Source organism: Promicromonospora sp. NPDC059942, from assembly GCF_042731755.1.
Taxonomy (GTDB): Bacteria; Actinomycetota; Actinomycetes; order Actinomycetales; family Cellulomonadaceae; genus Promicromonospora.
Genome location: NZ_JBHWLR010000005.1, coordinates 208987 through 263776, shown reverse-complemented (window position 1 = coordinate 263776; position 54790 = coordinate 208987). Strand labels below are relative to the sequence as shown.

Sequence of the window (54790 nt, the reverse complement as noted above, 5' to 3'; positions counted from 1 at the left end):
GTGTCGGGGGCACTGAGTGACAATCGTTCAGGTGATCGGCCATGACACCTGGTCGCCGACCCGCTTCGCGCGCAACGGCGACGTCACCCTCGCCTACGACCGGTTCGGCACCGGCCACGGCACACCCCTGCTCCTGCTGATGGGGCTGGCCATGTCGCGGTTCTGGTGGCCCGACGGCCTGTGCCGCGCGCTGGCCGACGAGGGTTTCGACGTGGTCCGGTTCGACCAGCGCGACACCGGGGAGTCCACCCGGTTCGGCGCGAGCGAGCGGCGCGTCTCGTGGGCGTCGCTGTTCGGCGGCGGTTCGGTGCCCTATACGGCCGAGGACGTCGTGGACGACGCCGCCGCCGTGCTCGACGCCGTCGGGTGGGACCGCGCGGTGGCGCTGGGGCACTCCCAGGGCGGCGTCGTGGCGCAGCGGTTCGCCCTGCGGTACCCGGAGCGGACGCTCGGGCTCGTCTCGTGCGACGCGCCGCCGAGCGACGCCGCCGGGCTCACGGCGCTGCGGCACCTGCGGTACGGGCTGATCGCACGGCAGTCCACGGCCCGGCACCCGCGGACCCGGGAGGGCGACGTCGCGTCCGCGCTCGCCGTCGCCCGCGCCATGGCGTCGCCCGCGTACCCCGTCGACGAGGTAGCGGCCCGCGCTCGGATCGAGCGCGGTCTCGACTGCGGCCCGCGCGACATGCGGGCCATGGGCCGCCAGCTCCGTGCGGTGTGGCACGGGCCCCGGCTGCGCGAGGTGCGCACGCCGACGCTCGTCGTGCACGGCGCGGCCGACCCCCTGGTGCGGACGACGGCGGCCCGCGTCACGGCTCGCGCGATCCCAGGCGCCCGGCTCATGGTGCTCGACGACGTCGGGCACGACCTGCCGCCCGTCGTCTGGCCCACGCTGGCGCGGCAGGTCCGGGGGCTCGTGCCGGCCTGACCCGGCCCGGTCTAGCGCCGCTCCGGCATCGGGATCCACGTGTGCCAGGGGGTGACCCGGTCCACGTGCACGACGGCGTCGAACGCCCGGCGGGCGTCCACGAGCTGCAGCTCCGTGCCGTTGTGCGTGCCGCGCGTCGCGTCCAGGGCCGCGGCGGCCGCGCCGTCGGCGGGTCGCAGGTCCACGTAGTACGAGCCGAGCCCGGGCGCGGCGAGCGCCGCGTCCAGGCTCGTCGGGTCCGGCGCGCCGAGGTCCTGGGTGAACGGCGTCGAGTGCCCCGGGGCGTCGTCCGGCCCCGGGCGGTGCAGCCATGCCGTGCCGCCGCCGAACGTGGTGCCCAGCACCACCAGGTCGTCCCCGAGCCGGTCGGCGAGCTCGCGGCCCATCGTCGTCATCGGCTGCGGCACGAACGGCGGCGCGTGGAACGGCGTGCGCTGCACGTGGCCGTTCGCGGCCGCGACCACCACGCGGGGCTCGCGCTCCAGCACCCACTCCACCGTGTCCGCCATGGTCACGTCCCGGACGTTGCCCGGCGGGTAGGCGCGCGTCGCGCCCGCGGGCATCGCGGCGAGGAACGCGTCCGTCTGCCGGGCGACCCGCGCGGCGTGCTCCGCGAACGCCACCGCCCGCGGGTCGGCCCCGGCCTCCAGGTAGTCGATCCGGCAGGCCCGGACCCGCTCGGCCAGCTCTCCGACGAGCGCCGTCAGAGCCGCCCGCTCGGCGGCCGGCAGCGCGATGTACGCGTGCAGCGCGGGCGCCGCCTGGGCGATCCCCGACCGGTCGGCCGGGAGGTAGTCGAACAGCGGCAGCAGGTCCGCGAGCACGTGCGCCGCATACCCCGGGTCGACGTCGGCCAGGAAGGCCTCCACCGCCTCGACCGCCGGCCGGGCGCTGGCCGCCGAGTCCGGCACGTCCGCCCCGTAGAACCGCACGCCGCCGTCCGTGCGCAGCCAGGCCAGCAGGTCGAGCATCTCCTGGCACCGGCCCATGCTGTAGGTGACGCCGCGCTCCAGGACCTCGCGGACCGGTCGCGTGCTGCGGCCGGAGACCCAGTCGTCCACGAGCCGGGCCTCGGGGAAGCCGGACTCCATCACGTACGCGGTGAACCCGTGCCGCGCCAGGAACCGCAGGATCCGGTGCCGCACCAGGTACATCTCGTGGATCCGGTGCATCGACTCGCCGATCGCCACCACCCGCGCGTCGCCGACGATCTCCAGCAGCGGCAGCAGGTCGGCGTCGTCGTCGGCGTCCGGGTCCAGGGTGGCCAGCCGGCGCGCGTTCGCGCCCAGCCAGGCGGTCAGGTCGTCGCTCACTCCCGGAACGTAGCGCCTGCCCGACGTCGGAGGGCGGGCTGTGCGCTCAGGGCGCAATTGCCTCGGCCGCCCGGAGCGGCCCGGGATACCGTGCGAGGGCGCCGACCAGGGGGAGACGGGCATGACGATCACACCGGACGAGCTGCTGAGCGGCTGGCGCGGGCGCCGGTTCCTGCTCGAGTACGCGCGCCGCTCCGAGGAGCTCGCGACCGACCCTGACCAGCCGGAGGCGCCGTTCTCGTCGGCCGCGATGCTGGCCGGCTACGAGCTCGACCCGGGCCGGGGCAGCTCGGTCGTGCTGGTCAGCGTCGGAACCGGAAGCTGTGCCGCCGAGCCGGTGGAGGCCACACCCGCGTCCGTGGCGACCCTGCTCGACGGCGTCGCCCTGGCCGCGGTCGACCAGGAGACGGCGCTACGCACGCTTGCGCACGCGGTGACGGTCGCCCGCTACTGGCAGGAGCCCGACGGCGAGGACGTGCTCGCTGCCCTGCCGGTGGTGCGCGCCGCCCTGGAGCGCGTCGCGGCGCACGTCGCGGGCTCCGCGGACGCCGTCGGCTGGTGGAGCACCCCGGTCGACCGCACGGACCAGCACGCGGTGACCTGGGACGCGGACCGGACGCCCCCTGCCGGCACGGCGGCCGAGCGGCTCGACCGGTGGCGCACCGACGCCCTCAAGGAGGAGCGGGACGCCCGGAGGCAGCGGCCCGCCGACCCCACGGCGTCCTGGAGCGGCACGTGGTGGTCCGCCCCGCCGTGGCAGCTGACGCGCACCCTGCGCAGCCTCGACGGCCACGGCCCGGCGGGGCTCTGGCTGGTGGAGGACGACATGGGGTGGGAGCAGGGCGTGACCCACCGGGTCGACGTCCCCGCCGGCGCGCGGGTGTACGAGGTGGACGGCGCCGAGGCCTGGGCCGCGCTGTGCCGCGCGTACCCGCTGGAGGTGACGGCGCAGAAGCGGCACGACTGGTACCGCACCACCGGCCGGGACGGGTCCTGGGTGCAGCCCGACTGGGCGGCGGTCGCCGCCGACCACGACGCCGTGCACCTCACCGCCGCCGCCTACCTCGCGGCGGCGGGCACCGTGATCCCCGTCGGCGACGACACGGCGAGCGTCATCGCCGGGTGGAACCCCGACGAGGCCTGCTGGCTCGTCGACACGGTCCGGCCGGAGCCGGCGGGCAGGGCGTGGGTGCTGGACGACGACGACTGGGTGCCCGCGGCCGGGTAGCAGCGCGGCTCAGCGGCCCTCGGCGCGCTCCAGCTCCCGGGCCAGGTCGAGCATCTCGCGGCCGAGGGCGTCCAGCCGCTCGCGGAGGCTCGTGGTGCCGACCGGCGCGGCGGGGGCGGGGGCGCCGGTCCCGGCCAGCCCAGCGGCGTCGGGCTCGCGGATCACGTTGATGTCGAAGACGACCCGGTCCGCGCGGTGCCAGGTGCGGAACACCTCGACGGGCCGGGCGGCCTCGTCGGTGCTGGTGCCCTCGAGCAGCAGCACGGGCGCCCCGGCGGGGACCTGGAGCAGCTCCGCCGTCTCGCCGTCGGCGCTCACGGCCCGCACCTGCCGCTTGCCCGCGACGACGTGCGTGCCGAACCGGCGCTGGATCGTGGCGTGCAGCGACGTGTCGGTCAGCTCCTCGGCGGTCAGGTCGCCGAGCTCCTCGGGCAGCCAGGTCTCGATGAGGGCGAGCGGCTCGCCCCCGGCGCTGCGCAGGCGCCGCAGGCGCAGCACCCGGTCGGAGGCGAGGGCCCCGGTCGCCTCAGAGACCGGCTCCAGCCCGAGCTCCAGGATGCGCGTGGTGACGTGCACGCCCTCGCCCTCGACCTGGGTCGACAGGCCCGGCACGCGCTGCACCAGGCGGTGCAGCTCGCCGCGCTCCCGGACGGTCGTGCCCCGGCCCCGCCGGCGCTCCACGAGCCCCTCCTGCTCCAGCGCCGCCAGGGCCTGGCGGACCACGGAGCGGGAGACGCCGTAGCGTTCCTGCAGCTCGGCCTCGGTGGGCACCTGCGCGCCGGGCGCGAGCGTGCGCCCCAGGATCTGTGCGCGCAGCTCGCTGCCGATGCGCCGGTGGAGCGGCTGGCCGTCGGGTGCGGGGCGGGCCACGGTCAGCTCGCCGCGCTCGGGGCGCCCTGCTGCGCCGTCCGCCAGACGTGGTCCCAGCCGGGCGCGAGGCCGGCCGCCCGCTCGATCGCGAGCACGAGGCTGGCCTCCCGGGCGATGCCCTGGCCGGCGATGTCGAACGCGGTGCCGTGGTCCACCGAGACGCGCACCACGGGCAGCCCCACGGTGATGTTCACGCCGTCGTCGCCGTACACGGCCTTGAACGGGGCGTGGCCCTGGTCGTGGTAGCAGGCCACGACCATGTTCCACCTCCCCTTGACCGCGGCCGGGATGAGGGCGTCGGCAGGCAGCGGGCCGTGGGCGTTGAGGCCGCGGGCGCGTGCCGCCTCGACCGCGGGGGCCAGGATGTCGGCGTCCTCGTCGCCGAACAGGCGGTTCTCGCCGGCGTGCGGGTTCAGGCCCGCGAGCCCGATGGCCTCGTCCGGGCGGCCCAGCGCCGCCGTGAACGCGCCGGCCAGGTCGAGCACGTCGCGGGTGCGCTCCGGCGTGATGTCCTCGATGGCCTGGCGCAGCGAGACGTGCGTGGTCAGGTGGAAGAAGTACAGGTCGCCCGCCGACAGCACGAGGCTGAAGTTCTTGACCCCGAACTCGTGGGCCAGCAGCTCCGTGTGCCCGGGCCACCGGTGCCCGCCCGCGTGCATCGCGGCCTTGTTCAGCGGGGGCGTGACGATGCCGTCCACCAGCCCCTCCCGGGCCAGCCGGCAGGCCTCGACCACGAACCGGTAGGCGCCGTCGCCGGCCGCCGCGCTGATCTCGCCGATCGGCACGTCCGCCAGCGACGGGCCGGTCTGGAGCAGCTCGATCGTGCCCGGGGTGTTGGTGGCCTCGGCCGGGGTCGCGATCACGCGGACCCGCTCCGGGTCGCCGCCGACGGCGGAGACGGCGCGGCGCAGCGCGCCGGCGTCGCCCACGACCACGGGCACGCACAGGGCGCGCAGGTCGTCGTGGCCGAGCAGGGCCTTGGCCGTGATCTCCGGGCCGATGCCTGCGACGTCGCCGAGCGTGACGGCGAGGGTGGGGATGCTCAAGGGTTTACCTCCTGGTGCGAAGAGTACGATCTCAGGCTTTCGAGCACGTCGACGACGGTCCGGCGGGTGCCGAACCCGCCCGCCTTGGTGACGACGACGGTGCCGTGCGCCGGCCCGCCCTCCAGCCGGCCGAGCGGCACGCCCTCGGCCACGGCGCCGGACACCCGCACGCTGCGGGCCCCGAGCCGGGCGAGCACGGCGCGGGCGCCGTCGCCCCCGACGAGGACGACGGCGTGGGGGCGGGTCCGCTCCGTGACGGCGGCGACCAGGTCGGCCAGCTCGGCCGCCGCGCGGGCGGCCCGCTCCCGCCCGGTGCCGGCTGGCCCCGTGGGCTCGGGGGTGCGGACGAGCACGGTCGCGGGCACGTCCGCGCCCAGCGCCCGCGCGGCCGTCTCGTCCGGTCCGGCCCCGGCCTCCGGGGTGACCAGCAGCGTCCCGGGCTCGGCGCGCAGGAGCTCCTCGGCCTGCCCGCGGGAGACCGCGTTCAGCGAGCTCAGCACCACGAGCGTGCGCCCGACGGCGAGCCGGGGCTGGTCCGGCGCGGCGCGGTCGCCGCCCCAGCGCGGGGCCAGCGCCGCCGCGAGCCCGGCGGAGCCGACCGGGACGGCGCGGGCACCGAGCAGCACGACGGCGTCGGCGAGGCGCTCCAGCCCGGCGTCGTCCAGGGCGTCGACCACGATGACGTCCGCGGCCGCGCCCGCCTCGGCGAGGCGGTCCGCGAGGGCCGCGGCGTCGCCGTCGGCGGGCACCCGGACGGCGCCCGGCAGCAGCGCGGTCAGGTCGCTCGTGCGGACCGGGGTGACGGGGTCGTGCCCGGCGGCCGTCGCCGCGACCGGCACGCCGCCGACCAGGAGCACGCCCTCGCCGACCGTCCGCCCCAGCGCGGGGTAGCTCGGGCAGACCACGGCGAACGCGCCGGGGACCCGCTCGCGCCAGGCGGTCAGGGCCCCGGTGACCTGGGCCGCGACGCTGCCGCGCATCGTCGAGTCGATCTTGACGTAGAGCCGCCCGGCGCCGGACAGGGCCCGCACGGCGGCCGCGGTGGCGGCCGCCGCGGGGGCGTCGTCCTGGGCCCGCGCGTCGGTGACGACGGCGACCGCCGCCCGCTCGCCGGAGGGCAGGTCCCGGCCGAGGGCCAGGTGGCTGGTCCAGCCGGCACGGGCGAACTGCACCACGCAGTCCCCGGCCCCGGTCAGGTCGTCCGCGACGACCCCGACGGTGTGCTCGCTCATGCGGTGCCGCGCCCCTCGACGGCCGGTGCCTCGGCGGCGGACCCGGCGCCGTCGTCCTCCGCGGCGGGCGCGAGGCCGCCCTGGCGCTTCAGGACGATCGTGGCCAGGAGCGGCGCCAGGACGGCGCTGACCAGCACCGCCGAGGCGACCTGCGCGGTGGCGACCGCGACGTACGGCTCGAACGTGGGGTCCACCCCGCCGATGATCGCAGGCGTGGCGACGGCGTTGCCCGCCGTGGTCGCGGCGGCGATCGCGATGCCCGACTTCATGCCGCGTCGCAGGATGAAGCGGTAGCCCGAGTAGGTCAGGGCGGCGGTCAGCAGGACGGCGAAGACGCCGACGAGGAGGCCGCTCGCGCCGCCGGTCACGACGTCGCGCAGGTTGATCCCCGTGCCGAGCGCGAACGCGAAGAACGGGATGACGATGTTCGGCACAGGCCGCATGATCTCCGTCCAGCGCGGGTCGAGGTTGCCCACCACGAAGCCCAGCACCAGCGGGATCACCGCCGCGAGGAATGCCGTCAGCGGGATGTCGGCCAGGCCCGAGGCGCCGAGGAACAGCATCGAGATGAACGGGCCGTCGTTCAGGGCCGAGGCCATGTATGCGCCGCGGTCGCGCTCGTCACCGTACTTGCCGGTGAAGGCGAGCCAGAGGCCGCCGTTGCTGTTGTCGATGGTGGCCATGAGGGCCAGGATCGAGACCCCCAGGAACCCCTCGATCCCGAAGATGCTGCCCGCCAGCGCGACCAGCCCGGCGGGGATCAGGGACTTCGTCAGCAGCAGCGTCCCGGTGGCGGCGAGCACCGGCCCCGACGTCCGCGCCGTGATCTGCATGCCGGTCGCGAAGATGAGCACGGCGATGAGCGGCAGCGCCGAGTCCTTGAACAGGGCGGTGGTGAACGAGCCCAGCTCCAGGAAGCCGGGGAAGAACGTCCCGACCACCGAGCCGAGGACCAGCGGCACGAGCATGAGCCCGCCCGGGATCTTGTTCATCCAGTCGTAGAGGGGCACGGTCGACCTCGGTGTCAGTCCGGCATCCATGGCGGAACCTCTCGTTGTGCGCGACCGGCGATGGTCGCAATTGTCAGGACAAGAAAGTACGGACAAAGTACGGGACGGGACGGGCGGCGGGCAAGTCCCCTGCACACAGGCCCCCGCGCGCGCAGGATTCACCCGGCGCTTAGCGTTTCCGGGTGACCGACGTGTGGACGTGGCCGGCCCGGATCGGCGTGCTCATCGGGACTGCCCTCTTCGTGGCCCTCCTGATCCCGATCCTCGTGATCCAGGTGCGCCGGTACGGCGTCATCAGCCCCGCCCGGCTGCTCGGCGCGGCGGCGCTCGCGGTCTACGGCACCGCGCTGGTGGCGTACACCCTGCTCCCGCTGCCGTCGGGCGACCTCGCCGCCTGGTGCGCCCAGTACGGGTACGACGGCGCGCAGCTCAAGCCGCTGCAGATCGTCGCCGACATCCGCGAGCGCACCGCCGGCCTGTCCCTGGGCGCCGCGGTGCGGGACATCTCCGTGCTCCAGGGCGTGTTCAACGTGGTGCTGTTCGTGCCGTGGGGCGTGCTGGTGCGCCGGTACCTGGGCTGGGGGCTGCTCGCGTCCGCGGCGTCGGCGCTCGGGGCGTCGCTGCTGATCGAGGTCACGCAGCTGACCGGCATCTTCGGGCTGATCCCGTGCTCGTACCGGCTGGCCGACGTCGACGACCTGCTCACCAACACGTTCGGCGGGGTGCTCGGCGCGCTGGTCGCGCCGTGGGTGCTGCGCTGGATGCCCGGCGCCCGGACCTTGGCGGCGGGCCGGGGGACGCCGCGGCCGGTGACCCTGTGGCGGCGCTGGTTCGGCATGGCCGTGGACTACCTTGCCTATACCGCCCTGGGCGGCGTGCTCGCCCTGACCCTGGGGCTGGGGTACTACCTCGTGACGGGTCGCGCCCCGGCGGACTCCCTGGCGGTCTGGCTGGGCACCAGCGTCCTGGCGTGGGTCGTCGTGTTCGTGCTGCCCCTGGTCACGGGCGCGGGGGAGTCGCTGGGGCAGCGCACGGTGTGGCTCGCCGTCGTGCCGCCCGACGGCGGGGCGCGCCTCGCGCCGTGGGCCCGCCTGCGACGCGGGCTGGCCGGGGGAGCGCTGTGGGGCCTGCTCCAGGCGCTGGGTGACGCGGCGACCATGTTCGACGTCGGCGCGCTCGCGCCTGCCCAGGGCCTGGCGGCCACGGTGGCGACCGTGCTGGTGCTGTCCACCCTGTTCACGCGGGGGCGGCGCGGGCTCTCCGGGAAGGCGGCCCCGTACCTCCTGGTCGACGCGCGGTCCCTCGCGCCCGAGGGTCAGCCGCGGGCGCGGGGGTCCCGGCCGAGCAGGTGACGCAGCGCCGGCTCCAGCGTGGGGTGCCGGAACCGGTGGCCCAGCGCGAGCAGCACCTCGGGCGAGACGCGCTGGCTCGCCTGCGCCAGCTCGTCCGCGCCCTCCTGGCCCAGGAGCAGCCGGGGCCCCAGGTCGGGCACCGGAAGGACGGCGGGACGGCGCAGGACGCCAGCCAGTGTGGCGGTGTAGGCGGCGTTGCGCACTGGGGTGGGCGCGACGGCGTTGACCGGCCCGGACAGGCGCTCGTCGTACAGCGCGCGGTGGTAGACGTCCACCAGGTCGTCGATGCCGATCCAGGACTGCCACATCTGCCCGTCGCCCAGCCGGCCGCCCAGGCCCGCGGCGAACAGGGGGTAGAACAGGCGCAGCGTGCCGCCGCGTGGTGACTGCACCAGGCCGGTGCGCACGTTCACCACCCGCAGGCCGTCCGCGGCCGAGGTCGCCTGCTCCCAGTCGTCGACGACGTCGGCGAGGAACCCGTCGCCGCGCTCGCTCGTCTCGGTGAGCACCTCGTCGCCCCGGTCCGGGCCGTAGAACCCGATCGCCGACGCGCTGACGAAGACCCGCGGCCCGTCGGCGGTGCGGCCGGCGAGCGCGGCGAGCGCCGTCGTCGGCTCGATGCGGGAGCCGCGGACCGCCGCGCGGTGCGCGTCGGTGAACCGGCCCGCGATGGATGCCCCGGCGAGGTGGATGACGGCGTCGACGCCCCGCAGTAGGTCGTCGGCGGGCGCCTGCGGGTCCCAGCGCCGCTCGTCGGGGCCGTGCGGCGCGCCGCGCACGAGCCGGATCACGCGGTGACCCGCCGTGGTCAGGAAGGGCACCAGGGCGCTGCCGACCAGCCCGCGGCTGCCGCTGACCGCGACGACCTTGGGCCAGTCGCCGGCGTTGCGGGCGGACGCCTGGGCCGCGAGGTCCAGGCCGAGCTGGCGGTGCCGGTAGGCGAACATCGGCCGCAGCACCGCCTCGGGCACTCGGGTCTCGACCGTGTCGGTGACCCGGGTGCCGCCGCCCTCGTCGTGGAACTCGTGGGTGTGCCGCCACGGCACCACCCAGCGCAGCGGCGCGGAGACCAGCTCGTCCACGAACCGCTCCGGCGGCTCGTAGCCGCTGTGCCGGGCCACCCACCGCAGGCCCACCGGCAGCCGCAGCACGGCCGCCCCGCCCGCGAGCGTGGACGCCTCGCGGACCACGTGCAGGGGCGACCACGGCGGGGTGAGCCGCATGATCGCGCCGGGTCGCTCGTGCCAGGCGAACACCTCGGGGCGCGGGTGCCCCACGACGCTCGAGTACGTCAGACCCATGGTTCCCCCTACAGGTAGCCGGCCGCGGTCGCGATGAGGAGGATCGTCACCGCGGCGCCCGCGGCGTAGTTGACCCACAGGAAGTGCCGCCAGCCGCCGTTCGCCCGCGCGGAGTCCGCGTCGCTCACGCCCGCGTACGGCGCCGCGAGCACGAGGTAGGGGACGGCGAGCAGGCCCAGGAGCGCGGTGGGCCACCCGGTCGTGAGCATCAGCAGGCCCGCGACGACCCACGCGCCCAGCGCGAGCCGCACGGTGGTGGCCGCGCCGAACGCCGTCGCGATCGAGGAGATGCGGCCCTCGCGGTCGGGGACGACGTCCTGCACCGCGCCGAAGGCGTGGCTGGCCATGCCCCACAGCAGGAACGCGCCGAGCACCGCGAACGTCTGCGGCGTCGGGTCGGCCTGGGCCAGCGCCAGCCCGTAGACCGCCGGGCTCACGAAGTGCACGCTGGACGTCAGGGAGTCCAGCACCGGCACCTCCTTGAACCGGAACGGCGGCGCGGAGTAGGCGACCAGCGCGAACAGGCTGACCGCGAGCACCGCCCACGACGCCGGCGGGCCGAGCACCACGAGCACGGCGACGAACGGCACGCAGGTCGCCAGGGAGGCGACGAGGATCGGCCGGTGCCGCCGGGGTGCCAGCAGCGCGCCCTCGACGCCGCCCTTGCGGGGGTTGGTCAGGTCGGACGCGTAGTCGAACACGTCGTTGATCCCGTACAGCGCCAGGTTGTAGGGCACCAGGAAGAACAGGGTGCCCACGACCAGTGCGACATCGACCGTGCCCGTGGTCAGCAGGTACGCGGCGGCGAACGGGTAGGCCGTGTTGATCCAGCTCAGGGGGCGCGACGCGCGCACCAGGTCAGCGAGCACGTCGACTCCCGAACAGGGTCCAGAGGGCGGGCAGCAGGATGACACCCGCCAGCGGGTAGGCGAAGTCCTCGATCGGCGCGAGCCCGATCCGGACCCCGGAGATGTGCGCGTCGGCGTACGTGAACAGGCCGGTCGCGATCATCACGTTGTCGAAGACGGCGGTGAGCACCAGCAGGGCGACGGCGGCCAGGACGATCGGGCGCCAGCCGATGGGGCGCGTCCCGGCCAGGCGTGCGCGCAGGGCGGCGATGACCGCGACCGCCACGGCCACCGCGAGGAAGGCGCGCGCGAGGATCAGGTAGGTCATCGCAGCACGTCCTCCCGGAGACGAGCCCGGTCGCGGGCCCGGATGCGGGCCCGGACTCGGGCCCGGCGCAGCACCCGCTGGGCACCGAGGACGAGCACCATCGTGAGCTCGCAGAGGAACGCCAGGAACACGATCTCCTCCATCGGCAGCTCGGGGGCGAGCATGAGCCCGGTCATGTACGGGCCGGCGCCGTGCAGGAAGATGCCGAGCCCGATGCCCGCCAGGTCCCACACGAGGAAGAACGCGGTACCGGTGACGAGCACGGCGGCGGCCCGGACGGGGGAGTCCCAGAGGAAGAGCCGGAACCGCCGGTCGAGGAGCAGGACGCCGGCGGCCGAGAACAGCAGCACGGCGAGGTAGACGAAGCTCATGACTCCTCCCGCAGCGGCCCGGCGCTGGTGTCGCCCCGGAGCCGCTTGACCACCAGCTCCGCGCTGATGAGGCACATGGGCAGGCCGATCCCGGGGATCGTCGTCGCCCCCGCGTACAGCAGGCCCGAGACACGCGATGACGCGTTGGACCCGCGGAACATCGCGCTCTGCCGCAGGGTGTGGCCCGGGCCGAGCGCGCCGCCGCGCCAGGCGCCGAGGTCGCGCTCGAAGTCCGCGGGCCCGATCGTGCGCCGCACGACGACGCGCTCGGCGAGGTCGGGGGTGTCGGTCCACTTGGCGATCTGCGCGATCGCGTCGTCCACGACCTGTTCGACGCCGAAGGCCCCGGCGCCGTCGATCCCGCCCGCGCCGATCGAGGTGTCGGCCGGCACGGGGACGAGCACGAACAGGTTCTCGTGCCCGGGCGGCGCCACGGCGTCCGTGGCGCTGGGCTTGCAGACGTACAGCGACGTCGGCGTCCGCACGGACGGGTTGGCGCCGTAGATGGCGTCGAACCCCTCCTGCCAGTCGCGGGCGAACAGCAGCGAGTGGTGGGCCAGCCTGGGGAGCTCGCCGCGCACGCCCAGCAGCGCCAGCACGGCACCCGGCCCGGGGTCGCGGCGCTTCCACCAGCGGTCGTTCTTGCTGCGGTGTCGCGGCCCGAGCAGCTCGTGCTCGGTGACGCGCAGGTCCGCGGTCGAGACCACGACGTCGGCGTCCAGGTGGCGGGTGCGGCCGTCCGGGCCGGTGACGTCGACGCCGGTCGCGACGCCGTCGGACACCGTGATGCGCCGCACCCGCTGGCCGGTCAGGAGCCGGGCGCCCTGGCGCTCGGCGAGGCGGGCGACCGCGTTGATCACCGCGCCGAACCCGCCGCGCGGGTACAGCACGCCCTGGGTCACGTCGAGGTGGCTCATCAGGTGGTACATGCTCGGCGCGGCGCTCGGCGACGTGCCGAGGAAGACCGCAGGGTAGCCGAGGATCCGCCGCACCCGCTCGTCCGTGGTGTGCCGGGAGATGAAGTGGTCCAGGGACTCGCCCAGCAGGCGCAGCAGCCGCGGGGCGCGCCGCACGACGTCCGGCGCGAGCAGGGGCTTGGGGGAGGCGAACGTGGCGTACAGGAACCGCTCGGTGGCGATCCGGTACGTCTCGGCGGCCGAGTCCAGGTACGCGTCCAGCTGCGGGGCCGACGCCGGGTCGAGCGCGAGCAGGGCCTCGCGCGCGCCGTCGGCGGGCAGGTCGAAGGGCTCGGAGTCGTCCTCGAAGAACACCCGGTAGGACGGGTCGAGGTGGATCAGGTCCAGCTCGTCGGCGGCGCTCGTGCCCAGGAGGCGGAAGAAGTGCTCGAAGACCTCGGGCATGAGGTACCAGGACGGGCCGGTGTCGAACACGAACCCGTCGCGGTGCCAGCGCCCCGCGCGTCCGCCGAGCTCGTACCGGGCCTCGAGCAGGGTGACCGACGCGCCCTCGCGGGCCAGCAGGGCAGCGGTCGCCAGACCCGAGATGCCGCCGCCGATCACGACCACGCGCCGTCCGGGCTGTCCGTCGTTCATGCCGCCCATCGCCTGCCCGTCCGGGTGCCCGCGAGCGTGGCCACGACGATGCGCATCTTGACGCCGGTCGGCACCGAGACCCGACGGACGTGCAGCTGCGCCGCGGGCATGGTGCGCAGCCGGTCGTTGAGCTCGGAGAACAGGCCCGCCGCCAGCGCCGTCGCGCGCCGCGGCCCGACCGGCAGCAGCGGGAGCACGGCGCGCGCGGCGGCCAGGTCGGCGTCGATGTCGGCCACGACGGCGGCCTTGCGGTCCTCGTCGAGCACCTCGGGACCGGCGCCCGGGAAGTAGGTGCGGCCCAGCCGCTCCTGGTCGTCGCCGAGGTCGCGCAGGAAGTTGATCTTCTGGAACGCCGCGCCGAGCCGGCGGGCGCCCTCCTCCAGCCGGCCGCGGACGCCGGGCGGTACGGGGTGGCCGTCCAGGAACGCGCGCAGGCACATCAGGCCCACCACCTCGGCGGAGCCGTGCACGTAGGAGCGGTACTCGTCGTCGCCGAGGGCGACGACGGGGTCGAGGTCGCGGCGCATGGACGCGAAGAACGGGCGCACCAGCGTCTCGTCGATGCCGACGGCGCGCGCCGTGGTGCCGAAGGCGTGCACCACCATGTTGGTGCTGAACCCGCGGCGCAGCGTCAGGTACGTCTCCTCCTCCAGCGCGTCCAGGGCCGCGCGCCGCTCGGCGTGCGCCAGCCCGGCCTCCTGCGCCGGACCGTCGACGATCTCGTCGGCCACACGCACCAGCGCGTAGATGTCCTCGATCATGCCGCGCGTCGCGGGCGGAAGCAGGCGCGTGGCCAGGCTGAACGACGTCGAGTAGGCGCCGATCACCTGGGCGGCGGCCGCGTGGGCGGTGTGCGAGTACAGGGCCAGCGAGGACGACGGGATCACGACTCACGCTCCGCGAGCCGCAGCGCGAGCCCGGTCAGCTCCCGCTTGAGCACGGTGGGCAGCCCCGACCGCTCGACCATCGCGACGGCGGCCCGCCGCTTGGCGTCGATGAGATCCGCCACCGCCGCGCGGGCGCCGCTGGCGACCAGGGCGGCGCGCAGCAGGTCGGCGTCGGCGTCGTCCAGCTCGGGACGGCCCCACAGGTGCCGCACCGCCATCCACTCCGGGTGCCCCTCGGCGCAGGCGACCAGCAGGGTGCGCTTGCCCTCGCGCAGGTCGCCGGTGGTGCTCTTGCCGGTGCGGTGCGGGTCGCCGAACACGCCGAGCATGTCGTCGCGCACCTGGTAGAGCATGCCCAGGGCGATGCCGACCTGTTCGAGCTCGGCCGAGGCCTGCGGGCCGGCACCGGCCAGGGCGCCGCCGGCCCGCAGGGGTCCCGCGAAGGAGTAGCTGCCGGTCTTGTTGGCCATCATCCGCAGCACCCGGTCGGGGGTGGCCGGGGCGGTGCCCAGGCCGAACCCGACGTCGTCGTGCTCGCCGGCGGCGGCGCGGAACAGGCTCTCGGCGATGATGTCGGTCAGCTCGGCCCGGCCGTCGGACTTGATCCGCCCCACCAGGGCGTACGCAGAGCTGAGCAGCAGGTCGCCGCCGAGGATGCCCGAGGCCGTGCCCCAGGCCGTCGCGGCCTCCGTGGACAGCCCGTTCTGGGTCGCGTCCCCGGCGAACTCGGCCGCCAGGTTGGGGCGCCCGCGCCGCGTGAGGTCGCGGTCGAGGATGTCGTCGTGCAGCAGCAGCGCGGTGTGCACCAGCTCGAACGCGGCGGCCGCGACGGCGGCGTCGTGCGGGTGCGGGCCGCCGAACGCGGCGTGCGCGTCGAGCAGGAGACGGGGGCGCAGGCGCTTGCCGCCCTCGCTCGACCGGGCCAGCCGGCGCCACAGCAGCGCGTAGTGCTCCGCGAGCGGAGTCGCACGCCGGACGTGTTCGGCGAAGAAGTCGGCGAGCACCACGTCGACGGCGTCGTGGGTCAGCATCTCGGTCATGGCCACGACACGTCTCGGGCGGACCGCACGGCCAGGGCGGCGTACAGCGGCATCTCGTCGGCCTGCTCCACGAACCAGGGCGAGAACGCCCACGGCGTGGCGCGCAGGGCCTGGCCGAGCGCGCCGCCGTCGACCCACCTGGCCTCCATGGCCTCGTAGGGGTTGACCTGCGGCTCGTCCTCGGTGACCGCGACGTAGACCGGGCACAGCTCGTTCTCCACGATCCCGCTGGCGTCCACGGCGCGGTACCGGAAGCGCGGCAGCTCCACGCGGAGCTCGCGCAGGCTCAGGCCGAGCTCGTCCTGCGCGCGGCGCAGCACGGCCTCCTCGCCCTGCTCGCCCGGCTGGGGGTGGCCGCAGAAGGAGTTGGTCCACACCCCCGGCCAGGTCTGCTTGTGCAGGGAGCGCCGCGTGACCAGCACCTCACCCGCCGGGTTGAGCACGTGGCACGAGAACGCCAGGTGGAGCGGCGTGTGCTCGGAGTGCACGGCACTCTTGAGCTCTGACCCGACGGGAGTCCCGTCGTCGTCGAGCAGGACCACTCTCTCGGTCGTCACTGTGACCCCTTCGGTGATTTTGCTAGCCTGGCTATATTCAAGCACAGGAAGCAGTTTTTCTCACTGCCGATACCGGACAGATCGCACGGGGTCTTGAGCGAGTGGCGGGGAAGCCCGCGCGACCTGCACGTTCGGCTATGCTCCCGGCCAATGCCTGTGCGTAGCGCAGAGGCCGTCGCACCCGCCTGCAGAGCGGGACACGCCGGTTCGAATCCGGCCGCCGGGCAGGTCGGCCCTCGTAGCGCAGAGGCAGACGCGCCTGTTTCGCAAGCAGGAACACGCCGGTTCGAATCCGGCCGGGGCCACGTGAGTATCCAGACGGACGCGACGCCGGTGGAGGCAGGTTCGTCCGACGACGCGACGCTGCTCGACGAGGTCGTCGAGCGGCTGCGCGCCATGCCCGCCGACGACCCCGTGCGGCTCCGGGCAGAGCGTGTGGCGGAGTCGTTCGCCCGGGACGGGCGCGTCCAGCGGCGTCGGGGTCGCCGGGACGAAGGCCGCCGCGCGGATCGGCTCGCGCTCGCGGGGACGGCGACGGGTGCCGTCGAGCGGCGTCAGGACGCTCCGCTCGGCGTCCCGTCCGGCGCGACAGCCACGCTGAGCCGCTCGCGTCGCTGCTACGTGTGCAAGGACCTCTACCAGGACCTCGACGACTTCTACCACCAGCTCTGCCCCACCTGCGCGGACCTGAACCAGGAGCGCCGTCACGCGCGGACGGACCTGCGCGGACGCCGTGCGCTGATCACCGGAGGCCGGGTCAAGATCGGTTTCCAGCTGGCGCTGATGATGCTGCGCGACGGCGCGGAGGTGCTGGTCACGACCAGGTTCCCCGCCGACACGCTGCGGCGCTTTCGCGCGGTGCCGGGAAGCGGCGAATGGCTCGACCGCCTCGCCGTGGTCGCCGTCGACCTGCGCGACCCGCGCCAGATCTTGGCGATGTGTGACGAGCTGCTCGACGGCGAGCCGCTCGACATCCTGGTCAACAACGCCGCCCAGACGCTACGTCGGCCGGCCGGGTCCTATGCCGCTCTCGTCAGCGGCGAGCGCGTGAGGGCGCCGGGCCGGATCCTGCGAGCGCCTGGATTCAGCACCGCAGCCGCGATCGAGACCAGCCCGGGGGCGCAGCTCACGGCGCTCGCCGCCGGGGGAGCCGATCTCGTCGAGGCCGCTGCGTCGCCGTCGGGCACCGTGGACGAAGCCGGTCTGCTGCCGGACCTGGCCCCGGCGAACTCCTGGACGGCGAGCCTGGGCGACCTTGACCCGGCCGAGGTGCTGGAGGTGCAGCTGGTCAACGCCGTGGCGCCCGCGCTGTTGTGCGACCGCCTGCTGCCTGCTCTGCTCGCCGCGCCGGTCGAGCGCCGGTACGTCGTGAACGTGACGGCCGTGGAGGGCCGGTTCGCGGTGCGGAACAAGACCGATCGGCACCCGCACACGAACATGGCGAAGGCGGCGCTGAACATGCTCACTCGCACGTCCGGCCCCGCGCTGGCCGCGCAGGGTGTCTACATGACGGCGGTCGACACGGGCTGGATCACGGACGAGAACCCGCTGCCGACGCGGGACCGGCTCGCTGACCGGGGGTTTCGCACCCCGCTCGACGTGATCGACGGTGCTGCTCGTGTGTACGACCCGATCGTGCGAGGCGAGGCGGGGGAACCGCTCGCCGGGGTGTTTCTCAAGGACTACAAGGAGGCGTCATGGTGACACGCGCGGGCGCCGGTCTCGGGGCGGACCTCGAACCGCTGCTGACCTGGCTGCGTACGGGCGAACCGGTGCGGCACCGGACGGACTTCCCGACCGGGACGGCGCTGCCGGACGGCCGGCTGGATCTGTGCAAGCAGGCACTGGGGCCGGACGGTGGCGCGCGGGTGGCACAGGAGCTGCGTCCGGGGGCGGTGCGGCACGCACTGCTCGGGACCGACGGGCTCGGTGATCCGGGGGCGCTCGCGGTGACCGAGGGCGCGAGGCGCGCGGGCGTCGAGACGCTCTATCTGGGGTGCAACGGCATCACCGCGGGTGGGGCGTGCTCGATCGCCGAGCGGCTCGCCGGTTCACCGCACGCGGTGCGTAGTGTGTGGCTCAAGCGGAACCCGCTCGGCAGGGACGCCGGCAGGTCCGGTGCCGCGCTGGTGGAAGCGGTACGTGACCTGCGCACGCTCGACCTGGTCCAGACCGCACTGGACGGGCCAGGGAGCGCTGTCCTCGCAGACGCCCTGATCGCTGCCTCGGCGAGCGGTCGACGTGTGGTCCGCGCGTATGTCGGCGGCAACGAGCTCGGTCCCGGGGGTGCGGCGTCGTTCGCGAGGGTGGTGGCAGCCGGTGCGCTGAGCGAGCTGTACATCTCCGCGGCCGGTCTCGGCGACGGCGGCGCCCGAGCCCTCGCCGAGGCGCTGGCCGGCGCTCCTCATGGCGCGCTCACTCGACTGTCCGTGGCCAGCAACGGAATCGGTCCCGCCGCGGCGGCGAGGCTCACGGCCGCCGCGGTGGGCGCCGGGGTCGAGGTGCTGGACCTCGGCAGGGTCCGTGCTGCCGGGGCGCTCGGAGCGTCGGACAACCGGATCGACGGTGAGGCGGCGGACACGATCGCCGCCGCGCTGTCAGACGGGCCGCACCGGCTCGGGCACCTGGTGCTGTCGTACACCGGGCTCGGCAGTCGCGAAGCGCTCCGGCTCGTTGGTGGGGCGGAGCGGGCGGTCACAGCGACACGGTTCGTGCTCGGCAAGGGCGTCGCCACGACGGTCCGCCGTCGGCTCGACGCGCTCGCAGGGGCCCGGCCCATGGCGCCGTCTGTGCCGGAGGACGTTGCCGCCATTCGGAGCGTCTACCGGACCAGGACCCCGTGAAGCCCGCTGCCGGAGCTGCCGGACGCCGTCGGCGGGGCTGACGTGTCGAGGCGGACGCGACGACTGGTCGTATCGAGATTCGTCATGCAATGCAAGGGTAATGACTTCACAATCCGAGTTTTGCCAGAGATCGCCTCTGCCCCTACGGTCCCCGCCATGGTGTCTATGGTGAAGACCTTGGTGAAGTTGACTTGGCGGTACTGGGGACTGGCCGCACTGGTTGTTGCGGCGGTGGGGTGGTTGACCCACGACCTTGGGTTCGGCGCGATCGCGGGGTTCTCGTCCCTTGCGCTCCTGTGGCTGCTCGTCCAAGCACCGAACCCGTGCGGCGCGCCCGTCCGTGCCGCGGGCAAGACCTGCCGCAACAACGCGCGCGGCGTCTTGCGGGGTTGTCACCTGCAGCAGCATAAGTGGCAGCGATTCCGAACCCTCTTCGTGCACCCGCGTCTGCGGGAGTGCCTCAGGCAGTTGTTTCCGGCCAACAGCGCGACAACAGGTCTCGCCAGCCTCGGAGCCATCGTCGCGTTGATATCGACGATCATCAGCGCCGTGCTGTCCCTCATGCCTGCCAGTGCTTGATCGGACGCCATCCCGCGAGCCCGGCGTCGTAGGGTCAGGCGAATGACTCCTACGCGCACGGGTGACGGGTACGCGGGCGACGACTTCTACTGCGACGTCGCGATACCCCGCACCGCGCAGCTCCAGGTGGAGCACGACGACGAGTGGGTCCTCGCGTTCCACCACACCAGGCCGTTCTGGGCGAACCACATCGTGGTCGTGCCCAAGAAGCACATCGCGTCACTGACGTCGGTCACGGCCGAGGACGAGGAGTGGATGCGGCGGCTGTTCGTCGTCGTCCAGACCCTGGCCGGCGTGCTCGAACGGCGCGACGGGGCGGCGGCCGTGCTGACCAATCTCGGGGCGTTCCAGGACTCCAAGCACCTGCACGTGCACATCCACAACGGCCGCCGGCTGCGGGACTGACCCGGTGCTTCCCGGGATCCGGCATAGGGTGCCGCGGTGGACATCGCTCTGACCGTCCGAGGCGCCGTCGACGACGCCGCGCTCTCAGCCCTGCACGCCCGCGCGTTCGAGAGCCCGTCGGAGGCGGTGACGCCGTGGACCGGGCGACTGACTCGGCACAGCCTCACCTGGGTCACGGCGTCCGACCCCGCGGGGAACCTCGTTGGGTTCGTCAACGTGATCGGTGACGGCGGGGTGCACGCGGTGCTGCTCGACACCGTCGTCGACCCCGACCACCAGGGGCAGGGCATCGGGCGAGCGCTGGTCGCTGCGGCCGCCGAGGCCGCGCGCGACCACGGCTGCGAGTGGCTGCACGTCGACTTCGAGGCGGACCGATCGCGGTTCTACCTCGAAGCCTGCGGCTTCCGGACGACGGCCGCCGGACTGCTGCAGCTCACGTAGGCCCCTGGGCGGCCATCAGCGGTTCTCCTGGATCATCGTGTCCGAGGCGTGGATGCACATCATGCGCAGCGTCCCGGTCCCGGTGTTGGTGAAGCCGTGCCAGACGTCGGGCTGGACGACGGCGGTGTCGCCGGCCCGGGCGACGACCGTCTCGTCGCCGATGGTGATCGTGGCCTCGCCCTCCAGGACGGACCAGGTCTCGCTGTACGGGTGGCGGTGCAGCCCGGGCCCCTGGCCGGGGTCGTTGGTGACGAGGAAGAACGAGATGCCCGAACCGTGGTCGCGGCCCTCGTAGCGCAGGGTGCGCGAGCCGGGGATGCGGATGGTGTCGGCGGAGACCGTCGTGGTCATGTCTGCTCCTGGTGAGGCTTCGGAGCCGGCCCGTGCGGCCGGCGTGTTCCCAGCCTCATGGGGGCGGCGACGGCGCACTACGGTTTCGACGTGCATCGAAACATGGTGGAGTTCCGGCTCGCGCCCGACGACATCTCGGCGATCCGGTTCGGCGTCTCGCCCGGTCACGAGCTCGCCCATGCCGTGCGGGTGCTCGTGCAGCCGAGCTACCACCCGCTCCAGTGGGGCTGGCTGCGCCGCGCGCGCACCCAGGTTCCGCAGCGCGCGTTCGACCTGATGCGGCTACTCGTCGGCCCAGACGGGTACATGCCGGACTTCCTCACCTCGACGCCCGGCTGGGACCTGAGCCCCGACGAGGAGCTGGCCCGCCTGCGCGCGGCCGACCTCGCGCCCCTCCGCGTCGACCTCCTCAAGCGCGTCGACCGGACGAACGGGACCGAGCGGCGCCTGCTGCGGGCCCTCGCGGACGATCCCGAACACGCCCGCTCAGCCGCCGCCGAGGCCTGGGAACAGTGCTGGGACAGCCTGCTCGCCCCGTTCTGGCCGCAGCTGGGAAGGATCCTGCGGGCCGACGTCGGGGTGCGCTCCCGGCGCGCGACGACGGATGGCCTCGGCGCGATGGTCGAGACCCTGCACGAGGCAGTGGGCTGGGCCCCGCACGCCGTCCGGGTACGGCTGCGCCTGCACGGCGAGGTCCTCGACTGCGCGGGCAGCGGCCTCGTGCTGGTGCCGTCGGTCATGGCACCTCGGTGCTCCGTCGTCACCGAGCCGCCGGCCCAGCCCACCTTGTTCTACCCGGCGCTCGGCGTCTCCGAGCGCTGGGCCGATGACGGTCCCGGCACCGCCGAGGCGCTCGCCCGACTGCTCGGCGCCGGCCGGGCGGGAGTGCTGCTCGCCCTGGTGTCGCCGCTGTCGACGAGCGAGGTCGCCGCCGCCTGCGGGCTCGCCGTCTCGACGGCGTCGCACCACCTGGCGCTGCTGAGCGGCGCCCGCCTGGTCGACGCCCGCCGCGACGGCGCGCGCGTCCTGCACGTCCGGACGCCGCTGGGGGAGGCGCTGGTCGGGGGCTGACGGCAGATGCCGCGTCGCTTCCTCGGTCAGTGACCGAGCTCGTGCCAGTCGTAGGGCCGAGGCCAGGGCAACCCGTGATGGGGGAGGCCGACCGGCTGGAGTCGTAGCTGGAGCGAGTGCCACCGTAGATCGACCACCCTGAACTGGGCGTCGGTGCCGGGATCAGGCCACGAGGCTCCGTTTTGAAAGAACCACTGGGCGTCCACGAAGCCGTGGATCGGTTCATGTCCGATGTCGACATAGGTACCGGTGGCACCGGCCGGCCAAGGGTTGGCACCGAAGGTGCCCTGAACAAGGGACCCGCAGGGGAACGGCCCGGTCGTCGTGGGTGTGCGGTTGCGGGAGGCTCTGGCCTGTCGGAACACGCGGTCGAACTCGTCGGCCTGGACCGGGATCGCGTCAGACGGCGGGTCGACGATGCCTTCGGCGGGCACACCGTTGACAGCCTCATAGAGCTGAACGCCGAGAAGCCCGGCCCTGTCTCGTGTCGCCAGCAACTCGTCGGTGCGGGCAGCGACGATCGGCTCGCCACCGCGCAGGATCACGTGCCGAATCACGTAGCCCCCGTCGTCGAGCTCGAGCCAGCGCCACTCGTCCTCATCGGGCCAGTAGGCGCGGAACCGTTGGAGCACGCGGCTGACCCTAGCCCGGGACCTTTCTCGCATCGGTGCAAGAGAGTGCACGCGATGTCTTTCCCGATGCGGATCCGGTCGAGGGTCGACTGCGACTGGTGTCCGCTACGGGGCGGACTGGCTGGGCCGCGTCGTCGCGACGACCGTCCAGGCCGTCGCGGACACCTCGAACGGCCCCGCGGAGAGCAGCTCGCGGCAGCGTGCCTCGACCGCCCGTCGGGCGTTGGCGTCGAGGCCGGCGACGTAGTCCCCGGCGGGCCCCACACCCAGGGTGTACGGCTCCCACCACTCGGCGAAGCCGGCGTACGCCGAGGTGACGGTGAGTTCGTGGGTGTGCACGTCGTGCAGACCGGCGGCCCGGAACAGGTCGGCGAGCTGGCCGGTGCGTGCGCCGACGGCCCCCGCCTCGTCGAACGCACCCGGGTCGACGTCCCGGGCGGCGCGCCAGAACGTGGACAGCGGCGCCCGTTCGCGGCCGAAGTCCCAGACGCTCGCGGAGACCGAACCGCCCGGCCGCGTCACCCGGGCCATCTCGCGCAGACCCGCCACGGGGTCGCTCATGAAGGGCACCACGAGCTGCGCGAGCGTCAGGTCCACGACGCCGTCGTCGAACGGAAGCGCCTCGGCCACACCCTGGCGGACGTCGACGCCGGGACACCGCCTGCGGGCCGCCTCGACGAACGGGACCGACGGATCGACCGCGGCGACACCCTCCGGGCCCAGCCGGACGACCAGCCGCTCGGTCACCGCGCCGGGCCCGCACCCGACGTCGAGCGCACGCTGCCCGTGCCGGGGGTCGACCAGGCCGACCAGCTTGTCCGCGAGCGGCTCGGAGTACCTGCCCATGAAGCGCGTGTAGGACTCGGCCGCGACGTCGAAGGCCATGGGTCGACTCTACGACCCGCGTCGGTCGGTGACCTGGGCTGCTCTTGCGTTCACGCTTGCTGCTGGGCGCGAACACCTTCACGGTCCGGGCCGGTCGCCAGGTTCGCCGATCGTGCGGTGCGGGGCCAGGTCCAGGCGTACCTGATGATGAGGGCGAGAACGATCAGTTCCAGTACGACGCCGAGGCCGTAGAAGTACAGCCAGTACCCGCCGGCCACATTGAACACCGTGACGGGGACGTAGAGCGCGGCCACTACGAGGTTCGCGATGCGGCTGACGCGGGCGGGCAGCGTCATCGACAGCACGACCATGAAGATCGGGATGGCCATGAGGGCCAGCGCCGTCGTCGAGAAGGTCTGGGAGAGGGCGAACTCGTAGACCCGGCCGTCGAGGATGTCTTCGACGATGCCGGGCGTGAAGAAGCCGAGAATGTCCACGTAGGCGTACAGGAACATGAAGCTGGTCCACCCTGCGGCGAGCTTTGCTCTCACCGGGATCTGCGGGTCTTCCAGTGTGGTGGTGGGGTGCTGCGTGCTCATCATGGGCTCCGTTGTCGGGGTGAGGATCGGTAGGTCCACGCTCGCTGAGCCCGGCGGCGTGCGCACCGGCCGGGAGGCCGGAGCTCACCTGGCCGATGAGACGGTCTCTTTCTCGTGCTTTCGGCGGGTACGCCGAGGCACGCCGATCCCTAGGCTGGAGCCGTGGTCACCTCCCGGCGCTCCATCTGGCATGAGCCGCGGCCTGCTGACGCCCGGCCCATCGGTCGGTTCGACTGGCTGCTGGTGGGCGTGTTCGCGGCCGCCGCCCTGGTCGAGGGCGTCGTCCGGCCGGGCCTGGCCTGGCGGCCTGTGGTGACGGTGCTCGCCCTGGCGCTGGTGCCTGCCCTGCTCTGGCGGCGGAGCCGCCCCCTCGTGGCCGCCCTGGTCGGGTGGGGCGTCGCCGGGCTGCTCTCGGTCCTCCAGCTGACCGCGCACGCCGGGGACCTCGGCCTCTACTCCATGATTGCCGTCCTGATCCTGCTCTACTCCCTGGTGCGGTGGGGCTCGGGCCGGGAGATCGTCCTGGGGACGGCGTTCGTGGCAGCCGTCGTCGTGCTCGGGATGTACGCCACGTCCACGGGCTGGACCGACGTCTTCGGCGGGAGTGTCCTCCTGCTGCTGTTCGTCGCCCTCGCAGCGGTGTTCCGCTACCGCGCGGTCCTCTGGCATCGCCGACAGCGCGAGATCCGCAACCAGGAGCGGGTGGCGCTGGCGCGCGAACTGCACGACACCGTGGCCCACCACGTCTCGGCCATCGCGGTGCAGGCGCAGGCCGGTGGCGTCGTCGCCGCCGTCCAGCCCGAGAAGGCTGCCGAGGTCCTGGCCGCGATCGAGTCCGAAGCGTCGCGAACCCTGGCGGAGATGAGATCCATGGTGCGGGTGCTGCGTGAGGAGGAAGCCGCCGCCTACGCACCGCAGCAGGGCGTCGCGAACCTGCCCGCTCTGGCGCGCGCCGACGCGACGCCCACCGTCGAGGTCTCGCTGAACGGTTCGTTGAGCCGGCTGGCACGACCCGTGGACGCCGCGCTCTACCGGCTCGCGCAGGAGTCGCTGACCAACGCCGTACGGCACGCGCGGAGCGCGACCCGCATCGGGATCGACGTACGCCGGGAGGGCGACGCCGTCAGGCTGCGTGTCAGCGACGACGGACAGACCGCCCCGGGGCCGGTCCCGGAGCCGGGGTTCGGCCTGCTGGGCATGGCCGAACGCGCCCAGCTCCTCGGCGGATCACTCTCCGCGGGTCCGGGGCCCGAGGGCGGCTGGGTGGTCGAGGCCGTGCTGCCGGCGGAGGCGCCGGCATGAGCATCCGTGTCGTTGTGGCCGACGACCAGGACCTGGTCCGGACCGGGCTGGTGATGATCCTCGGCGCGCAACCCGACCTCGAGGTCGTGGGGGAGGCGGCAGACGGGCTCGCAGCGCTCGACCTGGCGACCCGGCTGCGCCCCGATGTCCTCCTCGTCGACATCCGGATGCCCGGGCTCGACGGCGTCGAGGTGACGCGGCGCCTGGCCGGGCCGGACGTGACGCACCCGATGGCGGTCGTCGTGATCACCACCTTCGACCTCGACGAGTACGTCCTCGGCGCCCTGCGCGCCGGCGCCCGCGGCTTCCTGCTCAAGGACGCCGGGCCGGAGCTCCTCGTGCAGGCCATCCACGCGGCGGCCAACGGGGACGCGCTGATCGCCCCCAACGTCACCCGCCGGCTGCTGGCGACCTTCGCCGACCAGGCACCGGCGGCACCGGTCCAGCCCGTCGACCCGCTCACCAAGCGCGAGGAGGAGGTGCTCGCGCTGGTGGCACGGGGCCGGACCAACGCCGAGATCGCCACCGTGCTCTTCGTCGGCCTGAGCACGGTCAAGTCCCACGTCGCGTCGTTGATGACGAAGCTCGGCGCCCGCAACCGCGTCGAGATCGCGATGTGGGCGTACGACACCAGACGCGTGAGAGCCGACTAGGTGCGGCGCAGCCCTCCGGACGGTGCGCCTCAGATGTCCCGTGCGAGTCGTCGTTTCTGGACGGCCGACGGTCGCGGGTCGGCGGCGAAGCCGGAGCAGTCCGGGCACTCGGTGATCTCGGCGTGACGGCAGGAGAGGAGGTGCTCGAGGAAGCGGCCCGTCGCCTGTAGCTGGTCGACGGCGTCCATGATGCGCGATCGGTGTTCCTCGATGAGGACTCGCCTCGCATCATCGTCCGCGGGACGGAGCTCGCGAATCTGCGCGAGCGAGAGACCAGCGCGCTGGCAGCGCCGGATCACCAGCGCCCGACTGACCGCCTCGTCGTCGTAAACCCGCTGGCCGGTAGCAGAACGCGGCGGAACCAGTACGCCCACGTCCTCCCAGTGCCGGAGCACGTGAGTGTCGACGCCGACGATCGAGGCCGCGTCTCCGATACGAAGCTCCGACATGTCGAAACCACTCCTTGCCTTCAGGTCGACCTGAAGAAATAGTGTCGCACGCATGCCGCATTCGCCCCATGTATCCGACGCTCCCGATCTGTCCTCCCGCGCGTCGTTGCTGCCCGTGCTCGGCCGAGCGGTCGCCGCCCTGGTCGCCCTGTCGTCTGACCGTCGTCACCCTCGCCTGCCTGACGAGGCCTTCCGCAGGTCTCTGCGTAACGTCGGTCTGCCCACGCCCGCCGTCTCGGTCACGCTGACCGCCTTCGAGCAGGTGGCCAGGTCGGTGCCGACCATGGCGATCGTGCAGGGTCTGCGCGATCCGGCGCGTGTGCGGAACTCGATGACGGCATTTCTCGTGCGGCACCCGACTGCGACGTTCCTGATGGATCCGGCGATCTGCGAGGACCTCGACCGGCGGGTACTGCCGCAGCTTCCGAAACCGTTGCGTGCGGCCGTGACACCGCCGGCCGACGTCGTCAGCGTGACCGAGTCCCTCGCGCAAGCCGGACTTGACCCAGATGACATCGACTTCGCGTTGCCCACCCACCTGCACTGGGACCATGTCTCAGGCCTGGTCGACCTGCCGTCGATCCCGATCCGTACCAGCCACACCGAGTGGAACTGGGCGATGGATGGGCGGCGCGCGCCCCTCGGGGTGGCTCGCCGAGCACTCGAGCACCGCGACGTGAGCTTCTACGAGCTGGACGGTCCACCGGTGCTGACCTTCGAGCGCAGCCACGATCTCTTCGGCGATGGCTCGGTCGTGCTGGTCGACATGGCCGGTCACACACCGGGAAGCGTCGGCGTGCTCCTGCATCTCGGTGCCGGCAGGTGGGCGCTCATGGCCGGCGACTCGGTCTGGCACACCCTCCAGCTTCAGACCGTACGGCCCACGGCATCCTTCCCTGGCCGCCTCGCCGACGCCGACCGCACGACGGCGTTCCAGACCGTCCAGCGGCTCGCTGCGGTGGGGCCGGAGGTCGTGATCGTCCCGACGCATGACCACGACGCCTCAGCACGCTACCGGCGTGACGACCGCTCGGTTGGCACCATGCAACAGAACCAGCAAGGCCCGGAACCGTTGAGGTTCCGGGCCTGGTGGCTCCCGCGGTTGGACTTGAACCAACGACCGTCCGATTAACAGTCGGATGCTCTGCCAGCTGAGCTACGCGGGATCGCATTCGCCCGTCCCGTGGACCGGGTGGGCGACCGGTGAAAACTCTAACAGGTTCCCGGGGGTAGTCCCGACTCATATCTGATCTGCGCGGGAGCGGCGTCGATCACACCCCACCGCCCCCGCGCGGATGTCACGGTCTACCCCGTCATTGGGCCCGGAATCACCCTCGTTTCGGGCCCAATGACGGGGTAGACCATGACTTTCGGGCGCACCCGCACCAGTCACCTCACCGCCCCACCATCCCCATCCCGGCCTCGTTGTACCGGTCGCCCTCCACCCCCACCCGCGCGGCCAGTCCGTTCAGGTCGGCCACGTCGTCGGCGGAGAGCGCCACACCCGTGGCCCCCACGTTCTCCGAGACCCGCGCGAGGCGCCGCGTCCCCGGGATCGGCACGATCCACGGCTGCTGCGCCAGCAGCCACGCGAGCGCCACCTGGCCCGGCGTCGCGCCCTGGGCCTCCGCCAGGGCGCGCACGTGGTCCACGAGCACCTGGTTCGCGTCGCGGTTGGCGGCAGTGAACCGCGGGATCGACGCCCGCATGTCGTCGCTCGTGAACGACGTCGTCGAGTCGACGGCTCCCGTCAGGAACCCGCGCCCGAGCGGGCTGAACGGCACGAACCCGATGCCGAGCTCGGCGAGCGTGGGCAGCACCTCGGGCTCGGGGTCGCGGGTCCACAGCGAGTACTCGCTCTGCACCGCGGTGACCGGGTGCACGGCGTGCGCGCGTCGGATCGTGGCCGGGCTCGCCTCCGACAGTCCGAAGTGCCGCACCTTGCCGGCGTCGACCAGCTCCTTGACCGTGCCGGCCACGTCCTCGATCGGCACGTCGGGGTCCACGCGGTGCTGGTAGAAGAGGTCGATCACGTCGGTGCGCAGGCGGCGCAGGGACGCGTCGGCGACGGCGCGGATGTGCTCGGGCCGGCTGTTCAGGCCCACCGTGGCGCCGTCCTCGATGCGCCAGCCGAACTTGGTGGCGATCACCACCTGGTCGCGCACGGGCTCCAGCGCCTCGCCGACCAGCTCCTCGTTGACGTACGGGCCGTAGACCTCGGCGGTGTCGACGAGGGTGACGCCCCGCTCGACGGCGCCCCGCAGCACGCCGATCATCTCCTCGCGCGTGCCCGGGTTGGGGCCGTAGCCCTCCGACATCCCCATGGCGCCCAGGCCGATCGCGGAGACCTTCAGGCCCTGGCCGAGCGTTCGCTGATGCATCGTGACAGTCTCCTTCGCAGTGGGTTCGCGGACACACGCTAGACCTGCGGCCCAGGACAAGCGGCCCTGGACCAAGGCCCAGGACAAAAGGCCCACGGCGCCACGCCAAGGGGGTTCCGCCAGTACCGGCCACCCCAGGGACTCCCCGCGCCGACCGAGGTGTTGCACCGTGGGACGGCCGGCCGTGCCCCGCGGTCGGCGCAGGCGGCGCCAGGGGGCGCCAGGAGGGAGCAGCGATGAGCTGGACCGAGCAGGAGCTGAAGCAGGTCGACGGCACCGACGAGCTGCGGGTCTCGTCCTACCGGCCCGACGGGACCCTGCGCCCGTACGTGATCATCTGGACGGCGCGGGTGGGCGACGACGTGTACGTCCGCTCCGCCTACGGCCCGGACAACGGCTGGTTCCGCCGCGCCAAGGCCTCGGGCACCGGCCGGGTCCGCGTGGGCGGCGTCGAGCGCGACGTCCGCTTCGAGGTCCCGGACGACGACGTCCACGCGTCCCTCGACGACGCCTACCGCGCCAAGTACGGCAAGTACGAGAAGCGCATCGTCGACACCGTGGTCGGCCCGGCCGTGGTCGCGACGACTCTGCGCGTGGTCCCGCAGGACTGAGCGCGGCCGCCCCGGGTAAGCCGGGCAAGCACGGTCAGGCCGGCAGCCCCGCCGCGCTGCGCACCCGCGCCTCGGCGGCGTCGACCGCCTCCGCGGTCGCGGGGTCCGCGAGGTCGACGTCGCTGCCACCGATCACCTGGGAGAACAGCTCGCCGTCGACGCGGCGTCGGACCGCCACGCGGGCGGACCGCCCGCCCGGCAGCTTGACCGGTTCCGCCAGGACCACGGACCACTGCACCCGCTCGCGCAGCACCTGGGGCAGCACGGTGCGGCGGCCGTCGAGCGTCAGCGGCGTCGGCTCGTCGCCGTCCACCCAGTGCACGCGGATCACGTTGGAGTCCGTGTCGTAGGTCGCCCGGTCCACGTCGGCCCACTCCCGGTGCACGACGACGGACGGGGCCCCCCGCGACTCCGTGTCGCCCTGGCCGGTTGCCGCCTCGGGCGCGGAGATCAGCAGCAGCTCGGCGCGTGTGGCGAACGCCCACGCCTCGCCTGCCGAGGTGACCAGCGCCGCCCGGGCCAGCACCGAGTCGGTGCGGTGCGAGCGGACGGTGCGGCGGACGGCCTTCTGCGGGCGGTGCGCGAACCACGAACGGAACCCCATGGGCCCCACGTTAGTGGGGACCGGCGCCCGGGCCGTGCAGCCCGCGGCGCGACGTCGGCAGGTCGGCCCCGGACGCGGTCCGTCGCCCCTTCGGACCTGCTGACGCCGGTCCGGCGCGCAACCGTGCGAAGGTGGCACAGTTCACCCCCTGATCGGTCGGCGGGTGCCTCCCGGGTGCCGTAGGTTCTGGCCTCGTGACCTTGACGAACGCCGCGCCGCCCGCCGAACCGACGGACGCGAAGGCCGACGGATCGGCAAGAGAGCGGCGGGAGGCGAAGGCCCGCCGTCGGCGCACCCTGCGGATCTCCCTCGCCGCGGCGATCGTCGTGGTCGTGCTGCTCGGCCTGGCCGGGCTCGCCTGGTACCTGGTCTCGGACGTCGAGAACCTCGGCGACCAGAAGGTCGCGGCCGCGCAGCTCCTGGCCACCTCGTCGGAGCGGGTCGCCGACCCGGGGACCCGCGTGGCCCTGTCGGCCGAGATCGCGGAGGCCGACAACCTGCTGGCCGAGCCGTTCCTCACGCGGCTCACCGTCGGCACGTCGGACACCGCCGCGTCCCTCGCCGCGGCGTCCGACGCCGTGCGGGCCTCGATGGTGGACCTCGCCCGCAGCGAGGTCACGTCGGCCCGCGAGAGCTTCGCGGGCGCGGGCAAGCGCGCCGAGAAGATCTACGCCGCCACCGAGGGCAAGGGGGTCGACGACGACGTCCGCTCCCAGCTGCGGGAGGCCCTGGACTCGGGCACCGCGGTCGACGCCGCCGCGGACGCGACCCTCGCCGGGACCGACCTGGCCGACCTGGGTCAGGCCGAGCACGACCTGACCACTACCCGCTCCGTCGTCACCATGGCCACGGAGGCGCTGGTCACCGCACAGGACGCCGTCAGCTGCCCCGCACCCGACCAGGTCTGGGACCCGGACAGCGGGCTCCTGCCGGACGAGGCGCTCGCGCCCATCCCGTGGGCGCCCGACTTCGTCGTGCGGGCGGACGTGCTGGACGGGCTGATCGCGCTGGACGCCGCCTTCCAGGCCGAGTTCGGGCAGCACCTCACCATCAACTCGGCCTACCGCACGTACGCCACGCAGGAGGAGTTGTACGACCCGTCCTCGCCGATCGCCGCCCCGCCCGGCTGCTCCAACCACGGGCTCGGGCTCGCGGTCGACATCGGGGGCGGCGTCGAGACGTTCGACACCGCGCCGTACAACTGGCTCAAGGCCAACGCCGCGACCCACGGCTGGACGCACCCGGCGTTCGCCGAGCCGGACGGGCGCGTGCCGGAGCCGTGGCACTGGCAGTCGACGCTCGCTCGCGCGAACTGACGGGGCCCACCCAGCCGAGCGTGTTTTGACCGTGTTGTCTTTTTCGCCGTGCGAGTGAACCCGGACCGGGTCAAGGTCGGAAGAACGCGGCGCGACCCAGCGCCCGCGCGGTGGAAGGAGATAGACATGCCCGGCTGGCTCATCCTCATCCTGATCGGTGTCGCCCTCGTGATCCTCGGTGTCGCGACCGAGATCGGTCAGTTCCTCATCTGGATCGGCGTGATCGTCCTCGTGGCGAGCCTGATCATCGGCCTGGTCGGCCGCAGGCGCGTCTGACGCACGACGTTCTCCCGCCGGTCCGGCGCCCGCTGCAGGGGCGCCGGGCCGGCGGCTTTCTTACGCAGGCGCGGTCGATGCATGCGGGTTAATGTCGTTGCAAAGTCACAGACAGGGGACCCGTGAGCACTGCGACGCCTTCGCCCGGAACATCGATCAACCGCACCACCCGGCGTCGCACTGCCGTGGCCGTGTGCCTGCTCCTGGCGGTGACGTTCCTGGTGCCGGGGCTGTCCGGGGCGTTCGCCCAGGAGGGCACGGGACGGCTCTCTCTGTTCAAGCGGATCGAGAACCTCGACACCGGTGCGTCCGAGGGCCGTCGCGAGCTCTGGACCATGCACGCGGAGAACGTCGCGACCGGCGAGGTCATCGAGGGGGACGGCCTCAACGGCGTGCAGTCCCTGGAGGTACCGGCCGGCACGTACAAGATCTCGGAGTCCGGCGGCGTGTCCGGCTACGGGTTCGAGGCCTGGAACTGCGGCGGCGCCGACATCGCCGACCCCACGCCGGAGGTCACGGTCACGGCGGGCGGGAACCTCACGTGCACCGTCGAGAACGTGGCGATCAAGCCGGGGCTCACGCTGGTCAAGGAGGTCGACGGCGGCACGGCGTCGCCCGAGGACTGGACCCTGCGCGCGCAGGGCCCCGAGTCGATCAGCGGTGCCTCCGGCTCCGAGGCCGTGACGAACCGGCCCCTGCGGATCGGGCAGTACACCCTGTCCGAGGAGGGCGGACCGGACGGCTACCGCAACGCGGGCTGGACCTGCGACGGCGCGGACCTGACGGGCGACGTCGTCACGCTGGAGCTCGGGCAGGCCGCGACCTGCACGGTGCGCAACGTCGGTTCCCCGACGGACGTCCTGCCGACGCTCACGCTGGTCAAGGAGGTCGCCGGCGGGCCGGCCGCGGCGTCGGACTGGACGCTCACGGCGGACGGGCTCCGGTCGCTGTCCGGGACCACCGGGTCCGACGACGTCACCGCGGTGGCCGTGCTGCCGGGCACGTACACGCTCGGCGAGGATGGGCCCGCCGGCTACACGGGCGCCTGGTCGTGCCGGGGCTCCGCCGCCGGGGACGGCGCGGGCGGCACGGTGCAGATCGCGGTCGGCGAGGACGTGGTGTGCACCGCGACCAACACGTGGCAGGGCGGGCAGCTCACCCTGGTCAAGCAGATCGCCGGCACGACGACGGCGCAGGCCGCCGACTGGGAGCTGACCGCTGCCGGTGACGGCGCGACGGTCAGCGGGTCCACCGGGTCCGACGCCGTGACCGCAGCGGCCGTCCCCGCGGGCGACTACACGCTCTCGGAGAGCGGCTGGACCGGCTTCGACGCCGGCGCCTGGCAGTGCGTGGGTGGCGCCCTCACCGGGAGCACGGTCACCGTCGCGACCGGCGCCGACGTGACCTGCACGATCACCAACACGGTGGTGCCGCCGCACCTGACCCTGGTCAAGGTCGTCGACGGCGGCCCGGCCGCCCCGGCGGACTGGACCCTCTCGGCCGCCGGCCCGCAGGAGGACGGCAGCCCGGGCACGATCACCGGCCCCTCGGGCGGCGTGGAGGTCTCGCACGTGACCGTCGGCGAGGGGGACCACGTCCTCGCCGAGGCGGCGGGCCCGGATGGGTACGAGCCGGGCGAGTGGGTGTGCGAGGGCGCCTCCGGCCAGTCGGGGGCCACGGTCACCGTCGGCCCGGGCGACGACGCCGTGTGCACCATCACGAACACGTACATCGGGGCGACGCTCACGCTCGTCAAGGAGGTCGAGGGCGGTTCCGCCGACCCCGCCGACTGGACGCTCACCGCCACGGACGACGCCGGCCGGGCGGTCGCCGAGGGGGCCTCCGGGAGCGACGCCGTGACCGGGGTGCACATCCCCGTCGGCGCCTACGACCTCGCCGAGAGCGACGGCTGGTCCGGGTACGACTCCGCGGGCTGGGCCTGCGACGGCGGCACCCTGGCCGGCAGCACGGTCACGCTCGCACCGGGCGACGACGTCACCTGCACCGTCACGAACACGGCCCAGCTGCCGCACCTCACGCTGGTCAAGGAGCTCGACGCCCGGGGCTACACCGGCGACGCCGGGCCGACCGACTGGACGCTCACCGCGCAGGGCCCGGACGCGTCGCTCTCGGGCACGACTGGCAGCCCCGAGGTGTCGCACGTGTCGGTCGAGCCGGGCCGGTTCGACCTCGGCGAGACCGGCGGCGAGGACGGCTGGACCGCCCTGGCCTGGGAGTGCGACGGCGCCCGCGTCACGGGCTCGACGGTGGTCGTCGAGCCGGGCGACGACGTCGTCTGCACGGTGACGAACCACTGGCTCGCCGGCGAGCTCTCGCTGCACAAGCAGGTCGTCGACGACGTCGTGCCGGTGGACGACTGGGAGCTCACCGCGATCGGCCCCACGCCGCTGTCCGGCCACGACGGCAGCCCCGACGTGACCGACGTGCCGGTCGCCGCCGGCGACTACGACCTCGCGGAGTCCGGCAGCGAGTGGAACTACGAACAGGTCGAGGTCGACTGCGTGGGCGGCGAGATGCTCGACGAGGACACGGTCCGGGTCGAGGACGACGACGACGTCGAGTGCACCATCGTCAACCAGGTGCTCAACCCGCCGTCGCCGTCGCCGTCACCCTCGCCGTCGCCGAGCGATCCGTCGCCGTCGCCCTCGGTGACCGACCCGTCGCCGTCGCCCTCGGGCTCGACGCCTGGGCCCACCGACTCCGGATCCGCGACGCCGACCCCGGGTGGGTCCGGTGGTCCGGGCGGCGGGGGAGACGACGGGTCCGGCTCGGACGGCTCCGGCACGGACGACAGCGGCGCGCCCGGCTCGATGGCCGCGACCGGCGCCAACGTGCTGTTCGCGCTGGCGGCGGCGGTGATCGCCGTCGGCGCGGGCCTGGCTCTGCTCTGGTTCCGTCGCCGGCACAGCTGACCGGCCAACCCTCTCGTCCCGGCGCTCTCGGACCCGGGCGAGAGAGGGGTTGCCATCCGAGAAACCGGTTACTAGGATCTGGGAAACCGGTTACCCGTATTCACCCGCTGCGCGCACCACAGCAATGTCCCGCATTCAACGACGAACGTGAGGCAATGAGATGAGACGACCAAGAGCTGTCCAGATCCTCTCGGCGGTGGCCGCGACGGCCCTCGCCGTCGCGATCGGGGTGACCGCACAGTCCGTGCCGGACGCCGCGGCCGCCACCGGCTCGGCCACCGGGTACGCCACCCAGAACGGCGGCACCACCGGCGGCGCCGGCGGCCAGACCGTCCGGGCCACGACGGGCACGGCGATCCACACGGCGCTGTGCAGCCGGGCCAGCAGCAGCACCCCGATCATCATCGAGGTGTCGGGCACCATCAACCACGGCAACACCAGCAAGGTCTCGGGCGGCAGCTGCAGCACGGCCGACGACGTGATCGAGCTCAAGCAGATCAGCAACGTGACGATCGTCGGCGTCGGCAGCGGTGCCGTCTTCGACCAGATCGGCATCCACATCCGCGAGTCCAGCAACATCATCATCCAGAACGTGACCGTCCAGAACGTGAAGAAGTCGGGCTCGCCGACGTCGAACGGCGGCGACGCGATCGGCATGGAGAGCGGCGTCCGCAACGTCTGGGCCGACCACCTCACGCTGCTGGCCTCGGGCGGCGAGTCGGAGGGCTACGACGGCCTCTTCGACATGAAGAACGACACCAAGTACGTGACCCTCTCGTACAGCGTCCTGCGCAACTCCGAGCGCGGCGGGCTCATCGGCTCCAGCGAGAGCGACCTCTCCAACGGGTTCGTCACGTTCCACCACAACCTGTACCAGAACCTCAACTCCCGCACGCCGCTGCTGCGCGGCGGCATCGCCCACATCTACAACAACCACTACGTGGGCCTCGTGGAGTCGGGCATCAACTCGCGGGCCGGTGCCAAGGCGAAGGTGGACAACAACTACTTCGAGGACTCCAAGGACGTGCTCGGCACGTTCTACACCGACCAGGCCGGCTTCTGGCAGGTCGCGGGCAATGTCTTCGACAACGTCACGTGGTCGAGCCCGGGCGAGGACAACAACCCGGCCGGCCCGAACCCGACGTCGAACACCTCCGTGAGCATCCCGTACTCCTACCCGCTGGACGCCGCGAGCTGCGTGCCCGCCGTCGTCGCCGACACCGCGGGGGCGAACACCGGGCTGCAGGTCTCGGACGGGAGCTGCACGCCGACCGACCCCACGGACCCGCCGACCGACCCGACCGATCCGCCGACCGACCCGACCGACCCGCCGACGGAGCCGCCGGCCGGCACCAACCTGAGCCTCGGCGCCGGCGCCGACGGCTCCAGCAAGGCGAGCGGCACGAGCTACGGCAACGTGCTCGACGGCAGCACGAGCACCTACTGGTCACCGGCGAGCTCGACCGGGCGCGTCTCGGTCAAGTGGGGGTCCGCGACCACGGTGTCGTCGATCAACGTCCGTGAGGCGTCCGGCGCCGTCGGGAACATCGGCACGTGGCGCGTGGTGAACAACGACAACGGTGCGGTGCTGGCCACGGGCAGCGGCGCCGGCGTCATCAGCTTCGCGTCCACCTCGCTGAGCAAGATCAACTTCGAGATCACTGCGTCGTCGGCCACGCCGCGGATCGCCGAGCTGGAGACGTACGCGGGTACGCCGTCCGGCGGGGAGGACCCGGGCGGCGAGGACCCGGGCGAGGAGCCCGGTGAGGAGCCGACGGCGGACGCGCTCTACGTGGCGCCCGGCGGCAGCTCCGGCGCCTCGGGGACCGAGTCCGACCCGACGACGCTGGCCTCCGCGATCGGCCGGATCGCGGCCGGCGGCACCATCTACGCGCGGGGCGGCACCTACAACCTGTCGCAGACGGTCGACATCCCGCCGGGCAACAGCGGCACCTCGGGCAACCGCACCGAGCTGTTCGCCTACCCGGGCGAGACCCCGGTGCTGAACTTCTCGGCGCAGAGCGAGGACCCCGCCAACCGGGGCATCGCGATCGGCGGCGACTGGTGGCACCTGCGCGGCATCGTCGTCGAGCACGCCGGCGACAACGGGATCTTGCTCGGCGGCGACAACAACGTGATCGAGCGGGTGGTGACCCGGTTCAACCGCGACTCGGGCCTCCAGATCTCCCGGTACACCGCCGGCGCGCCGAGCAGCGACTGGCCGTCGAACAACCTCGTGGTGTCGTCGGAGTCGCACGACAACGCCGACTCCGACGGCGAGGACGCCGACGGCTTCGCGCCCAAGCTCACCGTGGGCTCGGGCAACGTCTTCCGGTACACCGTGTCCCACAACAACATCGACGACGGCTGGGACCTGTACACCAAGGACGACACCGGCCCCATCGGGGCGGTGACCATCGAGGACTCGCTCTCGTACGAGAACGGCACCCTGTCCGACGGCTCGCAGGCCGGCAACGGCGACCGCAACGGCTACAAGCTGGGCGGCGAGGACATCTCGGTCAACCACGTCGTGCGGCGCAGCATCGCGTACGACAACGGCAAGCACGGCTTCGGCTACAACCGGAACCTGGGGTCGCTGACGGTCTCGAACAACCTGAGCATCGGCAGCGCGGAGCGGAACTTCAACTTCGACGGCGGCTCGTCGACGTTCCGCGACAACACGTCGTGCAACAGCGGGTCGAACGACCGCATCATCGGCACCGACGCGGGCGGCAACCAGTGGTGGTCCGGCTCTAACGGGTCCCGGTGCGCGCAGTACTCCGGCGCGCTGAACTGGACGTTCGCCTCCGACGGGCGGCTGGTCGTGACGATCGGGGGGACCACCGTCAACCTGTGACCGCGCCGGCCCGACGGGCCGGTGCCTGAGACGAACGCCCTGGGGAGTGCGGTGATACCTCCCCAGGGCGTTCCTCGTCGCCGCGGGTGGGTACGGCTCAGTTCAACAGGGAGAGCAGTGCCGTCGCGGCGCCGTCGTCGTCGATCGAACCCGTGCTGTACGACGCGGCCGCTAGGACGAACGGCGGGGCGTGCCCCATGGCGACGTCGTACGCGGCCCACCGGAACATCTCGACGTCGTTCTCGCCGTCGCCGATCGCGACCGTGCGGCTCGCCTCGACACCGAGCTCCATGCGCACCTTCGCCAGCGCGGAGGCCTTGGAGATGCCGGGCGGGGTGACGTCGACCCAGTCGGGCCGGGTGGCGATCGCCGTCAGGCCGCGTGCCACCAGCGCGGGCACCATCTGGTCGGCGCCGGGTCCGTGCAGGACGATCCGGGGCGTCGCGTTGACCAGGAACTCGCCGATCGGCGCCTGGTGCTGGGCGCCGTTGAGCTCGTGGGCGGGGAAGGGGGCGCTGACCCGCCAGCCCTCGCCGACGATCTCGGCGGCGACCCGCACGGCCGGTGCCTCCTTCAGCGCGACGTCGATCACCAGGACGGCGTCGACGGTGTGCTCCTCGACCACCTGGTAGTGCTCGCCGAGCAGATGCGCGGTCACCGCGCCGTTGCTCGAGACGATCCAGACGTCCGTGAGCCCGAGCTGCAGCGCGGCGGAGACCGCGCCGAGCACGGAGCGCCCGGTGGCGAGGACGACGTGATGGCCGGCCCCGAGGACCTCGCCCATCGCGTGGCGAACGGCCGACGTCGGCGGGTGCCCCGTGCGCAGGAGCGTCCCGTCGATGTCGCACGCGATCATCAGCCGGGTGGCGAAGCTCGCGTCCGGCGCCGCGCTCGGGGGCTCGGTCGTCATGTTCTGGAGATTATTGGTGCTCTCCGGCCCAGGTGGGGCGGACACGGCGAGATGCCCGGCGATCAGGCTGGAAATTCCCCCAGGATCATGCGTTCAGCCAGACCACGTCGCTGTTCCCGGCCTTGAGGCACCGCACCATCAGAATCGGCCCGCTCGCTTCTTGCGCGAGGTCCGGGGCTTCGTGATCTCGTTGCCCTCGCCGTCGCGCAGCACCTTCCTGCCGTCCTGGTACAGGCCCACCAGGCCGAGCAACGCGAAGAACGCGGCGGGCAGCCACAGGAGAAGCCACCAACCACCCTGCACGGCCCACCAACCGAAGGCGACGGCGAGGGCGAGGAAGAAGATCGCCAGGCCCACCCCGAACGGATCGCGTTTTGCCCGGCTCGCCTTGTCGGTCGACGCCGCAAGCCGCCGAACCCTGGTGTCGATCGACTCCTGCAGGACCGTCCGCATGGTCGACTCCTCGTGCAGGTTGGCGAGGATCCGCTGGTCCTGCTCGACCTCGTCGCGCACGTGGGTGCTCCGCGCCCGCTTCAGCCAGAGAGCAACCACTCCGAGCAGCGAGGTCGCCGCCGTTCCGACGAATTCCCAGGGTATCGATGACGCTGCTTCGGTCTCCACGGTCAGAAAGTATGACCGCAGTTTCACTCCTCCAGGTACATCGCACCGGCCCTCCGCCGGGCAGGCAGCAGGCGACAGATGCAGGGCGGCCAGAATCGGCATGGCATTGGGTCTGGCTCCGGCTGCAGTGGCACCTACCCGACGCCGTCGTGCTCGTCGAGGTGCTCGACCGCGGGCGCGACATCCATGGCGGGTGGCCGCACGTCTCCTGCGTCCGCCGGCGGGCCTCAGCTCAGCAGTGACCACAGGGCGCTCGCAGCGCCGTCGTCGTCGAGGCTGCCGGTGCTTCGGTTGGCGGCCCCGGCGACGAACGGGGAGGCGTGGCCCATCGCGATGCTGTCCGCTGCCCACTGCAGCATCTCGACGTCGTTCTCGCCGTCGCCGAGCGCCGTTGTGTTGTGGCTCTCGACGCCGAGCTGCTCGCGGACCTTCTCCAGTGCCGTGGCCTTGCTGACGCCGGGTGCCGTGACGTCGACCCAGTCGAGCCGGGTGGCGATCGCGGTGAAGCCGTAGGCGACCAGCGCGGGCACGATCCGGTGCGCGTCCGGGCCGTGGAACGCGACGCGCGGCGTTGGGTTGGCCGCGACCTCCGTCAGTGGCCGGACGTACTGCGGGCCATTGAGTGAGCTCGCGGGGAACCGCCGGCTGACGCGCCAGCCGGCGCCAGTGATCTCGGCTGCGACCAGCAGGGCCGGTGACTGCCCGAGCGCCACGCGAATGGCGGTCTCGGCGTTCACGTCGTGCTGCTCGACGAGCTCGTACCGATCGCGGTGCAGGCGCGCCGTGATCGCCCCGTTGCTCGCGACAACCCACGTGTCGTTGAGGCCGAGTTGAACCCCGACCGGCACGGCCCCGATCAGCGACCGACCCGTCGCAAGCACCAGGTGGTGTCCAGCATGCAGGACGGCGTTCACCGCGTGGCGCACGTTGGGCGTTGCCGGCTCGCCGGTGCGCAACAGGGTCCCGTCGATGTCGCTCGCCACAAGGCGGCGGCCTGTTGGGGTGGCGGCGCGCGGCGCCGAGCTCTCGGGCATGGTCTCCATGCCCGTGGAGATTATTGACAGGCAACCGGGCCAGCGAGGAAGTTTCTCAGAATTTCTCCAGTTTGACTGCCGGGTGGTCTGGGAGCCGTTCGCCGACCGCGTCCGCGGCCTTCGCGATCAGGGTCCGGACCCGCCGGTCATAGACCGCGTCGAGCGCGAGGGTGTCGAAGATCTTCGTGTACAGCTCGACCTCGGCCTGTTGCGAGAGATTCAGCTCGGCACCGAATGTCTCGACCACGACCAGGTCGTCGTCATAGACCCAGAACCCGTGTGCCGGCGCGATCGCCACCTGTCGATCGATCGGGATCACACCCAGGCGCACGTTCGGCAGCATCGCAATCGTCACGAGCCGATCGAGCTGCCCCAGCAGCACCTCCGGCGAGCTGAGCGCGTAGTGCAGCACCGGCTCCGTGATCACGACGTGGAAGACCCGGCCGCGCTCGTACAGGACCTCCTGACGCCGCAGGCGCTCACTGACGGCGTCCTCGATCGGCACGCGGCGCCCGAACACCCGGGCGCTCTGTGCGAGCCGACTGCGGGCGTAGTCAGCGGTCTGCAGGAGCCCGGGGACGAAGGTCGACTCGAACATGCGGAAGACCTTGGTCCCGGACTCGCGGCGGCCGGCCGCCTGCTGCACCTGGACCTGGCCGCCACGCAGCAGCCGCTGCAGCTCGGCGTACCGCGTGACGAGTGTGTGCAGCTGGGCGAGCACGCTGTCGGTCTCATCGACGGCGTCGACGGCGCGGGTCCAGGCCCGCACGTCCGCGTCCGAGGGCGTCTGCTGCCCGTTCTCCAGCTTGGAGATTTTCGATGGTGGCCACGAGAGCGCTGCGGCGAGCTCCCGGCCTGAGAGGCCAGCAGCTCGCCGCAGTGCACGCAGCCGGGCGCCTAGCTCGTTGCGGGCGTCCCGGACGTCAGCGCTGTTGACTGTGCTTCGTGGCAAATTCGTCTCTCGTGGTGGAGGCGTGCACCGCGGCGTCACGCCAGTAGTTGTGCTCGACCACCACGGCCGGGTCGTCGATGAGTTCGAAGCCGACGAACTCGTCGTCGTCCGCGAAGTGCATCTTGGCCACGAGCCGAGAGTCGAACAACCAGTAGTCGTAGTCGGGCAGGGTGCCGGCGTCGGCCCGGTCGAGATAGCGGATGTCGTCGCCCTCGGCGTTCGAGCGGCCCGCGATCTGGATCGCCCACTCGCTGTAGGGCGTCAGCGGGACGGAGACCACTCGGACGCGGTGGAACCGCTTGCCCTCGCGCTGCCAGGTGGCGAGCTGCTCGAACCAGCCGGCCCGCCACCCCTGATCCAGGTCTCCGTCACGCAGCCAGCGCCCGAGCGGCTCCTGCTCGGCCGGCGAGTTGTAGTCGTCTCGAACCTCCAGGCGGAAAGCACTGTGCTCGAAGGTCTGGAACAGCTCGCCCCACGACGAGTCGCTCGCCGGGGTCAGGACACGCCTCCCTGCTCCTGGCGGTGCTTGATCGCCATGTCAATGATCTCGACCGGGATCTCGACGATCGTCTCGTGCGCCGGGATCTCGCCGACGCCGGCCAAGGCTTCCGGGTCGGTGACCCGCCACCCCTGCACGAGGTACGAGGTGCGGTCCTGCCGGTCGGTGGCGAACAGGGTCGGCGAGTTGGTGTCGCTCGATTCCGGGTCCTTGCCAAGGAACTGCACGCGCATGACGGTCTCCCTCGCTAGAAATCAGGTGAAACAGCCAGGCCATCGTGGGTGGCCTTGTCTGAGTGCGTCAAGGGGTGCCTGTGATCGGGCTCTGCGCCATTTCTGCGCCATTCGGCGCTTGACTGATCGTCACGGCTCGGTCAAACGTCCAGTTCAGAACGGTGCCCCGTACAGGACTTGAACCTGTGACCGAGAGATTATGAGTCTCCTGCTCTGACCAGCTGAGCTAACGGGGCCGCGCGGCACAAGCCGCGCAAGGATCCTACTGCCTCGGACAGTCGGTGCAGGTGAGAACCCACGCGGCGGGACGGCGTCCGCCTAGGTACGCTCGAAAGCGAGCGACGGGTGGCACGGCCGGGGGCTGCCGACCCGCCCCGTGAGCCAAGGACGGCGACATGGGTACCGAACCGGGCGAGGGCACCGAAGCCGTGACCGCGCGGAGCCGGCGGCTGATGCTGCTGCTCTCCGCCGCGATGTTCGTGCTGGTGGTCGACACCTCGCTGATGAACGTGTCGATCTCCGCCGTCATCCGGGACCTGGACACCACGGCCGGGGGAGTGCAGTCCGCCATCGCGCTCGAAGCGCTGGTCTCGGCCGCGTTCATCCTGATCAACAGCAAGGTCGGCGACCTGATCGGGCGCAAGCGCGCGTACGTGCTGGGGCTGCTGGCGTACGCGACCGGGGCGCTGGCGATGACGCTCGCCCAGAGCCTCACGGCGATCGTCATCTTCTGGGCGATCATCGGCGGGCTCGGGGCCTCGCTGCTCCTGCCCGCGATGCAGTCGCTGATCCACGGCAACTTCGAGGGCGGCGCCCAGAAGCAGGCGTACGCGATGGTCGGCGCGGCGGCCGCGATCGCCGCCGCCGTCGGCCCGCTGCTCGGCGGGTTCGTCACCACGTACCTGTCGTGGCGGGTCGGGTTCGGGCTGGAGGCGCTCATCATCGCCGTCGTCCTGGCCCAGATCCGGCTGGTGCGCGACGTCCCCTACACCGGCTCCCGCCAGGTCGACGTCGTCGGCGCGATCCTGTCCGTCATCGGCATGGGCGGCGTGGTGCTCGGCATCCTGGTCTGGCAGGAGGGCGGCGAGCTCGTCGGCGTGCTCATCCTGGTCGGGCTCGTGGCGCTGGTCGCGCTCGCCCGCTGGCTCGTGCGCCGCGAGCGCGAGCGCCGGGTCCCGCTGCTCGACCCCGACCTGTTCCGCCACCCCACCTTCACGACGGGGGTCACCGGGCAGATGCTCCAGCAGGTCACGCTGGGCGGGGCCATGATCGCCCTGCCGCTGTTCCTGCAGATGACCCTGGAGTACAACGCCCTCCAGGCGGGCCTCGCCCTGACCCCGCTCTCGCTCACGATGTTCGCCGCGGCGCTCGTGGCGGGACGGCGGGGCGGCAACCGGCGTCCGGCCGCGATCATCCGCACCGGGTTCCTGCTGGCCTGCCTCGGGATCGCCGTCATCATCCCGTTCGTCCCGCGCGTCGACAGCGGCTGGTACCTCGTGCTCCCGCTCGCGATCACGGGCTGCGGCCTGGGCCTGCTCGTCTCGCAGCTCAACAACTACACCCTCGCCCCCATCGAGGAGGAGCGTGTCAGCGAGGCCGCCGGCGTCAACTCGGCCGCCGGGTCCTTCGGCCTCTCGTTCGGGCTCGCCATGTCGGGCGGCATCCTGCTCGCCGCCCTCGCCCTCGGCTTCAACCAGCTAACCGCCGACAACCCGGTCATCCCCGAGGCCGAGCAGCAGCAGATCGCCACCGCGCTCGAGACCGACGCCGAGGTCATGAGCAACACCGCGCTCGCCGAGCAGATCACCGGACAGCCCCCGGAGGTCGAGGCCGAGGTGCTCGCCATCAACGACGAGGCCCGCAACCGCTCCCTCCAGGTGGCCCTGCTCGTCCCGCTGCTCGCAAGCCTCGTCGGACTCGGCAACTCCTTCCGCATGCTGCGGCTGCCCGACCACAAGCCCTCGTCCTCGCTCGACGGGACGGACCTCGGCTGAACCCGGCCCTGGCCCGGCGCCGGCCCGCGTCCATAGGAAATGTCCTGGCGCGCGCCCGACGTCCGCCCGTAGGTTCTGCGAGCCACACCCCCAACACGACTGGAGCACTCCCATGTCCTCGAACTTCCCGGTCGCCCTCTCGGGCGCCCGGGCCCGGACCCTCATGTGGGCGCACGAGCACGACGTCGACCACGCGGCGCTGAACCAGCTCCGCAACATCTCCGCCCTGCCCTGGGTCGAGGGCGTCCGCGTGATGCCCGACGTCCACCTCGGCAAGGGCGCGACCGTCGGCTCCGTCATCGCCATGCGCGACGCCGTGTCGCCCAACGCCGTCGGCGTCGACATCGGCTGCGGCATGATCGGCGTCCGCACCTCGCTCACCGCCAGTGACCTGCCCGACGACCTCTCCCGCCTCCGCAAGCGGATCGAGGCCACCATCCCGGTCGGGTTCCACTCGCACGACGAGCAGGTCGACCTGCGCCGGCTGCGGCCCGTCAAGGGGTCCGGTGGCCAGGAGCGGCTGCGCGGCGAGCAGATGTTCTGGGACCGGTTCGAGACCCTCCACCCCAAGGTCCGGCAGCTCGAGACCCGGGCGCGCAAGCAGCTCGGCTCCCTCGGCGGCGGCAACCACTTCGTCGAGGTGTGCCTGGACCAGGACGACCAGGTCTGGCTCCAGCTCCACTCCGGCTCCCGCAACATCGGCAAGGAGCTCGCCGAGCACCACGTCCGCATCGCCAAGGACCTGGAGCACAACAAGGGCCTCGTCGACCGGGAGCTCGCCGTGTTCCTCTCCGGCACGCCCCAGATGGACGCGTACCTCAACGACCTCTGGTGGGCGCAGGAGTACGCCGCCCGCTCGCGGGCGGTCATGATGGCGCTCGCCGTCCAGGCGGTCCGGGAGGAGTTCGCGGAGCTGCCCGACGGCGGCCGGGAGCTCACCTTCGACGAGGGCGTGAACGTGCACCACAACTACGTGGCGCGCGAGCAGATCGACGGCGCGGAGCTGATCGTCACCCGCAAGGGCGCGATCCGGGCGGGCCAGGGCGACCTGGGCCTCATCCCCGGGTCGATGGGTACGGGCTCCTACGTGGTGCGCGGGCTCGGCAACCCGGAGTCGTACTGGTCGGCGTCGCACGGCGCGGGCCGGCGGATGTCGCGGACCAAGGCCAAGAAGGAGTTCACCCTGGACGACCTCGCGGCCCAGACCGCGGGCGTCGAGTGCCGCAAGGACCAGGGGGTGCTGGATGAGATCCCCGGCGCCTACAAGGACCTCGACGCGGTGATCGCGGCGCAGTCCGATCTCGTCGAGGTCGTGGCGCGGCTGCGGACGGTGCTCTGCGTGAAGGGCTGAGCCTCTTCCGGGGCTGAGCGAAGGCGGCCGTCGTGGTCCGGAAATCCGGGTCGCGGTGGCCGCCTTCTGCGTCCGGGGCCACAGTTGATTCCAGGTCGAGGAGGTGGCCGACGTGGAGGAACGTGAACCGCAGCACGACGGCGGCACCGCCGAGAACCACGACGTGCGCTCCCTGCCCAAGCGGCGCCGTCGGACCCTGATCGCCCTGGGCCTGCTGCGGGCGTTCGCGACGTCGGGCCTGCTGGTGGCGCTCTACTACGTGCTGCCGCTCGACCGGTTCTCGGTGCCGTCGCTGGCGCTGGTCCTGGCGGTCGGCCTCGCGGCGCTCGGCGCGACGTCGTACTGGGAGATCCGCGCCATCGTGCGGTCCCGGTTCCCGGGCATGCGCGCGGTCCAGGCCCTCGCGACGCTGGTCCCGTTCTTCCTGCTCCTGTTCGCGTCGACCTACTTCACGCTCAGCACCCGCGAGCCTGCGACGTTCAGCGAGGCCCTCAGCCGGACCGACGCCCTCTACTTCACGATCTCGACGTTCGCGACGGTCGGCTTCGGGGACATCGTGGCGCAGACCGACGCCGTGCGGCTGCTCGTCTCCGGGCAGATCCTGCTCGACCTGGTCATCCTCGGCCTGGGCATCCGGGTGCTCCTCGGCGCGGTGCAGCGGGGGCGGTCGGGCGGGGGCTGACCTGAACCAGACGCCGGTGGGCTGACTGACGCGGACCGGCGGGGACTGGAACCGGGGGCGGCGTCTCTGGCACCCTGTGCGCGGTGAGCACCACCCCGGGCGAGACTCTCGCCCGCCCCCGCCCGGCAGCGCCGCCGGAGGCCCCAGCCGTCTCGGCGCGGGTCCGCGGGCTCGTCGTCCTGGTCTGGGTGGTGCTGCTCGCGCACCTCGCCGCCACGTTCGTCTGGGCGGCGCCGGGCTACCTGACCGGGCGGCCCGAGGGGGAGTCGGCCGGCGACCGGCCGTCGACGGGTGTGCAGCGGGCGCTGGAGGGCTACATGACGCCGGTCTTCGCGCAGAACTGGTCGGTCTTCGCGCCCACACCCCTGCACGTCGAGTACTCCCTGCGGGTGCGGGGCGTGTACGTGGGTGGGTCCGACGGCGACCTCGTGCCCGGGCCCTGGATCGACGCCACGGCCGTCGAGGTCCGCGCGCTGACCGGGCACCTGCTCCCGGCGGCGACCGAGCGCCCGTCGCGCCGCCTGGCCTCCGACCTCCGCGCCGCCTACCTCGCGCTGCCGGAGCGGGGGCGCGAGGTGGTGCTGGTGTCGCCGGTCAGGGGGAGCGGCGGGGACGTGGCAGTCGACGGGTCGGGTGGGGGCAGCGCGTCGAACGAGGACGCCGGGCCCTGGACCGACCTCCGGGCCGCGCTGCTCGACGTCGGGGGCGCGCCCGACGCCGTCGACACCTACCTCGGCCTGGACCAAGCGGCGGCCGCGTACGCGACGCAGGTGCTGCGGGCGTCTGGCGACCTGGCCGAGCCGGGCCCGGGCGTTCCCGCGGACGGCGCTGCCGAGCCCGCGTACGTCCAGGTGAGCGTGCTGCGCCAAGCCGTCGCGCCGCAGGGGAGCAGCGAGCGCCCTGCGCCGAGCGAGTTGTTGCTCGGCGCTCGTCCGCCCGTCGTCGTGCCCGGGCAGGACGACGGCGCCTTCCGCACGACCTGGGACGCGCTCCGCGAGCGCACCTCGTGACCCGCCTGCTCGACGCCGGCGTCCGCTGGATGACCGTCCGCGCCCACGCGACCTACGGCGTCGCGTTGATGCGCATCGTGCTCGGCCTGGGTGTCGCCGGGTGCGTCGTGGTGAACTTCCCCGCGCGCCAGGCCCTGTGGGGCACCGGCGGACGCTGGACGACGCCGCTCGGCGGGCACGCCCTGACCAGCGGTCCACTGCTCACGACGGGCTGTGCGGCGCTGCTCCTGGTCGCACTGCTGGTCGCCGCGGGCTGGCACGCCCGCTGGACGGTGCCGCTGCTGCTCCTCGGCTGGTCGGGGCTGACCGCGATCAACCCGCTCATCGCCGACCAGGGCGACAACATCTCCCGCATCCTGTTGGTCTACCTCTGCTTCGCGGACACGTCGGCCCACTGGTCCCTGGATGCCCGACGGCGGGAGCGCCGCGCGGACCGCGCGGCATCAGCCCCGGTGGCGCCGCCGTCGTCGGCCCTGGAGCCGGGCCGCGAACCGGGCCGGACCCAGGTGCGCAATCTGCTGCACAACGCCGCCGTGCTGGCCGTGGGCGCGCAGATCTGCCTGGTGTACGTGCTGTCGGGGCTGTTCAAGCTCCAGGGGGAGCAGTGGCGCGACGGCTCCGCGGTCTACTACCCGCTGTCGCTGCCGCAGTTCCGGCCGTGGCCCCCACTGGCCGACCTCATCGCGGCCAACGGCTGGCTCGTGGCCGCCGTGACATGGGGGACCCTCGCGCTCCAGCTCACGTTCCCGCTCCTGCTGCTGCAACGCCACACGCGGACGGCCGCCGTGGCCGGGGCGCTCGCCATGCACGCCGGCATCGCCGTCGTCATGGGCCTGCCGTTCTTCTCGCTCTTCATGATGGCGGGCGACTGCCTGTTCCTCCCCGCCCCCACCCGACACCCCGCCCGCCGACGCCGCGCGCGCCCCGCGATACGGCGTTGACCACAGCGGTTGCTGCCAAGCCGGTGGGCGTTCTGGCAGCAACTGCTGTGGTCAACACCTGGCGCGGAGCGCAGGTCGACCGACCGCAGCACCTAGGTGCCGGGTCAGCCCACCTGGTGGAGCCAGCGGACCGGCGCGCCCAGGCCGGCGTAGCGGAACGGCTCGAGCTCGTCGTCCCAGGCGGCGCCCAGGGCGAGGTCGAGGGCGTCCCGCATGGCGCGCGGGTCGGCGAGCTCCAGCGCGGCGCGGACCCGGTCCTCGGGCACCACGACGTTGCCGTGCACGTCGGTCATGGCGTGGAAGATGCCGAGGTCCGGGGTGTGGGACCAGCGGGCGCCGTCGGCGCCGTTGCTCGGATCCTCGGTCACCTCGTACCGCAGGTGGGACCACCCGCGCAGGGCGGACGCCAGCTTGGCGCCCGTACCCTGCGGACCCTGCCACGAGTACTCGGCGCGGTACAGGCCGCGCCCAGCAGGCTGCGCGGTCCAGTCCATGGAAACGCGCACGCCGAGGACGTTCCCCGCGGCCCACTCGATGTGGGGGCACAGGGCACGAGGTGCGGAATGCACAAAAAGCACACCCCGCGTGATGACACCGGCCATGTCTTCCTCCCTGGTTCGAGGTACGTCTTCCCCTACGTCCTCACCAGGGCGGTGACGCTGTGGTCGGCTGCACAGCGGTGCTTCGGACCACATCCTGCCCGATCCATCGGAGACATGCGAGGCGAAACGACGCGCATGTCACCGAAAGAATCACTTCGTACGACGAGTTCGTGCGGCACATTCTTGCCTAAAAGGACGTACCGCCACTAGAGCCCGGACGAATCTCCTGATGATTCATCCCACATGCGTGTTTTGTACGAAAAGGAGCCGAAGTCCCTCACAGGCGCGCGCGAAGCTCCCGCATCGCGGCCCGGCGGGTCTCCTTCTGGAGCCGGTCCAGGTAGACCATGCCGTCGAGGTGGTCGGTCTCGTGCTGGAGGCAGCGCGCCATGATCCCGGTGCCCTCGACGGTGATCGGCTCGCCGTCCAGGTTGATGCCCTCCACCCGCGCGTAGTTGGCGCGCACGGTGGGGTACCAGAGCCCGGGGACGGACAGGCAGCCCTCGCCGCCGTCCTGCTGCTCCTCGCCCAGCTCGACGATGCGCGGGTTGATCACGTAGCCGATCTCGCCCTCGATGTTCCACGAGAACGCGCGCAGCGAGACACCGATCTGGTTGGCGGCAAGCCCGGCGCGCCCCTCGTCGTCCACGGTCTCGACCAGGTCGGCGATCAGCCCGCGTACACGGTCGTCGATCGTCGTCACGGTGTCGCACGGGGTGCGCAGCACGGGGTCGGGAACCAGTCGGATCTCACGCATTGCCATGCGCACATTCTCCCATGTCAGGACCCGAGGGCCGCCGTCGGCACACCCCGGACATGTCAGACGCTCAGGTCACCGGGGTGACCTGAGCGTCTGACACGTACCTCGGTCTAGGCGTTCTGGATCACCAGGGCGACGTTGTGCCCGCCGAACCCGAACGAGTTGTTGATCGCGGCGATGTCGCCGCCCGGCAGCTTGGCCGGCTCGTTGCGCACGAGCGGCACCTGCAGCTCGGGGTCGGGGTTCTCCACGTTGATCGTGGGCGGGGCGAGCCGCTCGGCGATCGCCTTGATCGCGAACACCGACTCGATGGCGCCGGCGCCGCCCAGCAGGTGGCCGGTCATCGACTTGGTGGCCGAGAGCTGCACGTGGTCGGCGTCCGACCCGAAGAGCTTGCGGATCGAGGCCGTCTCGGTGAGGTCGCCCACCTTGGTGGAGGTGGCGTGCGCGTTGACGTGCACGATGTCGGAGGCCGTCACGCCGGCGTCCTCCATGGCGAAGCGCATGGCCGTCACCTGGCCCGTGCCCTCGGGGTCGGGGGAGGTGATGTGGTACGCGTCGGACGAGAGGCCCACGCCGCTGACCTTGGCGTAGACGCGGGCGCCGCGGGCGGCGGCGTGCTCCGCGCTCTCCAGCACCAGCACGGCCGCGCCCTCGCCGAGCACGAAGCCGTCGCGGTCGACGTCGTAGGGGCGGGAGGCGTGCTCCGGGTCGTCGTTGCGCAGCGAGAGCGTGCGCGACGCCGCGAACGCGCCCAGCGGCATCGGGTGGATCGACGCCTCGGTGCCGCCGGCGACGACGACGTCGGCGCGGCCGGAGCGGATCATCTCCACGGCGTAGCCCACGGCCTCCGCGCCCGAGGCGCAGGCCGAGACCAGCGCGTGCGTGCCGGCGCGGGCGCCGAGCTCGAGCGACACGTAGGCCGACGGCGAGTTCGGCATGAGCATGGGGACGGTCATGGGCAGCATGCGCCTGGCGCCGCGCTCACGCAGCGTGTCCCAGCCGTCCAGGATGGTCTGGATGCCGCCGATGCCGGACGAGACCACGGCGCCGAGCCGCTCGCCCGGGACCTCGGGGCTGCCCGCGTCGGCCCAGGCCTCGCGGGTCGCGACGATCGCGTACTGCGCGGACGGGTCCATGCGCTTGGTCTCGGGGCGGGACAGGACCTCGGCCGGGTCCACCTTGATGGTGGCGGCGAAGGTCACGGGGATCCCGTACTTCTCGGCCCAGTCGTTCTCCAGGGTGCGCGCACCGGACACGCCGGCGAGCGCGGCCTCCCACGTGGAGGCCACGTCACCGCCGAGCGGTGTGGTGGCGCCGAGGCCCGTGACGACGACTTCGCGTGCGGAGGTCATGATGATGCTCCCGAGGGTGGTGGGACGAAGGGGGCAGGTGCTCTCTGGGTGCTGCCTGGTGGGCAGCGGATGCCCGACGGCGGCGCGGGCCGGTGGATCTCAGCCGGCCGCGCCGCCGCCGTCGGGGGGCGGCTCAGTCCTGGGCGCCCTTGATGAAGCTCACGGCGTCGCCGACGGTCGCGAGGTTCTTGACCTCCTCGTCCGGGATGCGAACCCCGAACTTGTCCTCGGCGTGCGTGACGATGGTCATCATCGACAGGGAGTCGATGTCGAGGTCGTCCGTGAAGGACTTCTCGAGCAGGACGTCGGCCGTGTCGAGGCCCGTCTCCTCGGCGACGATCTCGGCGAGGCCCTCGAGGATCTCCTGGTCCGTGTTGGCCATGGGACTTCCTATCTTTCGTTAACGGTCACCGGCGCCGTCGGGCACCGGAGTCTTGCTGGTCAGATCTTGGCGCATCCTGCGACCGAAATGCACAACGGGACGTCCCGCGACCCCGGCCGCACCCTGGCTACGGCAGCACCACGACCTGTGCGGCGTAGACCAGGCCCGCGCCGAAGCCGATCTGGAGGGCGAGGTCGCCGGACTTGGCCTGTCCCTCGGACAGGAGCCGCTCGGCCGCCAGGGGGATCGACGCGGCGGACGTGTTGCCGGTCTCGGCGATGTCGCGCGCGATCACCACGCTGTCGGGCAGGCCGAGCTGCTTCTTCATCTGGTCGATGATGCGCATGTTGGCCTGGTGCGGGATGAAGACCTGGATGTCCTCGGCCGTCACACCCGCCTCCGCCATGGCCTTCTCGGCGACGGGGGCCATCTGGAAGCTCGCCCACTTGAACACCGGCTGGCCGTCCTGGCGCAGCGTGGGCCACCCGAGCGAGGGGTCCTCGCGCCACTCGGTCCACGAGTGCGTCTGCCGGATCACGTCGGCCTTGGAGCCGTCCGAGCCCCACACCGTCGGGCCGATGCCCGGCGTGTCCGACGGGCCGACGATCGCGGCGCCCGCGCCGTCGCCCAGCAGGAACGAGATGGAGCGGTCGGTCGGGTCGATGATCTCGCTGAGCTTCTCGGCGCCGATCACCAGCACGTGCCGGGCCAGACCGGCCCGGACCAGGGCGTCCGCCTGGCCGATGCCGTACGCGTAGCCGGCGCAGGCCGCCGACACGTCGTAGGCGGCCGCGGGCGTCGCGCCGATCCGCTCGGCCAGGATCGCGGCCCCGGACGGCGTCATGTGCATGTGCGTGATCGTCGACAGGATGATCGCGTCGATGTCGGCGCCGACCAGGCCGGCGGACTCCAGCGCCTTCTTCGCGGCGGCCTCGGCCAGGTCGAGCACGTCCTTGTCGGCGCCCGCCCGACGGCGCGTGACGATGCCGGTGCGCTGGCGGATCCACTCGTCCGAGGAGTCGATGGGGCCCGCGATGTCGTCGTTCGTCACGACGAGCTCGCCGCGCTCCGCGCCGATCGCGAGGATCTTCGAGAACTGCGTGGGCTGGGCCTGCTGCAGGGTGGTCACTGGGCTGCTCCGGTCGCACTCGTGCCAGTGGAAAGGGCGTTGCTGTGTGCCGCGATGAGCTCGCGGGCCGCGTCGAGGTCGGCGGGCGACTTGACCGCCACCGTCTCGACACCCTTGAGGCCGCGCTTGGCCAGACCCGTCAGGACGCCGCCGGGGGCGAGCTCCAGCAGGCCCGTGACGCCGCGCTCGGCGAGGTTCGTCATGATCAGGTCCCAGCGCACCGGGGCCGTGACCTGGCCCGCGATGTTGCGCAGCACGTCGGCGCCGGTCCCGTGACCGTGGGCGCCGCCGGTGTAGGCGGTCCCGTCCAGGTCGGCGAGGAACGGCAGCGTCGGGTCGGCGGAGTCCCAGCCGAGGGCGACGGGCTCGAACTCGGCGCGCGCCGCGTCCATGAACCGCGTGTGGAACGCGCCGGCCACCTGCAGCGGGATCACGCGGGCGCGGGTCGGCGGGTTCTCGGCCAGCTTGGCGAGATCCTCCAGCGCGCCCGCGGCGACGGTCTGGCCGGCGCCGTTCACGTTGGCGGGCCACAGGCCCGCGGCCTCGATCGCGGCGAGCACCTCGTCCGGGTCGCCGCCCACGACGGCGCTCATGCCCGACGGCGCGGCGGCGGCGGCCGTGGCCATCGCCCGGGCGCGGCGCGCGACCAGGCCGGCCGCGCCGTCGTCGGTCAGGGCGCCCGCCACCGCGGCGGCCGACAGCTCGCCGACCGAGTGGCCGGCGGTGACGTCCACGACGTCCGCGGCGGAGCGGCCGTCGAGCAGGGCGCGCAGCGCGAGCAGGGAGGTGGTGACGATCAGCGGCTGGGCCACGGCGGTGTCGCGGATCGTGTCCGCGTCCGACGTCGTGCCGTGGGCCACGAGGTCCAGGCCGGCGGCCTCGGAGGCTGCCGCAAGGCGTTGTTCGGTTCCGGGCAGCTCGAGCCAGTCGCTGAGCATCCCGGGGGTCTGAGAGCCCTGTCCAGGGCAGACGACGGCGAGCACGCGTCCACTCTGCCAACCCGAGCCGCTCCCGGGACGTCGCGACCTGTACCAACCTGGTCGGGGGCCCTTGTCGGGAACCTACAAGGCGCCCGAATCGGGCGCAGGTTAGTGACGTACGTCTCGCCGGGGTCAGCCCCGGCCGAGCTGGCCCAGCGCCAGCGCCACCTGCAGCACGAACGACTCGCGGGCGTCGAGCGGGTCCCAGCCCGTGATCTCGGAGACCTTGCGCAGGCGGTAGCGCACGGTGTTGGGGTGAACGTACAGATGGCGGGCGGCCGCCTCCAGGGAGCGGCCCGTGCCGAGGTAGGCCGAGAGGGTCTCCAGCACGGCGCCGCCGGCGTCCTGCAGCGGGGTGAACGCCTGGGCGATGAGCGTGGCGCGGGCGGTGTAGTCGCCGGTCAGCACGCGCTCGGGCAGCAGGTCGTCCGCCATGACGGGGCGGGGCGCCTGCGGCCACGCCGGCGCGGCCGTGAGGCCGGCGAGCGCGGAGCGGGCCGACCGCGGGGCGTCGGTCAGGCTGGGCACCTGCGTGCCGATCACCACGGGCCCGGTGCCGAAGCGCGACATCAGCGACGTCGCCGCGGCCACGAGATCGCCCTCGCCCCCGAGCACGAGCACGAGCCGGTCGCCGTGGATGCCGACGAGCGCGTCGCCCGCCGCGCGGCGGGCCACCCGACGGATCTCGGCGGTGCGGATCTCGTCGAGCTCCTCGGTCGCCAGCCCCACGACCACGAGCGCGTTGCCCCGGCCGCTCCAGCCGAGGGCCGAAATGCGCGAGCGCAGCGAGTCGTCGCCGTCGCCGCGCACCAGGGCGTCGACCACGAGCGCCTCCAGGCGGGCGTCCCAGGCGCCGCGCCACTCGGCCGCGCGGGCGTAGACCTCGGCCGCGGAGAACGCGACCTCACGGGAGTAGCGCAGCACGGCCTCGCGCAGGTCACGCTCGCCGCCGGGGGCGGCGATGCGGTCGGAGTGCGTCTCGACGACGTCGACCACCACGCGCACGAGCTGCAGCGTGTGCTGCAGGGAGATGGAGCGGGTCAGCTCGGTGGGCGCCGCGGCGAAGATCTCGCTGACGCCGTGCGGCGGTCGGTTCGGGTCGGTGAACCACGAGGTGAACGCGTTGATGCCGGCCTGGGCGACGAGGCCCACGTAGGAGCGGTCCTCGGCAGGAAGATCGCGGTACCAGTTGAGGTCCTCGTCGAGGCGGCGCATCGCCGCCGCCGTGAGCACGCCGCTGGCCTCGCGGACGCGCTGGAGGTTCATCGGGAAGCCGGCGGGGTCCAGACCGGCGTCGGGCTCCGTGGTGCCCTCGGGGCCCGCGTCGAGTGCCTGACCGGCGTCCTGGTCGGCGCTGCGGTCGGTCGCCTGCCCGGCCTCCCGGTCGGTCTTCTGGGCGCTGCCTCGAGCGGCCCGTCGCGTTGCTGGCACCCCGGCAGCATACGAGCCTCAGTTGTGGGGAGTCCACAAACGGACTTTCGCGACAGTGCTCCTCCAGTGAGTGCGGGTGAGAAACTGTAGGGTCGAGGCATGGCCCTGATGCACCGGCTCCGTCGACTCATCCGTCGGCCCTTGTCTGCGTCCACGGTCGGGGCCCGCCGGCCGTCACCGTCGGCACCCCGGCGTGGGGACGTGGGACACGAGGACGCGCTACGAGCGCAGCTGACCGACGATCCCAACAACGAGGAGGCGTTCGCCGCCCTGGCGGAGATCGTCCGCCGGCGGGCCGCCGAGGACCCGACGCTGGAGGACCCGCTGCGGGACTACTCGGAGGAGATCCCGGAGTCGAAGCAGCGCGAGGCCGACCTGGCGGTCTGGTCCCTCGCCGAGGAGCTGGCCGGGCATCCGCGCGGCTGGTACCCGCTGATCGAGCTGGGCCGGCTGTCGCTGGCCGACGACCCGGAGGGCGCCGTCCGCCGGTTCATCACCGCCGCCGAGCGGGACCCGGACGGCAACGCCCTGGCCGAGGGGCTGGCGATCCTGCGCGCCAACGGGATGCCCGTCGAGGCCCTGGGCCTCGGAGTGGGGCACTGGCGGGTGCGGGAGCACTCGCCCGTCGTCGGCAAGCACCTCGTGCTGGCGGCGCTGGAGGCCGACCGGGTGTTCGAGGCGAAGCAGCACCTGCGCGCCCTGGACCTGCACCCGGACACCAAGACGGTCAAGCCGCTGCAGGCGGAGCTGGCGAAGGCGATCGCGGCGGCCGAGAAGGGGTAGCGCCGGACGGCGCGGAACGCCGGCGGAACGCCCGCGGAACGCGCGCCGAACGAGAAAGAGCTGCGGGGGAAAGGGGGGGCGGGGGGGCGGGGCGCTTTTTTTCTCCCCCCGGGGGAGGCTTTTCTCCCCCCCTCTCCCTACTTGCCCGC

At 72.8% G+C, this 54790-nt stretch carries 56 protein-coding genes and 4 tRNA genes; 25 read left to right on the top strand and 35 right to left on the bottom strand.

Features of this window, described 5'->3' with window-relative positions; all coding sequences use genetic code 11:
• Positions 1-31: 31 nt before the first annotated feature.
• On the top strand, positions 32-928 hold the full coding sequence (locus ACFV9Q_RS10555) for an alpha/beta fold hydrolase (RefSeq protein WP_377234373.1): 897 nt from the start codon (positions 32-34) through the stop codon (positions 926-928).
• Positions 929-939: 11 nt separating this feature from the next.
• Here the strand turns inward: ACFV9Q_RS10555 and ACFV9Q_RS10550 are convergent, their stop codons facing one another.
• A complete protein-coding gene (locus ACFV9Q_RS10550) occupies positions 940-2241 on the bottom strand; it encodes an erythromycin esterase family protein (RefSeq protein ID WP_377234372.1) in 1302 nt (433 codons plus the stop codon).
• Positions 2242-2362: 121 nt separating this feature from the next.
• Between ACFV9Q_RS10550 and ACFV9Q_RS10545 the strand changes: the two genes are divergently transcribed.
• On the top strand, positions 2363-3469 hold the full coding sequence (locus ACFV9Q_RS10545) for a hypothetical protein (protein ID WP_377234371.1): 1107 nt from the start codon (positions 2363-2365) through the stop codon (positions 3467-3469).
• 9 nt (positions 3470-3478) lie between these two features.
• On the opposite strand, the gene ACFV9Q_RS10540 is transcribed toward ACFV9Q_RS10545, so the two are convergent.
• From ACFV9Q_RS10540 to ACFV9Q_RS10525, 4 genes are read right to left on the bottom strand one after another with little or no spacing between them, the layout of a single operon-like run.
• A complete protein-coding gene (locus tag ACFV9Q_RS10540; protein ID WP_377234370.1) occupies positions 3479-4339 on the bottom strand; it encodes a GntR family transcriptional regulator in 861 nt (286 codons plus the stop codon).
• A 2-nt stretch (positions 4340-4341) separates the two neighbouring features.
• Entirely contained in the window at positions 4342-5385 is a 1044-nt protein-coding gene (gene pdxA, locus ACFV9Q_RS10535) for a 4-hydroxythreonine-4-phosphate dehydrogenase PdxA (protein WP_377234369.1), read from the bottom strand.
• Complete coding sequence (locus ACFV9Q_RS10530; RefSeq protein ID WP_377234368.1) at positions 5382-6617, bottom strand: four-carbon acid sugar kinase family protein; 1236 nt, start codon at positions 6615-6617, stop codon at positions 5382-5384. Before ACFV9Q_RS10530 ends, pdxA begins: the two co-directional genes overlap by 4 nt.
• Positions 6614-7657 (bottom strand): 2-keto-3-deoxygluconate permease, encoded by a 1044-nt coding sequence (locus ACFV9Q_RS10525; RefSeq protein ID WP_377234367.1) that lies wholly within the window; start codon positions 7655-7657, stop codon positions 6614-6616. The genes ACFV9Q_RS10530 and ACFV9Q_RS10525 overlap by 4 nt, the downstream gene beginning before the upstream one ends.
• 152 nt (positions 7658-7809) lie before the next feature.
• Here ACFV9Q_RS10525 and ACFV9Q_RS10520 point away from each other — a divergent pair, with 152 nt between their 5' ends.
• Entirely contained in the window at positions 7810-8979 is a 1170-nt protein-coding gene (locus ACFV9Q_RS10520; protein ID WP_377234366.1) for a VanZ family protein, read from the top strand.
• Here the strand turns inward: ACFV9Q_RS10520 and ACFV9Q_RS10515 are convergent.
• Genes ACFV9Q_RS10515 through idi form a run of 8 tightly spaced genes read right to left on the bottom strand, consistent with a single transcriptional unit; the run spans position 8943 to position 15864 of the window.
• Entirely contained in the window at positions 8943-10280 is a 1338-nt protein-coding gene (locus ACFV9Q_RS10515; protein ID WP_377234365.1) for a TIGR01777 family oxidoreductase, read from the bottom strand. The genes ACFV9Q_RS10520 and ACFV9Q_RS10515 overlap by 37 nt on opposite strands.
• 8 nt (positions 10281-10288) lie before the next feature.
• A complete protein-coding gene (locus ACFV9Q_RS10510) occupies positions 10289-11149 on the bottom strand; it encodes a prenyltransferase (protein ID WP_377227680.1) in 861 nt (286 codons plus the stop codon).
• The gene (locus ACFV9Q_RS10505) at positions 11139-11456 is read right to left on the bottom strand and encodes a lycopene cyclase domain-containing protein (RefSeq protein WP_377234364.1); all 318 of its coding nucleotides are present in this window, start codon (positions 11454-11456) and stop codon (positions 11139-11141) included. The genes ACFV9Q_RS10510 and ACFV9Q_RS10505 overlap by 11 nt, the downstream gene beginning before the upstream one ends.
• Positions 11453-11827, bottom strand: coding sequence for a lycopene cyclase domain-containing protein (locus tag ACFV9Q_RS10500; RefSeq protein ID WP_377234363.1), 375 nt, complete (start codon positions 11825-11827; stop codon positions 11453-11455). Before ACFV9Q_RS10500 ends, ACFV9Q_RS10505 begins: the two co-directional genes overlap by 4 nt.
• Positions 11824-13389 carry a phytoene desaturase family protein gene (crtI, locus tag ACFV9Q_RS10495; RefSeq protein ID WP_377234362.1) on the bottom strand — a complete coding sequence of 522 codons (1566 nt, stop codon included), beginning with the start codon at positions 13387-13389 and terminating at the stop codon, positions 11824-11826. The genes ACFV9Q_RS10500 and crtI overlap by 4 nt, the downstream gene beginning before the upstream one ends.
• Positions 13377-14267: a phytoene/squalene synthase family protein gene (locus tag ACFV9Q_RS10490; protein ID WP_377234361.1), complete on the bottom strand. Its 891-nt coding sequence runs from the start codon at positions 14265-14267 to the stop codon at positions 13377-13379. The genes crtI and ACFV9Q_RS10490 overlap by 13 nt, the downstream gene beginning before the upstream one ends.
• Positions 14264-15307, bottom strand: a complete 1044-nt coding sequence (locus tag ACFV9Q_RS10485; protein ID WP_377234360.1) for a polyprenyl synthetase family protein — start codon at positions 15305-15307, stop codon at positions 14264-14266. The genes ACFV9Q_RS10490 and ACFV9Q_RS10485 overlap by 4 nt, the downstream gene beginning before the upstream one ends.
• The gene (gene idi, locus ACFV9Q_RS10480) at positions 15304-15864 is read right to left on the bottom strand and encodes an isopentenyl-diphosphate Delta-isomerase (RefSeq protein ID WP_377227674.1); all 561 of its coding nucleotides are present in this window, start codon (positions 15862-15864) and stop codon (positions 15304-15306) included. The genes ACFV9Q_RS10485 and idi overlap by 4 nt, the downstream gene beginning before the upstream one ends.
• A 152-nt stretch (positions 15865-16016) precedes the next feature.
• Between idi and ACFV9Q_RS10475 the strand changes: the two genes are divergently transcribed.
• From ACFV9Q_RS10475 to ACFV9Q_RS10445, 7 genes are all read left to right on the top strand, one after another.
• Positions 16017-16091: transfer RNA gene (locus tag ACFV9Q_RS10475), tRNA-Cys, on the top strand.
• A gap of 4 nt (positions 16092-16095) precedes the next feature.
• A tRNA-Ala gene (locus tag ACFV9Q_RS10470) sits at positions 16096-16169 on the top strand.
• A 1-nt stretch (position 16170) separates the two neighbouring features.
• A complete protein-coding gene (locus ACFV9Q_RS10465; protein WP_377234359.1) occupies positions 16171-17568 on the top strand; it encodes an SDR family NAD(P)-dependent oxidoreductase in 1398 nt (465 codons plus the stop codon).
• The gene (locus tag ACFV9Q_RS10460) at positions 17562-18707 is read left to right on the top strand and encodes a hypothetical protein (RefSeq protein ID WP_377234358.1); all 1146 of its coding nucleotides are present in this window, start codon (positions 17562-17564) and stop codon (positions 18705-18707) included. The genes ACFV9Q_RS10465 and ACFV9Q_RS10460 overlap by 7 nt, the downstream gene beginning before the upstream one ends.
• Before the next feature lie 156 nt (positions 18708-18863).
• Positions 18864-19286 (top strand): hypothetical protein, encoded by a 423-nt coding sequence (locus ACFV9Q_RS10455; RefSeq protein ID WP_377234357.1) that lies wholly within the window; start codon positions 18864-18866, stop codon positions 19284-19286.
• Positions 19287-19328: 42 nt separating this feature from the next.
• Positions 19329-19691 carry an HIT domain-containing protein gene (locus tag ACFV9Q_RS10450; RefSeq protein WP_377234356.1) on the top strand — a complete coding sequence of 121 codons (363 nt, stop codon included), beginning with the start codon at positions 19329-19331 and terminating at the stop codon, positions 19689-19691.
• Between the two features lie 36 nt (positions 19692-19727).
• Positions 19728-20132, top strand: coding sequence for a GNAT family N-acetyltransferase (locus ACFV9Q_RS10445; protein ID WP_377234355.1), 405 nt, complete (start codon positions 19728-19730; stop codon positions 20130-20132).
• 15 nt (positions 20133-20147) lie between these two features.
• On the opposite strand, the gene ACFV9Q_RS10440 is transcribed toward ACFV9Q_RS10445, so the two are convergent.
• Positions 20148-20483, bottom strand: coding sequence for a cupin domain-containing protein (locus ACFV9Q_RS10440; RefSeq protein ID WP_377227667.1), 336 nt, complete (start codon positions 20481-20483; stop codon positions 20148-20150).
• Between the two features lie 90 nt (positions 20484-20573).
• On the opposite strand from ACFV9Q_RS10440, the gene ACFV9Q_RS10435 reads away from it, so the two are divergent.
• Positions 20574-21554, top strand: coding sequence for a DUF5937 family protein (locus ACFV9Q_RS10435; protein ID WP_377234354.1), 981 nt, complete (start codon positions 20574-20576; stop codon positions 21552-21554).
• Positions 21555-21580: 26 nt separating this feature from the next.
• Here the strand turns inward: ACFV9Q_RS10435 and ACFV9Q_RS10430 are convergent, their stop codons facing one another.
• The 3 genes from ACFV9Q_RS10430 to ACFV9Q_RS10420 form a co-directional block, all read right to left on the bottom strand.
• Entirely contained in the window at positions 21581-22186 is a 606-nt protein-coding gene (locus ACFV9Q_RS10430; RefSeq protein WP_377234353.1) for a hypothetical protein, read from the bottom strand.
• Between the two features lie 105 nt (positions 22187-22291).
• Positions 22292-23071 (bottom strand): methyltransferase domain-containing protein, encoded by a 780-nt coding sequence (locus ACFV9Q_RS10425; RefSeq protein ID WP_377234352.1) that lies wholly within the window; start codon positions 23069-23071, stop codon positions 22292-22294.
• A gap of 50 nt (positions 23072-23121) precedes the next feature.
• Complete coding sequence (locus ACFV9Q_RS10420; protein WP_377234351.1) at positions 23122-23610, bottom strand: DUF6326 family protein; 489 nt, start codon at positions 23608-23610, stop codon at positions 23122-23124.
• 162 nt (positions 23611-23772) lie between these two features.
• Here ACFV9Q_RS10420 and ACFV9Q_RS10415 point away from each other — a divergent pair, with 162 nt between their 5' ends.
• A complete protein-coding gene (locus ACFV9Q_RS10415) occupies positions 23773-24912 on the top strand; it encodes a sensor histidine kinase (RefSeq protein WP_377234350.1) in 1140 nt (379 codons plus the stop codon).
• The gene (locus tag ACFV9Q_RS10410) at positions 24909-25565 is read left to right on the top strand and encodes a response regulator (RefSeq protein ID WP_377234349.1); all 657 of its coding nucleotides are present in this window, start codon (positions 24909-24911) and stop codon (positions 25563-25565) included. Before ACFV9Q_RS10415 ends, ACFV9Q_RS10410 begins: the two co-directional genes overlap by 4 nt.
• Positions 25566-25594: 29 nt before the next feature.
• Here ACFV9Q_RS10410 and ACFV9Q_RS10405 read toward each other — a convergent pair whose 3' ends face one another.
• Complete coding sequence (locus ACFV9Q_RS10405; RefSeq protein ID WP_377234348.1) at positions 25595-26014, bottom strand: MerR family transcriptional regulator; 420 nt, start codon at positions 26012-26014, stop codon at positions 25595-25597.
• A 52-nt stretch (positions 26015-26066) separates the two neighbouring features.
• On the opposite strand from ACFV9Q_RS10405, the gene ACFV9Q_RS10400 reads away from it, so the two are divergent.
• Positions 26067-27146 carry an MBL fold metallo-hydrolase gene (locus ACFV9Q_RS10400; RefSeq protein WP_377234518.1) on the top strand — a complete coding sequence of 360 codons (1080 nt, stop codon included), beginning with the start codon at positions 26067-26069 and terminating at the stop codon, positions 27144-27146.
• Here the strand turns inward: ACFV9Q_RS10400 and ACFV9Q_RS10395 are convergent.
• Together ACFV9Q_RS10395 and ACFV9Q_RS10390 are read right to left on the bottom strand one after the other, a co-directional pair.
• Positions 27105-27180: transfer RNA gene (locus ACFV9Q_RS10395), tRNA-Asn, on the bottom strand. The two genes, ACFV9Q_RS10400 and ACFV9Q_RS10395, sit on opposite strands and share 42 nt — an antisense overlap.
• 228 nt (positions 27181-27408) lie before the next feature.
• Positions 27409-28395: an aldo/keto reductase gene (locus ACFV9Q_RS10390; RefSeq protein ID WP_377234347.1), complete on the bottom strand. Its 987-nt coding sequence runs from the start codon at positions 28393-28395 to the stop codon at positions 27409-27411.
• 236 nt (positions 28396-28631) lie between these two features.
• Between ACFV9Q_RS10390 and ACFV9Q_RS10385 the strand changes: the two genes are divergently transcribed.
• Positions 28632-29006, top strand: a complete 375-nt coding sequence (locus tag ACFV9Q_RS10385) for a DUF2255 family protein (protein WP_377234346.1) — start codon at positions 28632-28634, stop codon at positions 29004-29006.
• A gap of 34 nt (positions 29007-29040) precedes the next feature.
• Here the strand turns inward: ACFV9Q_RS10385 and ACFV9Q_RS10380 are convergent, their stop codons facing one another.
• Positions 29041-29610: a hypothetical protein gene (locus ACFV9Q_RS10380; protein ID WP_377227657.1), complete on the bottom strand. Its 570-nt coding sequence runs from the start codon at positions 29608-29610 to the stop codon at positions 29041-29043.
• 194 nt (positions 29611-29804) lie between these two features.
• Between ACFV9Q_RS10380 and ACFV9Q_RS10375 the strand changes: the two genes are divergently transcribed.
• From ACFV9Q_RS10375 to ACFV9Q_RS10360, 4 genes are all read left to right on the top strand, one after another.
• The gene (locus ACFV9Q_RS10375; RefSeq protein WP_377234345.1) at positions 29805-30926 is read left to right on the top strand and encodes a M15 family metallopeptidase; all 1122 of its coding nucleotides are present in this window, start codon (positions 29805-29807) and stop codon (positions 30924-30926) included.
• A gap of 126 nt (positions 30927-31052) precedes the next feature.
• Positions 31053-31202, top strand: coding sequence for a hypothetical protein (locus tag ACFV9Q_RS10370; protein WP_285103938.1), 150 nt, complete (start codon positions 31053-31055; stop codon positions 31200-31202).
• A 122-nt stretch (positions 31203-31324) separates the two neighbouring features.
• A complete protein-coding gene (locus ACFV9Q_RS10365; protein WP_377234344.1) occupies positions 31325-34135 on the top strand; it encodes a hypothetical protein in 2811 nt (936 codons plus the stop codon).
• A 160-nt stretch (positions 34136-34295) separates the two neighbouring features.
• Positions 34296-36992: a polysaccharide lyase family 1 protein gene (locus ACFV9Q_RS10360; RefSeq protein ID WP_377234343.1), complete on the top strand. Its 2697-nt coding sequence runs from the start codon at positions 34296-34298 to the stop codon at positions 36990-36992.
• Positions 36993-37089: 97 nt separating this feature from the next.
• Here the strand turns inward: ACFV9Q_RS10360 and ACFV9Q_RS10355 are convergent, their stop codons facing one another.
• The 7 genes from ACFV9Q_RS10355 to ACFV9Q_RS10325 form a co-directional block, all read right to left on the bottom strand.
• Positions 37090-37902 carry an HAD family hydrolase gene (locus ACFV9Q_RS10355; protein ID WP_377234342.1) on the bottom strand — a complete coding sequence of 271 codons (813 nt, stop codon included), beginning with the start codon at positions 37900-37902 and terminating at the stop codon, positions 37090-37092.
• A 138-nt stretch (positions 37903-38040) separates the two neighbouring features.
• A complete protein-coding gene (locus ACFV9Q_RS10350; protein ID WP_377234341.1) occupies positions 38041-38523 on the bottom strand; it encodes a hypothetical protein in 483 nt (160 codons plus the stop codon).
• A gap of 227 nt (positions 38524-38750) precedes the next feature.
• Positions 38751-39566 (bottom strand): HAD family hydrolase, encoded by an 816-nt coding sequence (locus ACFV9Q_RS10345; protein WP_377234340.1) that lies wholly within the window; start codon positions 39564-39566, stop codon positions 38751-38753.
• 46 nt (positions 39567-39612) lie between these two features.
• On the bottom strand, positions 39613-40548 hold the full coding sequence (locus ACFV9Q_RS10340) for a DUF5753 domain-containing protein (protein ID WP_377234339.1): 936 nt from the start codon (positions 40546-40548) through the stop codon (positions 39613-39615).
• Positions 40481-40975 carry a DUF6879 family protein gene (locus tag ACFV9Q_RS10335; RefSeq protein WP_377234517.1) on the bottom strand — a complete coding sequence of 165 codons (495 nt, stop codon included), beginning with the start codon at positions 40973-40975 and terminating at the stop codon, positions 40481-40483. The genes ACFV9Q_RS10340 and ACFV9Q_RS10335 overlap by 68 nt, the downstream gene beginning before the upstream one ends.
• Positions 40976-41004: 29 nt before the next feature.
• Positions 41005-41241: a hypothetical protein gene (locus ACFV9Q_RS10330; protein WP_377234338.1), complete on the bottom strand. Its 237-nt coding sequence runs from the start codon at positions 41239-41241 to the stop codon at positions 41005-41007.
• 162 nt (positions 41242-41403) lie between these two features.
• Positions 41404-41477 (bottom strand) — tRNA-Ile (locus tag ACFV9Q_RS10325).
• 159 nt (positions 41478-41636) lie between these two features.
• Here ACFV9Q_RS10325 and ACFV9Q_RS10320 point away from each other — a divergent pair.
• The 5 genes from ACFV9Q_RS10320 (at position 41637) to ACFV9Q_RS10300 (ending at position 47219) form a co-directional block, all read left to right on the top strand.
• The gene (locus tag ACFV9Q_RS10320; protein WP_377234337.1) at positions 41637-43235 is read left to right on the top strand and encodes an MFS transporter; all 1599 of its coding nucleotides are present in this window, start codon (positions 41637-41639) and stop codon (positions 43233-43235) included.
• Between the two features lie 112 nt (positions 43236-43347).
• Positions 43348-44586 (top strand): RtcB family protein, encoded by a 1239-nt coding sequence (locus ACFV9Q_RS10315; protein ID WP_377231226.1) that lies wholly within the window; start codon positions 43348-43350, stop codon positions 44584-44586.
• A 112-nt stretch (positions 44587-44698) separates the two neighbouring features.
• On the top strand, positions 44699-45268 hold the full coding sequence (locus ACFV9Q_RS10310; RefSeq protein ID WP_377234336.1) for a potassium channel family protein: 570 nt from the start codon (positions 44699-44701) through the stop codon (positions 45266-45268).
• Positions 45269-45351: 83 nt separating this feature from the next.
• On the top strand, positions 45352-46278 hold the full coding sequence (locus ACFV9Q_RS10305) for a DUF5819 family protein (protein ID WP_377234335.1): 927 nt from the start codon (positions 45352-45354) through the stop codon (positions 46276-46278).
• Positions 46275-47219, top strand: coding sequence for an HTTM domain-containing protein (locus ACFV9Q_RS10300; RefSeq protein WP_377234334.1), 945 nt, complete (start codon positions 46275-46277; stop codon positions 47217-47219). The genes ACFV9Q_RS10305 and ACFV9Q_RS10300 overlap by 4 nt, the downstream gene beginning before the upstream one ends.
• Positions 47220-47323: 104 nt before the next feature.
• Here the strand turns inward: ACFV9Q_RS10300 and ACFV9Q_RS10295 are convergent, their stop codons facing one another.
• From ACFV9Q_RS10295 to ACFV9Q_RS10265, 7 genes are all read right to left on the bottom strand, one after another.
• A complete protein-coding gene (locus ACFV9Q_RS10295) occupies positions 47324-47821 on the bottom strand; it encodes a DUF3145 domain-containing protein (protein ID WP_285103962.1) in 498 nt (165 codons plus the stop codon).
• Between the two features lie 277 nt (positions 47822-48098).
• A complete protein-coding gene (def, locus tag ACFV9Q_RS10290; protein WP_377234333.1) occupies positions 48099-48584 on the bottom strand; it encodes a peptide deformylase in 486 nt (161 codons plus the stop codon).
• A 107-nt stretch (positions 48585-48691) separates the two neighbouring features.
• Positions 48692-49936, bottom strand: a complete 1245-nt coding sequence (fabF, locus tag ACFV9Q_RS10285; RefSeq protein WP_377234332.1) for a beta-ketoacyl-ACP synthase II — start codon at positions 49934-49936, stop codon at positions 48692-48694.
• 133 nt (positions 49937-50069) lie between these two features.
• Positions 50070-50318, bottom strand: coding sequence for an acyl carrier protein (locus tag ACFV9Q_RS10280; protein WP_020014121.1), 249 nt, complete (start codon positions 50316-50318; stop codon positions 50070-50072).
• A 127-nt stretch (positions 50319-50445) separates the two neighbouring features.
• Positions 50446-51447: a beta-ketoacyl-ACP synthase III gene (locus ACFV9Q_RS10275; protein ID WP_377232121.1), complete on the bottom strand. Its 1002-nt coding sequence runs from the start codon at positions 51445-51447 to the stop codon at positions 50446-50448.
• The gene (locus ACFV9Q_RS10270; protein ID WP_377234331.1) at positions 51444-52430 is read right to left on the bottom strand and encodes an ACP S-malonyltransferase; all 987 of its coding nucleotides are present in this window, start codon (positions 52428-52430) and stop codon (positions 51444-51446) included. Before ACFV9Q_RS10270 ends, ACFV9Q_RS10275 begins: the two co-directional genes overlap by 4 nt.
• 129 nt (positions 52431-52559) lie before the next feature.
• On the bottom strand, positions 52560-53858 hold the full coding sequence (locus tag ACFV9Q_RS10265; protein WP_377234330.1) for a PucR family transcriptional regulator: 1299 nt from the start codon (positions 53856-53858) through the stop codon (positions 52560-52562).
• A gap of 201 nt (positions 53859-54059) precedes the next feature.
• Between ACFV9Q_RS10265 and ACFV9Q_RS10260 the strand changes: the two genes are divergently transcribed.
• Entirely contained in the window at positions 54060-54641 is a 582-nt protein-coding gene (locus tag ACFV9Q_RS10260; protein ID WP_377234329.1) for a hypothetical protein, read from the top strand.
• Positions 54642-54790 lie beyond the last annotated feature (149 nt).

Excerpts from the sequence above, each read along its gene's own strand:
- ACFV9Q_RS10545 (WP_377234371.1), top strand. The coding sequence starts at position 2,363 with ATGACGATCACACCGGACGAGCTGCTGAGCGGCTGGCGCGGGCGCCGG.
- ACFV9Q_RS10530 (WP_377234368.1), bottom strand. The coding sequence starts at position 6,617 with ATGAGCGAGCACACCGTCGGGGTCGTCGCGGACGACCTGACCGGGGCC.
- ACFV9Q_RS10525 (WP_377234367.1), bottom strand. The coding sequence starts at position 7,657 with ATGGATGCCGGACTGACACCGAGGTCGACCGTGCCCCTCTACGACTGG.
- ACFV9Q_RS10515 (WP_377234365.1), bottom strand. The coding sequence starts at position 10,280 with ATGGGTCTGACGTACTCGAGCGTCGTGGGGCACCCGCGCCCCGAGGTG.
- ACFV9Q_RS10505 (WP_377234364.1), bottom strand. The coding sequence starts at position 11,456 with ATGACCTACCTGATCCTCGCGCGCGCCTTCCTCGCGGTGGCCGTGGCG.
- ACFV9Q_RS10500 (WP_377234363.1), bottom strand. The coding sequence starts at position 11,827 with ATGAGCTTCGTCTACCTCGCCGTGCTGCTGTTCTCGGCCGCCGGCGTC.
- crtI (WP_377234362.1), bottom strand. The coding sequence starts at position 13,389 with ATGGGCGGCATGAACGACGGACAGCCCGGACGGCGCGTGGTCGTGATC.
- ACFV9Q_RS10485 (WP_377234360.1), bottom strand. The coding sequence starts at position 15,307 with ATGACCGAGATGCTGACCCACGACGCCGTCGACGTGGTGCTCGCCGAC.
- ACFV9Q_RS10460 (WP_377234358.1), top strand. The coding sequence starts at position 17,562 with ATGGTGACACGCGCGGGCGCCGGTCTCGGGGCGGACCTCGAACCGCTG.
- ACFV9Q_RS10455 (WP_377234357.1), top strand. The coding sequence starts at position 18,864 with ATGGTGTCTATGGTGAAGACCTTGGTGAAGTTGACTTGGCGGTACTGG.
- ACFV9Q_RS10450 (WP_377234356.1), top strand. The coding sequence starts at position 19,329 with ATGACTCCTACGCGCACGGGTGACGGGTACGCGGGCGACGACTTCTAC.
- ACFV9Q_RS10440 (WP_377227667.1), bottom strand. The coding sequence starts at position 20,483 with ATGACCACGACGGTCTCCGCCGACACCATCCGCATCCCCGGCTCGCGC.
- ACFV9Q_RS10425 (WP_377234352.1), bottom strand. The coding sequence starts at position 23,071 with ATGGCCTTCGACGTCGCGGCCGAGTCCTACACGCGCTTCATGGGCAGG.
- ACFV9Q_RS10420 (WP_377234351.1), bottom strand. The coding sequence starts at position 23,610 with ATGAGCACGCAGCACCCCACCACCACACTGGAAGACCCGCAGATCCCG.
- ACFV9Q_RS10410 (WP_377234349.1), top strand. The coding sequence starts at position 24,909 with ATGAGCATCCGTGTCGTTGTGGCCGACGACCAGGACCTGGTCCGGACC.
- ACFV9Q_RS10405 (WP_377234348.1), bottom strand. The coding sequence starts at position 26,014 with ATGTCGGAGCTTCGTATCGGAGACGCGGCCTCGATCGTCGGCGTCGAC.
- ACFV9Q_RS10400 (WP_377234518.1), top strand. The coding sequence starts at position 26,067 with ATGCCGCATTCGCCCCATGTATCCGACGCTCCCGATCTGTCCTCCCGC.
- ACFV9Q_RS10390 (WP_377234347.1), bottom strand. The coding sequence starts at position 28,395 with ATGCATCAGCGAACGCTCGGCCAGGGCCTGAAGGTCTCCGCGATCGGC.
- ACFV9Q_RS10385 (WP_377234346.1), top strand. The coding sequence starts at position 28,632 with ATGAGCTGGACCGAGCAGGAGCTGAAGCAGGTCGACGGCACCGACGAG.
- ACFV9Q_RS10380 (WP_377227657.1), bottom strand. The coding sequence starts at position 29,610 with ATGGGGTTCCGTTCGTGGTTCGCGCACCGCCCGCAGAAGGCCGTCCGC.
- ACFV9Q_RS10370 (WP_285103938.1), top strand. The coding sequence starts at position 31,053 with ATGCCCGGCTGGCTCATCCTCATCCTGATCGGTGTCGCCCTCGTGATC.
- ACFV9Q_RS10360 (WP_377234343.1), top strand. The coding sequence starts at position 34,296 with ATGAGACGACCAAGAGCTGTCCAGATCCTCTCGGCGGTGGCCGCGACG.
- ACFV9Q_RS10355 (WP_377234342.1), bottom strand. The coding sequence starts at position 37,902 with ATGACGACCGAGCCCCCGAGCGCGGCGCCGGACGCGAGCTTCGCCACC.
- ACFV9Q_RS10345 (WP_377234340.1), bottom strand. The coding sequence starts at position 39,566 with ATGGAGACCATGCCCGAGAGCTCGGCGCCGCGCGCCGCCACCCCAACA.
- ACFV9Q_RS10330 (WP_377234338.1), bottom strand. The coding sequence starts at position 41,241 with ATGCGCGTGCAGTTCCTTGGCAAGGACCCGGAATCGAGCGACACCAAC.
- ACFV9Q_RS10320 (WP_377234337.1), top strand. The coding sequence starts at position 41,637 with ATGGGTACCGAACCGGGCGAGGGCACCGAAGCCGTGACCGCGCGGAGC.
- ACFV9Q_RS10315 (WP_377231226.1), top strand. The coding sequence starts at position 43,348 with ATGTCCTCGAACTTCCCGGTCGCCCTCTCGGGCGCCCGGGCCCGGACC.
- ACFV9Q_RS10295 (WP_285103962.1), bottom strand. The coding sequence starts at position 47,821 with ATGGCCGGTGTCATCACGCGGGGTGTGCTTTTTGTGCATTCCGCACCT.
- def (WP_377234333.1), bottom strand. The coding sequence starts at position 48,584 with ATGGCAATGCGTGAGATCCGACTGGTTCCCGACCCCGTGCTGCGCACC.
- fabF (WP_377234332.1), bottom strand. The coding sequence starts at position 49,936 with ATGACCTCCGCACGCGAAGTCGTCGTCACGGGCCTCGGCGCCACCACA.
- ACFV9Q_RS10280 (WP_020014121.1), bottom strand. The coding sequence starts at position 50,318 with ATGGCCAACACGGACCAGGAGATCCTCGAGGGCCTCGCCGAGATCGTC.